The organism is Halomonas sp. G11 (assembly GCF_001663515.1).
GTDB lineage: Bacteria > Pseudomonadota > Gammaproteobacteria > Pseudomonadales > Halomonadaceae > Vreelandella.
The window spans coordinates 337340-394474 of the sequence record NZ_LYXG01000041.1; the positions used below are offsets into that span (position 1 = coordinate 337340).

Sequence of the window (57135 nt, forward strand, 5' to 3'; positions counted from 1 at the left end):
GGCGCTTACAGACTAGATAACCATTGGGTAGATGTAACGCCAAGTATTGGTTATACCTGCTTTCAAGCTTGTGGTTGTCAGCATGACGAGTTATTGAAAGAAGCCGACCTGGCCATGTACCAAGCCAAAATGGGAGGCCGCGCGCAGCGTCGACGCTATCAGCCGTGGATGCTGGAGGAAGCCAAAAAACTGGCCCGGTTCCGTTCGCCCACAGACGATTCGACTAGCTGAGCTGACCACTGACCAGCAGCCACAGCGCGATCAAAGCGAAATGACCGGGGTACCAGGCCAGCCATAAGCGCCTGGGCATGGTCCACTGAAGGGTGGGGATGCGCTGTGCGGCGCCTGCGGCGATCACCAGTACGACAATACAGGTGCCTACCGTAAACGACTTGGCCATGTCGGAAGCATTCATCTGGCCCGCTATCCACAAGGCCGGAAAGGCCGCCAGCCCTGACCAGAGCCGCGCTGAAAAATCACCCTCGGCGTCGTTCAACGCCTGCATGGCAAACATCAACAAGGGAATCAAAAGCAATCCGTAGTGGCTATATTCGACCCAAAAGCCGAGTAGATACCATAGAGTAACCCCTGCCGCGGCACCGCCCAGCAGCCAGCCAAAGTGAATGCTTTCCTGCTGATAGTGCTGCCACCCCAGCCGTACCAGTGACCCCAGCGCGAGGCCGGTAGCCAGCGTAAAGCAGATGTTGAGGATGAAGGCGTCGGATTCACGCGGCATCAGCATGTAAGGCAGTTGCGCGATCATGCCGATAATCAGCATGCGCCGGGCGTAACGCATCGGATTACGCGTATTGAAAAGGCCGTGCCAGGCGACCATCGCGGCAAACAGTGGGAAGGCAATGCGGCCAACGGATGATCCCACCCAATCAAACCCCCAGCCATCCGGGACTACATAGCGCGATACATGGTCCAGCGTCATGGTGAGCAGGGCGAGCCATTGCGCCCAGCCCGTCCAGTGTGACGAGGGTCTCGCTGAAACCGCCATAGTACCTCCCTGTGAATGACGCCAAGTTGGATTTAGCAATAATGGGGTAAATGCTGCTAATGCAAAGACCGATAGATAAGGCGTCGGTTCATTTAGGGCTAAATGAATGTCGGTAGGAGGCTGGAGAGGCAAGATGTTGCTGAAAGTAGACGCCCCTCCCCAGCAGCCTGGGGAGGGGAGGTTGCTTACTCTGCGTCGAAGTAACGTGCGTAGATTTCGTCGTAGGTGCCGTTGTCACGAAGGGTTTCAAGGGCGTCGTTGAACTGCTCGGCGAGGGCTTCATCGCGCTGGCGGAAGGCAATACCGAAACCGTCGCCAAAGTATTCTTTCGGCTCGGTCAGCATCTCGCCGACAACGATGTAGTCGCCTTCTTCACTTTCCAGCAGGGTGGATTTGCCCACCGGGAAGTCGAGGAACAGGATATCCAGACGCTCGGATTCCATGTCCAGTACCATGTCGTCGGCGGTTGCGTAGCGGTTGATATCCGCTATATCGCCGTACATGTCGGTGACGTAGTTATCCTGCAGGGTGCCGCGCTGCACGCCGATGGTCATGCCGGTCAGCGCTTCCTCGCTGATGCTTTCAAGCTCGGTACCTTCAGGCGCAAACCAGGCGGACGGCGGTGTGATGTAAGGGTCGGAGAACAGTACCTGCTCACGACGGTCATCGTTGATGGTCATGGACGACATGATGGCATCGTATTTACGTGACAGCAGGCCCGGAATGATGCCGTCCCAGCCTTGAACGACCCATTCGCAGCTAACGCCGATTTCTTCGCAAAGGGCGTTGCCCAGATCAATATCGAAGCCAGTGAGGTCGCCGTCAGGTGTGCGGTATTCCATTGGCTCGTAGGGAACATCCACGCCGATGCGCACTTCTTCGTAATCCTGTGCCTGGGCACTGGACGCGGCAATCGCCAAGCCAAGTAGTGAAAGAGTTAGGACTTTTTTCATTATGAGTCTCCTGATGGACGCAATTCACCGTATGGTGAGGAACATAACCTTCGTCAGCTTAGCGCCGACAACAATGTTTTGTCGACGTATGAACCAACGTTTGTTTCACACTAGCCTGTTTGGGGTTGTAGATGGGCCAGCAGTTTTTTCTCCAGATGGCGGAAGAAATACAGAATCGCAAAGGTCAGGCACAGATAAATGGCCGCGACGAATAAAAAGGCCTCGAAGGGCGCATAGTAACGGGCATAGACAAAGCGTGCCGCACCGGTCAGGTCCATGATGGTGACCACGCTGGCGATCGCGCTGGCGTGAAGCATGAAAATCACTTCATTGCCATAGGCGGGCAGGGCGCGGCGGAAGGCACTGGGAATGATGATGCGACGCATGGTCAAGCCGGGCGACATACCGTAAGCCCGCGCAGCCTCGATTTCGCCTTTCGAGGTGGACTTGATGGCGCCTCGAAAAATTTCGGTCGTGTAGGCAGCGGTATTGAGCGTGAAGGCAATCAGTGTCGGTACAAAAGGGTCTTCCAGAATGACCCACAGCCAGGTCTCCTGAATGCCGTCGACGAACACCACGCCGTAATAAATCAGGTAGAGCTGGATGAGCAGCGGGGTACCGCGAAAGACATAGGTGTAAGCAAAGATGGGCCATTTGATCCAGGCATGCCTGGAGCCGCGACCAATGGCGAGTGGCACCGCCGCAATAAGCCCGATAACCAGCGAGAGAAAGACGAGTTGGACGGTGGTCGTCAGGCCTTCGCCGTAGTGGGCCAGCGTTTGCAGGGTGAAAATGCTGTTATCGGCGAGCTGGGTTTCCAGCCAGGTAAGTAGGGATTCCATTAGTCTGCCTCCCCGTACCCGATATCATAGCGCTTTTGCAGGCGGACAAATATCCACTCCGAGACGCTGGCGATCAACAGGTAAATGAGCGCCACCACAATCATGAAGGTGAACGGCTCACGGGTGGCCTTGGAGGCCTCGGACGCCACTCGGACCATGTCGGAAAGCCCGATGACCGAGACCAGCGCGGTGGTCTTGAGCAATACCATCCAGTTGTTGGACAGGCCGGGCAGAGCGTGGCGCATCATTTGCGGGAAGCGGATGCGCCGGAATACCAGTGAATTGCTCATGCCATAGGCCTTGCCGGCTTCGATCTGGCCGTGATCCACCGCCATGAAGGCGCCGCGGAAGGTTTCGCCCATGTAGGCACCGAAAATCAGCCCGATGGTCACCACGCCCGCAACAAACTCATTGATATTAATAAAAATATCGATATCGAATTGATAATAGAGCCAGTCGGTGATCATGTTGACGCCGATTTGTCCGCCGAAAAACAGCAGCATCATCAGCACCAGGTCGGGAACGCCGCGGATAACGGTGGTGTAGAGCGTCGCGATACGGTGAGCAAGCCAACTGCGCGACATCTTCGCGCTGGCAGTGATAAGCCCGAGTACCACGGCGAGAAGCAGTGATAACAACGCTAGCTGCAACGTTACGCCGGCGCCTTCCAGCAAGCGCGGGCCGTAACCATGAAGATCAAGCATAGTATGCCTCGCGAATCAGTATTTAGGGGCCAGGAACTGCTGCAGGCGGGGAGATTGTGGGTTGCCGATCAGCTCTTCAGGCGGCCCCGCTTCTTCCACCATGCCTTCGTGGAGGTAAATCACCTGGCTGGAGACGTCCCGGGCGAAGCTCATTTCGTGGGTGACCACCACCATGGTGCGGCCTTCTTCGGCCAGGCCGTGCATGACCTTGAGGACGTCGCCTACCAGTTCGGGGTCCAGCGCCGAGGTAGGTTCATCGAACAGCATGACCTCCGGGTCCATGGCCAGCGCACGGGCAATGGCGCCACGCTGCTGCTGGCCACCCGACATCTGCGCCGGGTAGGCATTGGCGCGGGCCGTCAGTCCGACCCTTTCGAGAAGCGCATGGGCATGCTCGATGGCTTCCTTCTTGGGTTTGCCCAGTACATGGATCGGCGCCTCGATGATGTTTTCGAGCAGCGTCATGTGGGCCCACAAATTAAAGCTTTGAAACACCATCGACAGCTTGGCGCGCATCTGCACCACCTGTTTCCAGTCGGCGGGCTCGCGGCCACGGCGGGTGTTCTTGAAGCGGATTTGTTCGCCGTGCACGTAAAGGTCGCCTTCGTCAGGCTGTTCAAGCAGGTTCATGCAGCGCAGGAAGGTGCTTTTGCCCGACCCCGATGCCCCGATAAGGGTGATGACATCCCCTTTATGGGCCTGTAGGGAAAGGCCTTTCAGAACTTCCGTATCGCCGAAGCGTTTTTTTATATGTCGCACTTCAAGAGGAATAGGCGTAGCGGCCATGTGCTTGGCTCCAATACTGAGTTGCCGCGGCAACAGTGAATGTTGGTGGCGGCTGGCGCGAAAAAAGGGGCGATTCTATCAGGCTAAACGGCGGATGCACGCTCTCCTGGTGTTTTTAATGGCTCAACGTTAGTCGTAGACAACGCCAAGCGGGTGATCATCGCCAGTGGATTGTTGTTGTCATCCCTTAATCATGTGGGTGGTGCGCAGGGAACCACCAAAAGTGCGGCGCGCGCGCCAATTTCGACATTGGCATTGGGAAATACCACGTGGAGCGGGGTATCGCCCACCCGATATTCACCGGTTTGGCTGTCGTTGGCCAGGCAGGTTCCAGGCGCAAAACGGGTGAAATTGGGGGTGTCATCGTCGAAGCACAGCGTGAAATGGTCGCCGTGGCGCATCAACTCATGCCGTACGCGGAAAAACGTCACCGTTTCAATGTCACTTTTCGCCGGTGTAGTGCCTTCGCTGAGCCGACCCAGCAGGGCCTGCATCGGCGTTAGCGACGCCATGTCGTTCTGCCCGAAAGGGGCTACCCGGCCCAGCTCGAAGGTAAACGATTGAGCGCCGTGATAATGCTTGCTGTAGTGGGAGAATGTCCAGCTATGTTGGTGCTGGTGCAACACGGCCTGCATATCGGCAGCGGCCAGCCACTGCCACTGTTCGCTGTGTGTGTCGCTATCCCCATAGGGCTCCACGACAAAGCGCGGGTAGAGACTGGCGCGAATCGCCGTGTGCAGATCGTAGTGGAGCTTGGGTAATGCAGCGTTGTCGCTGAAAAAGTCATCAACCTCGGCCATCAGCTGGCGCGCCCGGTCCGGCTCGTCGCCACTGGCAGAAAGCCCGCGCTCGAAGAGTCGATTGAGGTTGGTGTGGATAAAGCGCTGCTGGGCCTTGAGCGCGGGAATATTGCCAAGAATCACCAGCACCGGGGCACCGAGCGTTAGCGTTCCGGCTTCCAGTTCGCTCAGCCAGGCACCCAACAGCTCGACGGGGGCGGTTTCGTTGCCGTGAATGGCGGCTGAAAAGATACAGGCGTGAGCGTCCGGGCGCTGACAGTGCGGCGTCAGGCGAAGAACACCAGGGGCGCTGATGTCGAAGCGACCGCTGGCAAAACTGCCTTTGCGGGGCGTATCGCGCTGCTCGTCGAGGGTCCAGTCCAGCCACTCGCCTAGCATGCCAGGACTCCGTAACGGATATTCGCGTCAGCGAGAGAACATCGCTTGGTAACATTGTGTTGTGTCATTGTGCGTTGTGTCATTGGCAGTTCAACAAGCTGATAAACGTGGCTTACCTTCACCATTTTCCGCTTGACCGGCAACCCTTGGCGTCGTTCGAATGAAAAAGCGCGGTGGGATCATGAAAGAGCGCAAAGGCAAACGCTCGCAAGCGAGAATCGATGAAATCGATGCCCGCGGTCGAAAACATTCGCTTTTTTCTACGCGCTACTGCGTTATGTTGTGTCTATGAACTCAGACATAACCAATTGCAGCGCAAAGGAGTGAGCAATGACGAAAGTACTGGTGCTTTACTATTCCATGTATGGCCACATCGACACGCTGGCGGCGGCCGTCGCCGAGGGTGCCAAGCGCGTCGATGGTGTCGAGGTCACCGTCAAGCGCGTGCCGGAAACCATGCCGGAAGACGCCTTCAAGAATGCCGGTGGCAAGCAGGATTTCACGACGCCTGAAGCAACGCCACAAGAGCTTGCCGATTACGACGCCATCATCGTTGGTACACCCACGCGCTTTGGCAACATGGCCGGTCAGATGCGTACCTTCTTCGACCAGACTGGCGGGCTCTGGGCGAATGGCGCGCTGCGCGGCAAGGTGGCCAGCGTGTTTACCTCTACCGGCACCGGCGGCGGCGATGAAATGACCATCACGTCTACCTGGACCACATTGGCCCATCACGGCATGGTGATCGTGCCGATTGGCTATGGTATCGAAGAGCAGTTCGATATTTCCAAGGTAAGTGGCGGTACACCCTATGGCGCCGCCACCATTGCCGGTGGTGATGGTTCTCGCCAGCCGGATGAGCGCGAACTGAAAATTGCCCGCTTCCAGGGTGAGCATGTCGCAGGCATTGCGGCCAAACTGGCCAGCTAATCGCTTGCAGCTGTGGCACAAGAAAGCCTCGTCGGCATCATCCGGCGAGGCTTCTCTCGTTCAGGTATCGCCAATGGCTAGGCGCCGCGTGCCGCCGTGTAGATGGTGTAGACGGATTGGCTGGCGGTCATGAATAGCCGGTTTCGATCCTGACCCGCAAAACACACGTTCGAGCAGACTTCGGGCAACAAGACTCGTCCGAGCAAGGTGCCTTCCGGGGAGAAGACCACGACGCCGTCGATGCCTTCTCCACCATTGGCACTTGACCAGATATTGCCATCTACATCGCACGTCATGCCGTCGAAAATCGTGTCTTCGCTGGTCACGATGACTTGCCGATCGCTGACGCTGCGGCCGTCTTCGCCGAGCGTCCAGCGGATGATGCGCGCGGGCTCGTCGAAATGGGTAGGCGCGCTGTCACTTGCGTAGAACCCCTCGCCATCCGGTGTCATGACGATCCCGTTTGGCTTATGAATGTCATTGGTCAGCATGATGGGCTCATCAAGGCTGTCATCGACGTAATAGATCGCCGTGTCGAGCTCCAGTTCGCGTTTTTTCCCTTCGTAGTCGAAGTGAGCACCATAGCCGGGATCGGTGAAAATCACGCCTCCTGACGGTAGGGCAATGACATCATTGGGGGCGTTGAGTGGCTTGCCTTGAAAGCGTTCGGCAAGCACCGTTGTGCTGCCATCCCACTCGTAGCGCAGAACGCGTGAGGGGTAGTGTTCGCAAGCGATGAGTCGACCCTGATGATCGAAGGTGTTGCCGTTGGAGTGCCCGACATTGTCCCTGAGAACGCTGACCTGCCCCGTGGCTTCGTCCCAACGCATCTGCTTGGCACGGGGTATATCGCTGAACACGACATAGCGACCGATGGCGTTCCAGGCGGGTCCCTCTGCCCAGAGCCCTCCGCTCCAGTGTCGCTCCAGAGGACTATTGAAAAGCATGTAATCACTGAAGCGTTGATCCTCGACCTGCCAGGCGTCGATGGGATATCGATCCGGGGTAGGGCCTTTTGAGGACTGCCACGCAAAAAGCTGAGGTGATGTACCGACGGCGGCCAGGGTGGCCGTTGCCGAAAGAAACTGACGGCGTCCGAGTTTCATAGCATTGTCCTGATTGTTGTTTGAGAACTTGTTATGAGCGAGTGAAGCAGGCTTAACTCGCTCTCAGGAAAATGTAGAACATAAAGAGTTGGACGTCATACATTGGCTGCCCGGTTGGGCTTGTTCGGGCAGCCAGTCGCTACGTCAGTGTCGGCCTACGCTAATGAGTGATCAAGACGACGTCAGTGCGCGGCAATTCGCTCGGCAATGGCCTTGCCCAGGCTTTCCGTGCTGCCTTGTCCGCCGATATCGCGGGTGAGCGCTTGGCTATTGCCGTCACTCAGTACGGCTTCAATGGCCGTGACCATTGCTTCCCCGGCTTCTTGATAACCCAGGTGTTCGAGCATCATGGCGCCGGACCAGATCTGACCGATGGGGTTGGCGATGCCCTTGCCGGCAATATCCGGTGCGCTGCCGTGGACCGGCTCGAACAGGCTGGGGAAATGGCCTTCCGGATTGATATTGGCCGAGGGCGCAATGCCGATAGTGCCGGTACAGGCAGGGCCCAGATCGGAAAGAATATCGCCGAACAGGTTGCTGCCCACCACCACGTCGAACCAGTCCGGGTGCAGCACAAAGTTGGCAGTTAGGATATCGATATGGAATTTATCCACGGCGATCTCTGGGTAGCTTTGGGCCATCTCCGCCACGCGCTCATCCCAGTAGGGCATGGTGATCGAGATGCCGTTGGACTTGGTGGCTGAGGTCAGCTTTTTACGCGGGCGGGTCTGCGCCAGGTCGAAGGCGTACTTGAGGACCCGGTCAATGCCGGTGCGGCTCATCACCGTTTCCTGAAGGACGATTTCGCGCTCGGTGCCTTCATACATTTTGCCGCCGATGCTCGAGTACTCGCCCTCGGTGTTTTCGCGCACGACGTAAAAATCGATATCGCCGGGCTCGCGGCCTGCCAGCGGGCTCTTGATGCCGGGCATCAGCTTGCACGGGCGCAGGTTGATGTACTGATCAAAGCGGCGACGGAACTGCAATAGCGAGCCCCACAGGGAAATATGGTCGGGCACCTTGTCGGGCCAGCCCACTGCGCCATAAAACAAGGCGTCGAAGCCTTTCAACTGCTCGAACCAGTCATCCGGCAGCATGCTGCCGTGTTCCAGATAGTAGTCGCAGCTGCCGAACTCAAAGGTGGTGAATTCCAGCGGGATGTTAAAACGCTTGGCGGCAGCTTCCAGCGCACGGATGCCTTCGGGCATGACTTCGGTGCCAATGCCGTCGCCGGCAATCACTGCAATACGGTGGGCCATGGTGACTCCTGTTTAGGTGGGCGCAATGAGCTATTTACTATGAGCTATTTACTATGAGCTACGCACAATGAACGATGCGGTAGCGTGTCGTTGTAAGGTGAGTGTAGTCCCTATAGCAAAGAAGATAATTAGTCTATGATGCAAGCTATTGTTGCCTTGAGGTAAAGAATCAGTGACTCCCCTGGATGATTTGGCCTTTTTTCAGCAGTTGGCGCGCGCCGGTAGCTTGACCGCTACCGCGCGGGAGCTGGGGCTCTCGCTCTCGGCGGTCAGCAAGCGGTTAAAACAGCTGGAAGCCCGGCTGGGCGTGATGCTGGCGGCGCGAACCACGCGGCGCCTGACACTGACGGCTGAGGGTGAGCACTATCTGGCCCGAGGGGGACTGATTCTTGAAGAGCTCGACGAACTGGAAAATGGCCTCGGGGATTCGTTCAGCCAGGCACTCGGCGGGCGTTTGCGGGTAAACGCCACCTTTGGCTTTGGCAGGCGACATGTCGCGCCGTTGCTGTCCAGCTTTTGTGTCGAGAACCCGTCAATCGAGAGCTGGCTGGAATTGACCAATTTTCCGCTGAATCTCAGCGATCACGGTTTTGATGTGGGGGTGCGCATCGGCGAACCGCCGGACTCCCGCCTGGTGGCGCGGCGCATCCTGGTCAATCGTCGCGTGCTTTGCGCATCACCCCGCTACCTTGAACGGATGCCTGCGTTAACCACGCCTGCCGATCTGGCGCAGCATAGCTGCCTGGTCATTCGTGAAAACGACAGCGATTTCCCACTGTGGAGGTTCGAGCGCTGTGGTTCGCTAGCCGATGTTCAAGCGGTAAAAGTCAGCGGTCGACTTGCCAGTAATGACGGCGAGGTGGTGACCCGCCTGGCGCTCGAAGGTCATGGGGTGATGCTGCGTTCCTGGTGGGATGTCAACGAGCACCTTGCCAGTGGGGCGCTGGTGCCGTTGTTACCCGGCTGGCAAGGCGTGCGCGCGGATTTCTACGCGCTGTTTGAGCATCGTCGTCATATACCCAGGCGCATCAGTGCCTTTATCGATTACCTTCAGGAAGAAATGGCCATGCGCGTGCCTGCCATGCCGCTTTAGCGCTCGGGGCATATTTCTCCATGGGCGACATCAATCAGTTCGTCGGTGGGGAAATCCAGCTCGGCCGCCCGCTCGCGCAGGCGGTTTTCCAGCTCGCTGTCCATGTCCGGCGTCCGCGAAAGAATCCAGAGGTAATCACGGTTGGGGCCTGATACCAGCGCCCACTGGTAGTCATCATCCAGCGCCAGAATGTTGTAACCGCCGTAGAAGGGGCCAAAGAAGCTGACTTTCAGTCGGCCGATATCGTCATCGTCGATAAAGTAAGCGCGCCCTTCGGCTTCGTCCCAGGCCTGTTCCTCCGGGTTGTAGCCGCGGTTGATCACTCTGACGCCACCATCCTCGCGAAGGCTGTATGTCGCCGTCACGCATTCAAGCCCTTCCTCGAAGGAATGATCCAGCCGGGCGATTTCATACCACTGGCCCAGGTAGCGGTCCAGCTCAAAGCCGGTAACAGGCTGAGTACCGTCTGGGATGCCGGTGCAACCGGCAATGGCGGCACTGCCGAGGACGACCTTCCATGGTTTTAACACCTTCCATGGTTTTAACATTGTCTGCTCCTGAGGTGACGGGCGTTTGCTAATTCGGGCGTCGCCAATAACAATGAGTAGAATGGAATGACACACTCATAACGTTAAGGCGATGGTTATGTGGCACCAGGATGAGATTCACCTAACCGAGCGGCCACGGGGCTTCCATCTTATCACCCAAGAGCTGGTCGGGGCGCTACCCTGGCTGGCGGAATGTGAGATGGGCATTTTGCATCTGCAGTTACTGCATACTTCGGCTTCGCTGACCCTCAATGAAAATAGCGACCCGGATGTTCGCCATGATATGGACGCCTTCATGCGTCGCCTGGTGCCGGAAGGGTTGGATTATTTCCGCCATACGCTGGAAGGCCCGGATGACATGCCCGCCCATGTCATGGCAAGCCTGTTGGGTACGCAATTAACACTGGCGGTGCGTGATAGCCGCCTGGTGCTTGGCGCATGGCAGGGGATCTGGTTCGGCGAACACCGTGAGCAGGGTGGTCCGCGGCGTGTCATGGCGACACTTACCGGGAAAGCTGACCCCTAATCAGTCGCCTTTTACAACGACTCAATAACGGGGTGCTGGGGCAGGTTGAAGCGAGGGGCTATTTCCGAGGCCGGGAAAGGCTCCCGGCGATTTTGGCATTCCCGCCATCCATGGCGGTCAGATGGAAAAGTAGCGCCCTCGACAACGCTATCGGTGATCGTTACTCGTTGAGCTGAGCTTCAATAACCGGCCAGGCGGGGTCACCATCGGTAGTCGTCACGTCGGCGAGCATGGCTTCCACCCGCTCGGCGTTTTCGTTGATCCACTGCTCGGCGACACTGTCCAGCTCACGCTCTTCCTGGCCGAACTGCTGGATCATCCAGCTTTGTTCTTCGGCGCTGAAGGTGAACTGTTCAAAGAACGTCACGACGTTGGGGTTGGCGTCGGCGTAGCCAGAACGTAGCAGCGTGAGCACTTCGCTTTCGCCATTGTTCTCGCCGAACAGGTCTTTCTCGTCGTCGAGATAGCGCATCGGTAACTCAAGGTTCATCCAGTGCGGTGTCCAGCCAACCCATACGATGGGCTCTTCGCGAGAGATCGAATCGCGGGCGGCGGAGAGCATCGCGACTTCGCTGGTGTCGACCAGTTGCCAGTCGCCGAGTCCCCAGGTGTCGTTATCAATGGCGTTGTTGAGGATTTCGCTGGCCGCTGAACCGGCACCAAAGCCATGAATCTCGCCATTCAGCTGGTCGCGGTAGTCGTCAAGATCGGCAAAGCTTTGCAGGCCGTCTTCATAGAGGTATTCGGGCACGGCCAGGGTCATTTGCGCGCCATCGACGTTGTTGGCCACATCCACCAGTACGCCGGATTCCTTGCGCGGGTTGAACATCTCGCGTTGGGCAGGCAGCCAGGCGCCCAGGAAGGCATCGATATCGCCGCTTTCAATCCCCTGGTAAATCACCTGCAGGCCGATTTCCTGGGTCGTGGTCTCGTAGCCCAGCGGGTTGAGCAGCTGCTCGGCGATGGCGCTCTTGACGGTAATACCAGGCCAGGCGGGTACGCCAAAGTCGAGGGTCTGGTCATCGGCTTGGGCTGCCGAGGCAAACAGCGCTGCGCTGGCAAAGGCAATGCCCGAGGCGAGAGGTTTCAGGTGTGTCATACGATCGATCTCCTTGCTTGGTTTATTATCAATGCATGCTCGTCATGTGCTTCTCATGCATCTTTTCATGCGCTTTCTCACGCGCTATTTCATGCACTGTTTCATGCAGTACGCGCCAGAACACGCAGCTTGGAAGCGAGCATGTCACGGTCTAGATAGGTGCCCTGCAAGTGACGTGCGCCGCTGTTGGGGTCGAATTCGCGCCGTCCATGGAGGACACGGCGGTTGTCGAACGCCACCATCTGGCCAGGTAATAAGGTGAACTCGATCTGGTGCGCCTCGCTGTGAAACAGCTGCCACAGAACGCGGTAGGCGCGGTACCAGGCGGCCATCTTGGGCGCTGGCAGGTGCAGGGTGTCGCGAATCCAGTTGTTGAGGCGCATTTCGACGAGGTTGCCGTCAGCATCGAGTTTGATGACCGGCTCACGCACTGAAATGTCGTGCGTGTCGTCCTGAAAGCGAAAATCGATCGCGGTTTCGCTCAGAATTTTCAGGGCTTCCGGGTCCTGTTGGCGTAATGCGTTGACCACCCGTGCGCCATCGGCAAACAGCGATTGACCGCCACTCGCCTCGTTCTGCAGGCAGTAGAGCAGTTGAATATCCGGCGGCTGACGCCAGTTGGGCAGGTCGATGTGCAGCGGCAGGCCGACGGCGGTGTAGGCGGCATTGTTGGGGTTGGGCTTTGAGCGGACATCAAAGCGCGAACCAAAGTTGGTGGCACGCTGGGGGCCGATACGCTCCGCCAGGCGGCTGACTTCTTCCTCAACCAGCGGGCCTTCGGTGATCAGCGCCAAACCGTCGCGCAACATGGCCGTCAGCCAGGCTTTTTCGCCCTCGGGCGTCAGGAAATCGGCATGGCGAATGCGCTCAGGGGTGAATTGATCCCGCCAGGGGGCCAGCGATGGAACGGCCGTGGGGATCTCGGCTTCCGGACGGCGCTGGTAAAGCCAGCCGCTGTGGAAGGCACTTTCGTGGCCATCCTGCCAGGTCAGGTAGAGATGGCCTCCGGCAAGTTCGATGGTCGGCGTTTCGCTGATATCCTCAAGCGGCAGGTACAACCGCTCGCGGGTTTGCTGGTGCCGACAGGCGGGGCAGGCGCAATGGTCGCGCAGCCACAGCAGTGGTAGCGTGGTGTGCTGGCCATACTGCCATGTAAGGCGGATGCCTTCATCGGTGGGCACTGCCTCAGTTAGTGATGGGCCGTCCTGGTAGGGGGCTAATTCGCCCATTTGCGGCGCTTGGTATTGCTCTTCAGCGAAAACGGCACTGTTCATCACTTCCTCCCGGCATTGACTAAATAACGCCCATCTAGGATGCGCAGTCGCAATGGCAGTGACAAACGATTAATCTGACCCCTGAGACCCCGTTCAGCTTATAGGTTGCTTTCCCATGAGTGCATTGCCGCCGTTACTATGGCTACAGGCCTTTGAATCCGCCGCCCGAACGCTCAGCTTTACCGCTGCCGGTAACGAGCTGGGGGTGACCCAGGCGGCGATCAGTCAGCGTATCCGGCTGCTGGAAGACCGTCTGGGGCAGAAACTGTTCGTCAGGCATGCCCGAAGCCTGACCCTTACGCCCGCCGGGCAGGCCTGGCTGCCGAGTATTCACGATGCCTTCGCGCGGATCAGCGAGGGCACCTCGGAAGTGTTCGGCATGACCCTCGAGCAGCCGGTCACCCTGCGCGCCACACCGGTCATTCAGCAGGTGTGGCTGGCGCCGAGGCTGATTCAGCTGCATCACCGCCATCCCAAGCTATCGCTGCGTCTGGTTAGCGCCATCTGGCCCGATGATTTTGGCCCGGAGGGCGCCGATATCGAAATTCGCTATGGGCGGGGCGACTGGAGCGGCGTCGAGATGTACCCGCTCGGCGACGAGCAGCTAGTGCCCGTTTGTACCCCCGCTATCGCTGCAACGCTTGGCGCACCGAGCGACTTGGCCGGACACACCCTGCTCCACGCAGTGGGCTTTGGGGTTGGCTGGCCAGGCTGGTTGCAGACGGCGGGGGCATCGCATCTGGAGGCACAATGCCATGCGTTGACCTGCGATAATCAGGTCATGACGCTGGCGCTGGCAAGCCAGGGAGGCGGTATTGCGCTGACGCATCGGCGCCTGCTTGAGCAGCGCGATGATCTCGTGGCACCGTTTTCGATAAGCGTGCCCAGCGAGGAGCGCTTCTGGCTGGTAAGGCCGAGCCGTCGTATCGTGAGTGAAGACGCTGAGACGGTATGGCAGTGGTTGATAAACGCGATCTAGAAGGAGGGTAAAACGATGCCCCGGCCTGAACTACTCGAACAGATCTATACCATTGTCGATCAGATACCGGCGGGGCGGGTGACGACCTACGGGCGGATTGCGGCAATGACCGAAGGGGCGACCCCGCGCATGGTGGGGTCTGCCATGCGCCACTTGCCGGACGGTCACCAGTTGCCCTGGCACCGGGTCATTGCCGCTTCGTTGAAGCTTGCCGACCACGGCGGCGCGGCCCGCCAGCATCAAAAACTGCGCGATGAAGGCGTGGCGTTTGATGCCAAGGGGCGCGTCCCCGGACACCTTGTTTGGCCTGACTGACAGAAGCAGGTATAGGTGATGAGGCATGGAACAACTCGTAGCGGGGGTTTTTCGCCATGGATGGCGAAAGTAGCGCCCATGGACGGGTTTACAGCGCCCCCGCGTAGGGTTGTTCCATGCCGGTTCAGATGTCATCTCACGGCTTTATTAGAAAGCCAATAACAACGCCACCTGATAAAGGCGGCGTTGTCGGTTTTATGGCTATTGTAAGAGCGGTTGTTAGTCGTCGAGATTGGCGCCTGACTTCCAGGACCAGTCGCGCCAGCGCAGGTCGAAGAGATCCTTGCGGCGGTCCTTCAGGTTGGTTACCGAGCCTTCGGCGCGCACCACGGTCAGGCGGGTCAGGTCCAGGTCCGAGAAGAAGATCATCTCGGTATTGGGCGTGGTTTCCGCCAGCACCGCGTCGTGGGGGAAGGCAAAGTCGGATGGCGAGAATACCGCCGACTGTGCGTACTGGATATCCAGGTTCTCGATCGACGGCAGGTTGCCGACGCTGCCGCACAGCACCACATAGCACTCGTTTTCGATGGCGCGCGCCTGGGCGCAATGGCGCACCCGCAGGTAGCCGTTCTTGGTGTCGGTCCAGAAAGGCACGAACAGAATGTCCATATCCTGGTCGGCGAGCAGACGGCCTAGCTCAGGGAATTCCACGTCGTAGCAAATCAGAATGCCCACACGGCCCGCGTCGGTATCGAACACCTGAAGATCGTCACCGCCTTCAATCACCCAGTCGCGGCGCTCCTGGGGGGTGATATGCAGCTTCGACTGCTTCTCGATGCTGCCATCGCGGTGGAGCAGGTAGGTGATGTTATACAGCCGGTCATCCTCGCCAGCCTCGATCATCGAGCCGCCGATAATGTTGATGTTGTAGGACACTGCCATCCGCGACAGCTCGGCGACAAAGCGCTCGGTAAAGCCCGCCAGAAAGCGAATCGCGCCCATCTGGTCCTGCTGGGCTTCACGGTCCTGAAGCCCCATCAGCGGCGCGTTGAACAGCTCCGGAAAGACGGCAAAGTCACTTTGGTAATCCGACAGTGCGTCCACAAAGTACTCGATCTGCTGTAATGCGGCTTCCACGGAAGAGAACTCGCGCATCTGCCATTGCACTGCCCCCACACGCACCTGGGTCGGGCGGGTATCCAGCACGCTTTCTGCGGGCTCGAAGAGGATATTGTTCCACTCAAGAAGGGTCGCGTAGCCCCGGGACTGCTCGTCTTCGGGCAGGTACTTGCGCAGCAGGCGCTTGACCTGGAAGTCGTTGGCCAGCTGGAACGACAGAATCGGGTCGTAAATCTCTTTACGCGATACTTTGTCGATGTACTGGGCCGGAGACAGTTCATCGGAATGCTGATGGTATTCGGGAATTCGCCCACCCGCCAGAATGGCACGCAGGTTGTGCGAACGACACAGCTCCTTGCGCGCCTCGTAAAGGCGGCGACCCAGGCGGTAGCCGCGATAGTCGGGATGAATCAGCACATCCAGGCCATACATGGCATCGCCATCCTGATCATTGCGGATGATCTCGCGATGGCCGATCAGGTCGTCGTACTTGTGCGGGTTGGAGAACTCGTCGTAATCCACCTGAACGGTCAGCGCTACACCCACCAGGATCCCATCGTCCTCGATAGCGATCTGGCCATCGGGAAACTCCTGGATCAGTTTATCGATCGTACGCTTTGGCCAGGCACCCCCGATATCGTGATACACCGCATCCATCAACGACTTCAACTGTTCATAGTCATCGCTGGTCAGGTTGCGGAGGTTAAGGTGCAGTTCTTCTAGGGACATATTGATGGATTCCCGGCAGTCGAAATAAGTTGCCCTATTGTATCATTGCTTGGCACTGCTCGTTTTATCCTGTGATAGCTTATTCCTCGATGACCTGGAAGCGGCCAAGGGCTGGGTCAGGGTCTGCGCCATGATGACGCCTGCCAATATCAAAAGCCCACCGATAAAGTGGAAGCCCGCCACCTGCTCGCCCAGAAACGCCATGGCGATGAGGGCGCTGAACAGCGGCATCAGGTTGATGAAAATACTCGCCTGGCTGGCGCCTATTTGGCGGACGGCACGCATCCATAAAAAGGTGGTAATGATTGATGCCGGAATGCCTGCATAGAGAATGAGCCCTATGTTCTGGCTGTCCACCGGCGTCATCGGCCCCATCAGATAAGGCGGCAACAGTAACAGCACGGCAAAGCACACCTGAGCGTAAAGCATCACCCAGGGCGGCAACTTCATCGCCCAGCGCTTGAGCATGACGCCGTAAAGCGCATAGCAGGTAGCCGCCACCACCATCAGTGCATCACCATAGGCGACTTCCAGCTGTAGCAGGGAAAGCGGGTTGCCGCGACCCAGCAGGACGGTCACGCCGATAAACGCCAGGATCCCGCCTGCCACACCTCCACGGGTGGGCGGCTCGCGTAAAATCAACGCACTCAACAGCACGGTCAGTAGCGGCACCATTGCCGCCAGTATGCCCATGTTGGTGGCGCTGGTGGTTTCCGCGGCGACATAGGCCAAGCCTTGCCACAGACCCATGCCCAGAAGCCCCAGCAAAGCCAGTTTGGGCCAGTGGCGGCGGATTTCCTCGCGGTGGCGTATGGCAGCGGGCAGCACAAAAGGTGTCATTACCAGCAGCGCCAGCAGCCAGCGCAAGAACGCAATGCTACTCGGTGCGATAGCCCCGACGGTCAGCTGATTGATGGTCATGTTCCCCGACCAGATCAGCACAGTGGTTAGCGGGGCTAAAAAATACATCAATGGCATAGCACATTCCCTTAAAACAGTCCCTTATCGTTAGCCGGGTAATGTGACGCCCTTTTGCTGAGTGAGCAAGGCTCTTTCACCCGAGCCTTACACCAGAAACTGTCACCAGAGCCTATCATCAGATCTTTTCACCAGAACTTGTCACAAGAACTTGTCGTCAGGGCTTGTCATCAGGACGGGGGGACTGTACGTGGCGGGCAGGATGTCATACGCTTGTTTGAATAATCATCGAATAACCCTCTGGAGAACCGTGATGACTCGTGCGCCTGCCTATCCGCATCTTTTCCGTCCGATCACACTGGGGCATTTAACGCTGCCAAATCGGGTGTTGATGGGCTCCATGCACACCAATCTGGAAGAAGCGCCCAACGGCTTTGAGCGGCTGGCTGCGTTTTATGCAGAGAGGACAAGGGCCGGGGTTGGTCTGATCGTGACCGGCGGTATTGCGCCCAATGCCGAGGGGGCGGTCTTCCAGGGCGCCAACGCGCTGACCGAGGCATCGCAACTGGCAGAACATCGTCAGGTCGTCGACGCCGTTCACGCCGAGGGTGGGCATCTATGTATGCAGATTCTGCATGCCGGCCGCTATGCCTACTCGCCTGAGCTGGTGGCACCGTCGGCGATCCAGGCACCGATCAACCCCTTTACACCACGCGCGCTGACCAGCGATAAGGTCGAGCAGCAAATTGCCGACTACGTGCACTGTGCGAATCTCGCCCAGCAGGCAGGTTATGACGGCGTTGAGGTGATGGGCTCCGAGGGCTACTTGATCAACCAGTTCATCTGCCAGCGGACCAATCAGCGTGACGACGAATGGGGCGGTGACTTCGAGCGCCGGGTTCGCTTTCCCATCGAAATCGTCAAGCGCATCCGTGCCGCCGTGGGCGAACGGTTTCTGGTCATCTTCCGCCTGTCGATGATCGACCTGGTGGAAGAGGGCAGCACCTGGGAAGAAGTCGTTGCCCTGGGGAAAGCCATTGAAGCGGCCGGTGCCGATGTGATCAATACCGGTATTGGCTGGCACGAAGCCCGGGTGCCGACCATTGTCACCAGCGTCCCCCGCGCGGCGTTCAGCGAAGTGACCAAACGCATGAAGGCGGCCCTGTCGATCCCGCTGATCACCACCAATCGTATCAACATGCCGGATGTGGCTGAGCGGGTGCTCGCCGAGGGGCATGCCGACATGGTCTCCATGGCGCGGCCGTTTCTTGCCGACCCGGAATGGGTGCGCAAGGCCGAAGCGGGGCTGGCCGACGAAATCAACACCTGTATCGCCTGCAATCAGGCCTGCCTGGATCACACCTTTGCGGGCAAGCTCACCTCCTGCCTGGTCAACCCTCGCGCCTGCCATGAAACCGAATTGACGCTTGAGCCTGCCCGTATGGTGAAGCGCGTCGCGGTGGTCGGCGGCGGCCCGGCGGGCCTGGCGACAGCCGTGGAGTCGGCTCGCCGCGGCCATACCGTCGTGCTGTTTGAGCGTCGTGGCGAGCTCGGCGGACAGTTCAACTACGCCCGCAAGATCCCCGGCAAAGAAGAGTTCAATGAGACACTGCGCTACTACCGCGTGATGCTGAATAAACACGCCGTGGAGGTCCGCTTGAACACCCACGCCACCGTCGAATCCCTGGCGGACTTCGATGAGGTGGTGATTGCCACCGGCGTCATGCCCCGTGAACTGACGCTGCCCGGTGCCGATCATCCCAAGGTGCTGAGCTATGCTGAAGCGATTGAACACCCTAAGCGTGTTGGGCCCACGGTGGCGGTGATTGGCGCGGGCGGTATCGGCTTTGATGTCTCTGAGTTGCTGGCCCATCAGGGGCACCCGACGCTGGATCTGGCCGCATGGTGTGAGGAATGGGGCGTGGACCTTTCGATGGCGGCGCGGGGCGGTTTGAAAGCCCCCGCACCGCCTGCGTCGCCAAGAGAGATCGTCATGCTGCAGCGTAAAACCTCCAAGCCGGGTAAATACCTGGGCAAGACGACGGGCTGGGTGCACCGTGCGTCGCTCAAACAGCGCGGCGTCAAAACCCTCACCGGCTGTGAATACCTCAAGATCGACGATGACGGTCTACATATCCGCCAAGAAGGGCGGGACCAGGTGCTCGATGTGGCCTCCATCGTGGTCTGCGCAGGTCAGGAATCGGTGCGGGACCTGATTGCGCCGCTGGAGCAGAAAGGCCACCGCGTGCATGTGATTGGCGGCGCCGATGAAGCCGCTGAGCTCGATGCCAAGCGCGCCATTGACCAGGGCACCCGTCTGGCCGCTTCCTTATAGCACTGAAATGGCGATAGACTGGGTGTAACCTAGTTATTAAGTCTAACGAGTCGCAAACGGTGTGGGTGGCACCCAGCCCACGCCGCCAAGCCGTTAGATGAAAAGGATTGCCCACAAGGACTCGCCATAAGGATTATCGCCATGACCTCGGAGTGTACCCCACGATTTTTGGCCAGTGATAACACCTCCGGTATTTGCCCGGAAGCCATGGAATATCTGCTGCAAGCCAACCAAGCCGATGATCTCGCTTACGGCAATGACCGCTGGACAGCCCGTGCCGCCGATCGTTTTCGCGATATGTTCGACTTCGATTGCGACGTGTTTTTCGTCTTCAACGGCACCGCTGCCAATTCACTGGCCCTCTCCGCCATGGGGCGCAGTTACCATAGTGTGATCTGCCATGAACTGGCCCACATTGAAACCGACGAATGCGGTGGCCCTGAGTTTTTCTCCAACGGCGCCAAGCTGCTGACGTCGCCGGGTGCCAACGGCAAATTGACCCCGGAAGGCATCGAAGCGCTGGTCACCAAGCGCAGCGATATCCACTATCCCAAACCCAAGGTCATTTCGCTGACCCAGGCCACCGAAGTCGGCACGGTCTATTCCAGAGAGGAACTGCTGGCCATTCGCGCCATGGCGGACAAGTACGACCTGCGCCTGCATATGGACGGCGCTCGCTTTGCCAACGCCTGTGCCAGCCTGGATGCCACCCCGGCCGAGTTGACCTGGCAGGTAGGCGTCGACGCGCTGTGCTTCTCGGGTACCAAAAACGGCTTGGCGTTTGGTGAGGCCATTCTGTTTTTCAACCGGGAGCTGGCCGAAGATTTCTCTTACCGCTGCAAGCAAGCAGGCCAGCTGGCGTCTAAAATGCGCTTTGTCTCTGCGCCTTGGCTTGGGTTGCTGGAAAGCGGTGCCTGGTTGACCAACGCCCAGCACGCCAACGCCATGGCGCGCTACCTGTCCGATGGCCTGCAAGCCTTACCCGGCGTGTCGCTGATGTTTCCGACCGAGGCCAACAGCGTCTTCGTTGAATTGCCGCCCCGGGCCATCGAAGCGTTGAAAGCCAGAGACTGGACCTTTTATACCTTCATTGGCGCTGGCGGCGCGCGGTTTGTCTGTGCCTGGAATACCACCGTTGAATTACTCGACCAGTTGCTGACCGATATCCAGGAAGTGCTCGAATAGCCCCATCCCCGTTAGCCCCATCCCATTAGCTGCTCTCCGAGCGCCGCCTTCCAGGCGGCGTTTTGCGTTGGGTCTGTCAACGCAACTAATCTACCTACTCTACGCTCATAGAATGAAAGCGTTAGCGTTGAAGTTTGAGTCATCACATTTTGCTAATGCTGACTATGCTGATAAGCGACACCTCGTTTGGCACATCGCACCGATGTTGATTGGCTGGCGGTGACTGTCTGGGGATGGGCTACAGGAGAGTTCCATGAGCATCTTTGATCACGTTCAAGACCGTTTTGCCCGCGTTCAACAAGAGGACATGAGCCTTGAGGAGTATCTGGCGCTCTGTCGCCGTGACCCCAAGGCCTATGCCAGTGCGGCCGAGCGCATGCTGGAAGCCATTGGCGAGCCTGAGGTCATCGACACTGCCAAGGACTCGCGTCTCTCGCGAATTTTTTCCAATAAAGTCATCCGGCGTTACCCCGCGTTCGCCGAGTTCCACGGCATGGAAGAAGCCATCGAGCAGATCGTGTCGTACTTCCGTCATGCATCCCAGGGGCTAGAAGAGCGCAAACAGATTCTGTACCTGCTGGGCCCGGTGGGCGGCGGTAAATCGTCGCTGGCGGAGCGTCTCAAGCTGTTGATGGAACGGATTCCCTTCTATGCCATTAAAGGCTCGCCGGTTTATGAGTCACCCCTTGGCCTGTTCTCGCCTGAAGAAGACGGCGAGTTGCTTGAAAAAGAGTACGGGATTCCTCAACGCTACCTCAAAAGTGTCATGTCGCCCTGGGCGGCCAAGCGCTTGAAAGAATATGGCGGCGATATCTCCCAGTTCCGGGTCGTGCGTTTGTACCCGTCACGGCTTAACCAGATTGCTATTTCCAAAACCGAGCCCGGCGATGAGAACAACCAGGACATTTCGTCCCTGGTCGGCAAGGTCGATATTCGTCAGTTGGAGCTCTATTCCCAGGACGACCCGGACGCCTACAGCTTTTCCGGCGGGTTGTGCCGTGCCAACCAGGGGTTGATGGAGTTCGTCGAGATGTTCAAGGCACCCATCAAGGTGCTGCACCCCCTGCTCACGGCCACCCAGGAAGGCAACTACAACCCCACCGAGGGCATGGGGGCGATTCCCTTTGACGGCGTGATCCTGGCCCACTCCAATGAATCCGAGTGGCAGGCGTTTCGCAATAACCGCAACAACGAGGCGTTTCTTGACCGGGTGTATATCGTCAAGGTGCCTTACTGCCTGCGGGTAACCGAAGAAATCAAGATTTACCAGAAACTGCTCGAAGACTCGTCGCTTAACGCCGCGCCCTGCGCGCCGGATACGCTGCGCATGCTGGCGCAATTCTCCGTGCTTTCGCGGCTGAAGGTGCCCGAAAACTCGAGTATCTACTCCAAGATGCGCGTCTACGACGGCGAAAACCTCAAGGATACCGACCCACGAGCCAAGTCGATCCAGGAATACCGCGATGCCGCCGGGGTGGATGAAGGTATGCAGGGGCTATCAACCCGCTTTGCCTTCAAGATTCTCTCCAAGGTGTTCAACTTTGATGGCACGGAAACGGCAGCTAACCCCGTGCATTTGCTGTACGTGCTGGAACAGGCACTCGAGCGCGAGCAGTTACCGTCGGAAGTGTTCGAACGTTACATTGGCTTCATCAAGGAGTTCCTGGCCCCGCGCTACGTCGAGTTTATCGGCAAGGAAATCCAGACCGCTTACCTGGAGTCCTACAGCGAGTACGGGCAGAACATTTTTGACCGCTATGTCACCTACGCGGACTTCTGGATTCAGGATCAGGAATACCGCGACCCCGAGACCGGTGAGCTGCTCGACCGCCAGGCACTCAACGAAGATCTGGAGAAAATCGAGAAGCCCGCAGGGATCTCCAACCCCAAGGACTTCCGCCACGAAGTGGTCAACTTTGTACTGCGTGCGCGGGCGCAAAACAACGGCATGAACCCCAGCTGGCAGTCCTATGAAAAGCTCAAAGGCGTGATCGAACACAAGATGTTCGCCAATACCGAAGAGCTGCTGCCGGTGATTTCTTTCAATGCCAAGGCGTCCAAGTCGGACCAGAAGAAGCATGAGGATTTCGTTGCGCGGATGGTGGATCGTGGCTACACCGAAAAACAAGTGCGGCTACTCTCCGAGTGGTACCTGCGCGTACGCAAGTCCCAGTAGCGGATGCGCTTAAAAAGGAGGTCACATGACCTACTTCATCGATCGCAGGCCCAATGCCAAGCACAAGAGCGCGGTGAATCGGCAGCGCTTTTTGGAGCGTTACCGCAAGCATATCAAGCGCTCCGTGGAAGAAGCCGTCAACCGCCGCTCAATTACCGACATGGAGCGGGGCGAGAAGGTGTCGATCCCCACCAAGGATATTTCCGAGCCGGTGTTTCAGCACGGACCGGGCGGGGCGCGTGAGATCGTCTCGCCTGGCAACAAGGAGTTTCTGGCGGGCGATAAGATTCACCGCCCGCCTGGCCAGGGCGGCGGCAGCGGGTCCGGTGAAGGCAGCGCTTCCAATCAGGGAGAAGGCACCGATGAATTTGCCTTCACCCTGAGCCGCGAAGAGTTTCTGGAATTTGTCTTTGATGGGCTGGAACTGCCTCACCTTCAGCGCAAGCCGCTCAAGTCGCTGCAGGAAATCAAGATGGTGCGCGCCGGCCTGGCGCGGGACGGGGTGCCTTCGCGTATCAGCATCACCCGCTCGATGCGTGAAGCCTACGCGCGGCGTATCGCCATGCGCGCGCCCATCAAGCGCGCCCTGCGAGAGGCTCAGCAGGCACTTGAGGCCGAGGAGCGTAAAGATCCGGTGCTGCGCAATCCGGCGCGCATTACTGAACTGAAGGCCGAGATCGAGCGCCTGGAAAAACGCATTGAAGCGGTGCCGTTTATCGATACCTACGACCTGCGTTATCACCAACTGGCCGCCCAGCCACAACCCTCCAGCCAGGCGGTAATGTTCTGCGTCATGGACGTGTCCGGTTCGATGACCCAGAACCACAAGGACATCGCCAAGCGGTTTTTCCTGCTGCTGTATCTGTTTCTGGAAAAACACTATGAGAAAGTCGAGCTCGTCTTTGTCCGCCACCACACGGCTGCTCGGGAAGTCAGCGAAGAGGAGTTTTTCTACTCGCGGGAAACCGGCGGCACCATCGTGTCCAGTGCGCTCACCCTGGTCAAGAAGATCATCGACAAGCGGTACCCGCCGGAGCAGTGGAACCTGTATGTTGCCCAGGCTTCCGACGGCGACAACTGGGATGATGATTCAAACGTGTGCCGCGACTTGCTGGTCAAGCAACTGATGCCGCAGCTCCAGTACTATGCCTATGTGGAAATCACCCCCCATGACCATCAGTCGCTATGGCAGGAATACGAGACCGTGGCCGCTCGCTTTCCCGAGCAGTTTGCCATGCGTCAGATTATCGACGCCGGGGATATCTACCCCGTCTTCCGTGAATTGTTCAAGCGTCGCTTGAGTCAGCAGCACTGACCGCCCGTTGAGGAGTGCGCCATGAATGCCACCCACAAGCCGATTGCGACCGGTTCCGATTGGAACTTCAGCATCCTTGAGCGTTTTGATGCCGAGCTGGCTCGGCTTGCCGACGAATACCGGCTGGATACCTATCCCAACCAGATTGAAGTGATCACCACCGAGCAGATGATGGATGCCTACGCCAGCGTCGGCATGCCGGTAGGCTACCACCACTGGTCGTTCGGCAAGCAGTTTCTCGCTGTCGAGCAGGCCTACAAGCGCGGCCAGATGGGACTGGCCTACGAGCTGGTCATCAACTCCAACCCCTGTATCGCCTACCTGATGGAAGAAAACACCCTGATGATGCAGGTGCTGGTCATGGCCCATGCCTGTTACGGGCATAATTCCTTCTTCAAAGGCAATTACCTGTTTCGCACCTGGACCGACGCGGAGTCCATCGTCGATTATCTGGTGTTCGCTCGCCACTACATTGCAAAGTGCGAGGAGCGCCATGGTGTTCAGGCGGTCGAGCAGCTGTTGGATGCCTGCCATGCGCTGCAAAACTACGGGGTGGACCGTTACAAGCGGCCGTCGCCGATTTCGGCGGAAGAAGAAGCCAAACGCCAGGACGAACGCGAGGCCTACCTGCAAACCCAGGTGAATCTGCTGTGGCGCACGATCCCCGACAGTCCGGAAGGCGGCGAGTCGTTGCCCGGCAGTTTATCGCCGGAAGAAGATGACCCGCTCGGGCTGCACAGTGGCGGCCGTTACCCTCCCGAGCCCCAGGAAAACCTGCTCTACTTTGTCGAGAAGAACGCGCCGCTACTGGCCCCATGGCAGCGTGAAATCGTGCGCATCGTGCGTAAACTGGCGCAGTATTTTTACCCCCAACGGCAAACCCAGGTAATGAACGAGGGCTGGGCGTGCTTCTGGCACTATACCCTGATGAATCGCCTTTACGACGATGGCAATGTCGATGAAGGGCTCATGCTCGAGTTTTTACAGTCCCATGCAGCGGTGATCAACCAGCCCGCGTTTGATAGCCCTTATTACAGCGGCATCAACCCCTATGCCCTGGGCTTTGCCATTTTCATGGATATCAAACGCATCTGCGAAGCGCCCACCGACGAGGATCGGCAGTGGTTTCCGGATATGGCGGGTTCGCCCTGGCGGGAGGCAGTCGAATTCGCGATGCGCAACTTCAAGGATGAATCCTTTATCCAGCAGTTTTTGTCGCCCAAGGTCATGCGCGATCACAAGCTGTTTCTGGTGGTCGACGATGATCAGGAGGAAATGCTGGAGGTGGCCGCCATTCACAACGAACAAGGCTACCGGCGAGTACGCGATGCGCTGGCAACGCAATACGCCCTATCGGTGCGCGAGCCCAATATTCAGGTCGTGGAAGCGGCCATTAGGGGGGATCGTTCACTCACGCTGCACCATGTGCAAGACAGCCGCCGCCCACTGGCACGTAGCGTATATCCGGTGATTCGGCACTTGCAGAAGCTATGGGGGTTCCCCGTCCACTTGATCTCCATGGAAGAGGGGCGCGTCACGCGCCGTTACCGGTGGCCGGTGGAAGAAAGCACTCAAAGCGAAGAGTGACGTAAACTCAAGAGGGCATGATGGCAGAGGCGTATGACGTCTCTGCCATCTTGGTTGTTAACCTTGCGCGACCCAGGACTGGCACCAGCCACCGGGCTCGACGCTGTTTTCCGGGAAAAGCTGGCAACCTTGGTTATCGGCGGAGTAGAACATGCAGTTGTCACACCGCTGTCCCTCTTCATAGGCCGGGTGATCGCTGGCATCCGCTGCGTCTTCCACGTAGTTCAATGCCTGGGCATTGCTTGCCGAAGGGTCCAGGCGCGGTAGCGTTTGCGCAAAGGCGGTTTTGGACAGGATACCCGCACCCAGCGGCAGGGCAGCCAGGCTGAGCATGCTGGATCGCATGAAGGCACGTCGGCTTTGGTTAGCCATGGTTGCTCCTCGTCGTCATTGACTGACGTATTGTCACGGTGTCTGTTATTGACGGTGCTTTTATTATATAGCGCCGAATGTAATCAGCGCATATTTGCATGCTAGCGAAACTCGTCGTGGAGTGCGAATACCCTGAACGGTGCAGCGACAATCGGTCACGCTGAGAGCGACTTTGTTAGCGTCGCTATTTTTAGCCTCACTGTTTTTGCGCCACTACTTTTTGCACCACTACGCCCGCTGCCAGGGCCCTGTTATACTCCTGCCACTATCAGACCATATCCAACACCGACAGTTCATGAGGGCGCGATGCAAAACGCAGTCATCCTAATCAATACCGAGAAAGGTCAGGTCAAGGCCGTCGCTGAGCGCCTGGCGGATGTCGACGGTATCAGCGAGGTGTATTCGACCTGCGGCCGCTACGATCTGGTGGCTATCGCACGGACTCGTGACTTCGAGAGCCTGGCCGACCTGGTCACCGAACGACTTAATGCCGTTGAAGGTATCAGCGACACGGAAACGCTCAACGCCATGCAGGTGCACTCGCGCCACGATCTGGAAACCATGTTTTCACTGGGTTGGTAACGCGCCCTTTCTGATCAAGGGCTGGATCTAGCGGGTCAGGGGAGTTGTGGGATTGGGTAAGTTACGCTTGGGTTGGCGTCGGCAGACCAGACGAATAGGGATTCTCGTGCTGTTTGTGGTGCTGGGCAGCGTGCTCTGGCAGTACCAGGAGCGCCAGCATCAAGATATGTACACCTGGCAGGGCGTGCCGACCTGGGAGGCGCTGAGCTTTACGTCCTTCCACCGGGTGCTGCGCAACGACGGTTTTCTGGTGGGCTGGTCGGACGTTCGCGTCAACCCGCTCTGGGTCAGTTATCAGGTCGCCGCCGTGGACGATACGCGCATTGGATCGCGCCCGGACTTTCGTCCCGACTGGCGGACATTATGGCCGGTGGGCACTGACAGCTATTCCGGCAGCGGCTACGACCGCGGCCACCTGGCCCCCAACTATGCCATCGCCGCCGTTCACGGCCGTAGCGCACAGCTCGACACCTTCTACATGAGCAACATGACCCCGCAACGGCCCAATCTGAACCGCCAGCTCTGGCAGCGTTTGGAAGAAGCCGTCATGGATCATTTCGCGCCGCGTTTTGATCGCCTGCAAATCATTACCGGCCCCATCTTTCCTGAACGCTTTATGGATAACGTCTTCAATCGCGTGGGCCTGGTCGAAGTGCCCGAGGCGTTCTACAAGATCATCGTGGCACCCCACGATGAAGCACCGCTCGCGCTTGCCTTCATCATGCCCCAGGACGTGCGCGGCAACGAGCCACTGGACGACTACCTGGTCAGCATTGATGACATCGAAGCACGCACCGGTCTGGACTTTTTCCATGAGCTGAATGACAACGTGGAAAGTGTCCTGGAAAGCGAAATCCGCACTGGCGGCTGGGCGCTGGAAGAAGTGGCGAAAAAGCCGGGGCGTTATCAATAGGTAAGGCTGATTTCATGTTGCGTAGTACTGATTAGGAAGTGCTGATTAGGAAGTGCTGAGCACCCAGTGGCGAAAAGCACGCATAGGGTCTGTCAGGTGTCGATGCTCAGGTGTAAGCAGGGATAAACTGCCTTTACTCGGCAGAGTGAAAGGCAGTGCTTGCACAAGATTTCCCTGATCAAGCTCAGCACTTAGAAGACGCATCCAGCCAAGTGTCACCCCCTGACCCGCCAGCGTAGCATTCATCAGCAACTGGAAACTGTTGGCTCGTAGCGTATGAAGAGGTGCCTGCCAGTCCAGGTCCAATTCTCGGTACCATGTTTCCCAGGTTAGCCAATCATGGTAATGGTCTTCCACCACCATGAGATTGTGGCTAGTTAGCAACTGCTTCGCATCAATCACCTTGCCATGGCGCTCCAGATAAATGGGGCTACAAACGGCTGATACCATCTCATGCTCGAAAATGGCATCTGCCAACAGCCCTGGTGGGTCAACCTCATTGGGAACGCGGTAGTAGATGCCAAGATCGAACTCTGCCAGATCAAGTCGACGGGGATCTTCGACGGTCAATATCCGAATTTCAATGTCAGGGTACGCACGCTGAAAGTCAGGGAGCTGACGCGCTAGCCAGATTGAAGCAATGGTGGGGCTAGATGCCAGTGTCAACTGTCGGTCGTCTCCCCTTCGCCTAAGGCGAGCCGTTTCATCCCTTAGTTCGCGTAACAGTCCCTGTACAACCCGGAAGTACTGCTCCCCGGCCGGGGTAAGACGCAATCCTTCATAATGACGCTCGAAAAGAAGCCGCCCCAGGTCAGCTTCGAGACGCTTGATTTGACGGCTCACGGCGCTTTGAGACAAGTTAAGTTCGCTGCCTGCCTGAGTGAAACTGCAGTATCGTGCAGCAGCTTCAAAGGCACTTAAGCTGGTAAGCGGGGGTAAGGCATCGCGCATTGAATAAAACTCTAGAGTCGGCAAGACGTTTCCTGAGAATAACACTGCCTGGCAGTATCTGCCGCCAAGCAGTGTCAGAGTAGGTAAACGCTCTAGATCGCCGTGCGAGGGATTTCTCTCTCCCAGGACTTATCGCTCACTAATGTATCGCCTTCATAGGCATGCTGTTCAGCCTTCAGGTAAAAAGTCGTTTCGTCACAATGCAGGTGATAACGACTGAATACGGACACAGCGAAGTGATCTTTTTCTCCGGCTCGGCTGGCGCGATACGTCCATTCAATATCGGCGCGGGTACGGGTCGCGTCGACAGGATGGCTTGAATAAACTTCTTTTGCGTACTGTTCAACGCGTAAGCCATGATCAAGGAACTGTATGTCCCCCATGTCATCCTCGACGATGACGCTGACCTCCCCGCTACCGACGTCCTCGTTGATAGTTCGCTTTGGTTGGCCCTTGCGGATGGTGTCCACCGGGCAGGGCGTAGCACTTTCGGGAGGCTTGAAGGGCATGGGGATATAAGCGGCTTTGGCTAACGGCAGCTCTATGGTTGGTGTGCCAGACTTCAATGTAAGATCAGCGCGTTTGCGAGGCGACCAGACCAGCGGGAAACTGGCGCTGGAAAGTGCGACCCTTAGACGATGACCCCGAGGCAGCCGATAGCCGACGAGATCCAGGGCCAGGTGAATATCCATCGGTTCGCCAGGCGTTGGAGGGGTAATAACGGCGGGGTCGTCGCGCAGGTTAAGGTTGAGCGTACCGTAGGTAATCAGGGCGCTTTCGCCGCCAGGGGCGATATCGCAGAGGCGGACATGAAGCTGACCACAATCTTCATGACTGCTGAGTGTTGCCCTTAGCGTTGGTTGCCCCAGAATATCCAGTCCATCTGCGTAGGGCTCTGAATCGAATACCTGCGAGAGACCATCATCACGCCGTTGGTCGGTGGGGAAATCAGCGCCAAACCAGAGGGGAATATATTCCCCTTGCAGGGCGCCAGTGGTCAGAGGGGATGCAATCAGTTTGTCCTGACTCAGGTAGGCGCCTACTGAAAGGCCTTGGTCACCTAGCGTGAGTGAGATCGGCTCAACTTCGGCATGAGACGCTGGCCAGCAATGAGTCTGTACCCATTTGCCAGGCCGTTCGGCGTATTTGGGGGCGGGCGGCAGGCCGTCCTGGAGATAAAAAGTACAGGCGGGTTCATCCATGATGCCTGTCTCAATACCCTTGAGCCAGTAATCCCACCAACGAAGTGCTTCCTGCAAAAAGCCGATGGCTGGGTCTGGTGTCGCATAATGTGGATACTTGTGCATCCAAGGACCTATCAGCGCCTTTTTAGGGCTCTGCAGTTCTTTCATCATCCTGGGGATGCTATTGATGTAGGAGTCAGCCCAGCCGCTTATCATGTAAACCGCCGCTTCAATGTCGGCATAGTTCTCGCATATAGAGCCATGTTGCCAATAAGCATCCCGGTATTGATGGTCCAACCAGGTCTCGGCCAACAACGGCATGTTATCAAGGCGCAACTTCCACATGTCGCGCCATTTTTCTCCTACCAGGGCAGGGTCGGGGACCGCCGCAGAAAAACTCAGCATGGTGGCTGCCCAACCAAGGTTTTCCAGCAGCATATTGCCGCCCTTGTAATGGATATCATCCGCATACCGATCATCCGTAGAGCACAGCGTGATGATCGCTTTGAGTGGTTCAGGACGTAATGCGGCCACTTGCAGGCTGTTAAAGCCGCCCCAGGATATGCCCATCATGCCTAGATGACCCGTGCACCATGGTTGGTTGGCAATCCAGTCGATGACTTCCAGGGCGTCGGCTTGCTCCTGAGGTGTGTACTCGTCCTCCATCAAGCCATCCGATTCGCCATTGCCTCGCATGTCGACCCGTATACAGGCGTATCCATGCCCGGCAAAGTAGGGATGCGTCAACTCATCTCTGATCGCGGTACCGTCCCGTTTGCGGTAGGGGAGGTACTCCAGAATGGCCGGCACCGGTTGCGCTTCAGCATTTACCGGCAACCATATGCGCGCCGCTAGCAAAGTGCCGTCAGACAGGGGAATCAGAACATTCTCTAGCTCGCGAACGCTGTGTGGGAAATCCTGCTTGATATTCATGATGCACGCTTGTTGCTGGTAGGGGTGGGGGGATCGCTAAGTTGCTGAGGATTTCTCAGCCAGACCCACAAAGAGCCGGTAGCCATGAGCACAATGAGCAGCGCGGGAAGGCCGCCCAGATTAGACAGCATTTTGATGCCATCAATGCCGACGAAACTCACCATGACCCAGGCGACAATGCCGACGATGACGCCCCAGACAACTTTCATGGTGATCCCGGCATTCAAATCAGAATCGGCTGTCAGGCCGCGAGTGCAGAGATTACCGATGGCGTCTGTTTGCGAGTCAGCGGCAGTGACATAAGAGATAAAGGCTATGAAAAGCAGGACCGGGATCAATACCTCAGAAAGAGGCAGCTGACGGAACAGTTCGTAAAGCACATTTTCCACACCCCGTTCACTAAGGATGGCATGCAGGCCGACATCGGTATGTGCTTGATAGTAGAGCGCCGCACCCGAAAATATTGTGATCCAGGTACTGGCAAATAGCGCGGGATAAATCAGGTTAACGCGGAGAAACTGCCGCACGGTGTAGCCGCAGGATATTTTGCCCAGGAACAGTGCTGCGACCGGCGCCCAGGCAAACCAGACTGCCCAGTAAAATATCGACCACCACTGTGGCCACTGATCTTCACCTGCACTGCCTGTGAAGAGGCTCTTGGTGAAGAAATTGTCGATAAATACCCCAAACGACTCCACGCCAAGGGTCAAACTGAAGATGGTTGGGCCGACGACAAAGGCGAATACACCAAGGATAAGCAGCAAAACGGCATTGAGTGATGACAGCCGTGCAATGCCTTTCTGTAAGCCGCTGGCAGCGGAAAGAACAAAGGTGGTCACAATGATGGCAACAATAATACCGAGCCGTATTGGGTCGCTTTCACCGCCCAGGTACTGGCCTACTCCCCCCGACAATGTCAGTGCGCCAGTGCCGAGCGAAGACGCCATGCCCGCTACCAGCGCGTATAGTGAAATAGCATCGATGAGCCCGGAAAAGCGTTTGATTCTTGAGCCGAAAAGGGGTTCCAGCATGCTGGAAATAGAAAAGCGCAGGCGCAAGTTGTAAAAAGCCAGGGCGAATATTAAGGCGGGGACGGCATAGATGGCATAAGGCGTGAATGTCCAGTGTAAAAACATGGTCGACATTGAAAACAGCATCGCATCACTTGAGCCAGCCTCTAGACCACTTGAGCTGGGAGGGCCCATGAAATGGTAAAGCGGTTCCGCTGTGGTCCAGAACAGAACGCCCACTGCGAGGGTGGTGCACAAGGTGATCGAAAACCAGCGGATCGGTGACAGTATTGGCTTGGCATGCGGCCCTCCAATGCGAAGCTGGCCCAGCGGAGAGAAGTAAACGATGACGGCCATCACCAACAGGTAGAGGCTGCCCAGGCTGAAAAGCCATGAAAAATTAGTCAGGATGGCGTCATTCAATGCGCTGGTAACGGCTAGAAAAGCTTCTAAGTTGATATAGCTGGCAATAACTGCAGCGAGTAAAACCAAAAAGGTTGGCCAGAACACCAGTGGCCGAAGTGTTTTTGTCTGCATATCGTTCTCCCATTGTCGTTATCGTCATGCATAAACGTCATGGCATGACGATTCAACGTAACGTCTTTACAGCCGTTATATAAAACGCAGAATGGGAATGAGGGTATGCGTCCAGTGCATGCAGGAGGTGGTGTTGATAGGTGCCTAATAGCGTATGGCCCAAAAGAGAGGGCAGTACCTGAGCGTATAGGTAAAGTAAAAATCTGACGGGAAGGCAGTAACATAGATATTGAGTACTTGATGCGGACTGGACCACTATCGATGGTGCCCAGGAGAGGACTTGAACCTCCACGACCATACGGTCACTAGCACCTGAAGCTAGCGCGTCTACCAATTCCGCCACCTGGGCGCATCAAGTTGTCACTTGCGGGTTGTGTTCGATTGGTGCCCAGGAGAGGACTTGAACCTCCACGACCATACGGTCACTAGCACCTGAAGCTAGCGCGTCTACCAATTCCGCCACCTGGGCGAACACAACTTTTTACACCAATCAGCCTCGTGGAAAGGGGATAACACAAGTTTGATTGGTGCCCAGAAGAGGACTTGAACCTCCACGACCATACGGTCACTAGCACCTGAAGCTAGCGCGTCTACCAATTCCGCCATCTGGGCAAGTGGCGCGTATGATACCCGTGTATTGGCTAAATGCAAGCGTTAGGCAGGGGTTTTTGACGTCGAAATACGAGAATCGTTGCCTAGGTGGTTGGGTGATGGGCCTCACAGCGCTATAATGCACGCATGACCAAACAAAATATGAAATTTTTCAGCCGAGTGAACGCTGAAAGCCCCCATCCGCGGCATGCAATGCACGCGCTTTTTTTACGCCTCCCGCCAACGCAAGCAAGGATGTTGATCGCATGAAGTACTGGACATTGAATGATGATCCGCACGCCGAGCGCGAGGCGCATAAGTACGATAATCCCGCGCCGAGCCGTGAGTATCTACTGGCGGCGCTGGAACAGCACGGTAAACCGGTTACCCACGAAGACATGAGCCAGCTGCTGGGTCTGGAAGACGAAGACCATCATGAAGCCGTGCGCCGTCGGCTGGCCGCCATGGAACGCGACGGCCAGGTGCTGCGCGACCGTCGAGGCGCCTATGCGTTGATCAACAAGCTCGACCTTATCAAGGGCAAGGTGCTTGGCCATCGTGACGGCTTCGGTTTTCTATTGCGCGACGACGGCAAGAAACCAGACCTGGTGCTGCCTCCGCGCCAGATGCGTCGCGTCTTCCATGGTGACCATGTACTGGTGAGAATCAGCGGCCGTGACCGCCGTGGTCGCGATGAAGCCACCATCGCCGATGTCATCTCACGCAACACACAGACCATTGTGGGTGTTTACCGCAGTAATACGCCGGAATTCGGCATCCTGATCCCCGAAAATCCGCGTATCACCCAGGAAGTGATTATCCCCCACAGCGCCTGTAACGGTGCTAAAGACGGGCAGGTCATTTCAGCCAAGATCGTCAAGCAACCTGAAACCCGGGTGCAGCCAGTGGGTGAGGTGATCGAAGTGCTCGGCGAGCGTATGGACCCGGGTATGGAAATCGATATCGCCATTCGCAGCTACGAGATTCCGGCTGAATTCCCGCCGGAAGTGCTGGACCAGACAAGCGGTATATCGGCAGAGGTGCTTGAAGACGATAAGCAGCACCGGGTCGACCTGCGTGACACACCGCTGGTGACCATCGATGACGAGTCGGCCAAGGACTTCGACGATGCGGTCTGCGCCTGGAAAACCAAGTCGGGTAGCTGGAAGCTGCTGGTGGCGATTGCGGATGTTTCCCACTATGTTCGCCCCGGCACGCCGCTTGACGATGAAGCGCGCAAGCGGGGCAACTCGGTGTACTTCCCTGGCCAGGTAGTCCCCATGCTGCCGGAACTGCTTTCCAACGGGCTGTGCTCGCTCAATCCGCACGTTGATCGTCTGGTGATGGTCTGCGAGATGAATATCTCGAAGACGGGCGCTATCAGCCGCTACCGTTTCTACGAAGCGGTGATGAACTCCCATGCACGTCTCACCTACAACAAGGTGGCGGCGATGCTCGAGGAGGACAACGAGGAAGGCAAGGCGCTGCGCGAAGAACATGCCGGGCTGGTCAAACCGCTGGAAAATCTCCATGAGCTTTACACGCTGCTGCGCCAGGCGCGGGAAGAGCGCGGGGCGATCGACTTCGATACCACCGAAACGGCGATTATCTTCAACGATGAGCGCAAGATCGAGAAAATCGTGCCGCGCAGCCGTAACGATGCGCACAAGATGATCGAAGAGTGCATGCTGGCGGCCAACGTCGCCACCGCGCGCTTCCTGGATAAACATGATTTGCCCGCGCTGTACCGTATTCATGAGCGCCCAACGCCCGAGCGGCTCGATAAGCTGCGTCTCTTCCTTAACGAGCTGGGGCTCTCGCTAGGCGGTGGCGATATGCCAACGCCTCAGGACTACCAGGCGCTGCGTGAGACGATCACTGATCGTTCAGACTTCGATATCATCCAGACCGTCATGCTGCGCTCGATGAATCAGGCGGTGTATTCACCGCAGAACGAAGGACACTTCGGTCTGGCCTATCAGGCCTATGCGCACTTTACCTCGCCGATTCGCCGCTATCCGGATCTGCTGGTGCACCGCGCCATCCGCTCCGTAATTCGCGGGCCGCGCCAGACCAATACCGTGCTAAGAGTCGAAGGTGCCCCGGTCGAGCCGCCGAGCAAGTGGTGCCCGTACACCTTCGAGCAGATGCTCGAACTGGGTGAACACTGCTCCATGACCGAGCGCCGCGCCGACGACGCCACCCGCGACGTGGAAAGCTGGCTCAAGTGCGAGTTCATGTCCGACAAACTGGGCGAAACCTTCGATGGCACCATTGCCTCGGTCACCCAGTTTGGTTTGTTCGTCCGCCTGGATGCGTTCTATGTGGAAGGCCTGGTGCACGTCACCTCGCTGCCATCGGACTACTACCACTACGAGGCGGAAAAGCATCGCCTGAAAGGCGAACGCACCGGTACCACCTACCGACTGGGTGATGGTTTGAGCGTTCAGGTGGCCCGCGTGGATATGGACGATCGCAAGATCGATTTTGCCTTGGCCGACGAGAAACCGCGTCCGCGTCGCCAGCCGCGCAAAAAACCGTCCACCGAAGGGGCCAAGACGTCTGGCAAGGGCGATAAAGAAAGGTCCGGCAAGGATAAGCCCGGCCAGGATAAGTCCGGCAAGGATAAGCCCGATACGCGTCGTGGCCCCCGGCGCACGCGCAAGGGTCCGCGCAAGCCATCACCGAACAAGGGCTGAGCATGAAGTCGCCAGCCTCACAGAAGCGCCCGAACACCCCGGATGGCCTCGACCAGGTGTACGGCGTTCACGCCTTGCAGAGTCTGCTCGAGCGCGGTGAAGCCCCCAGGGAGATCTGGGTACAGCAGGGCGCTGGCAATCGGTTGAGCGAACTGTTGACCCAGGCGGGTGGCCAGGGCGCGCGCATCATAGAGCACCCGCGTGCCGTGCTGGATCAACTGACCCAGGGGGCCGCGCATCAGGGCGTGGTGGCCTTTTGTCCGCCGCTGTCCCCCGAAAGCGAAGAATCGCTGTGGCTCAAGCTGCGCGCCTGGCCGTCGAGCACGCCGCCTTTGCTGCTGGTGCTGGATGGCGTGACCGATGTTCACAACTTCGGTGCCTGCCTGCGCAGTGCCGACGCCGCCGGGGCCCACGGCGTGATCGTTGCAAAAGACAAGGCTGCACCCCTGAACGCAACCGTGCGGAAAGTGGCCTGTGGCGCCGCCGAGGTCGTGCCGGTGTATCAGGTCACCAATCTGGCCCGGGCAATGGCGAAGCTCAAGGATGCGGGCTTGTGGATTACCGGCACCGCCGGTGAGGCCGACGCCAGCGTATACGATATCGACATGTCGGGCCCGACCGCGCTGGTCATGGGGGCCGAAGGCAAGGGCATGCGCCGTTTGACCCGCGAGGCGTGCGATAACCTTGCCAAACTGCCCATGGCCGGGCAGGTGTCGAGTCTGAATGTGTCCGTTGCCGCCGGTATCTGTTTATTTGAGGCGGTACGCCAGCGTCAGCTTGCAAGTTAACCCGACCACCACTAGAATGCATGCGCCCGTTTGTCTGGCAAACGGGCGCTCGTTCTTATGAACGTTTGCTACGTACGGTTATTAAATCGTTGTTCTGCTTGATGCCAATGCCATTGAATCATCAATGGACGATGGCACTTCAGTTAACTCCTTGCTTCTATGTCGCGTTGCCTGGTGCTTGCGCATAAGAAGCTGCCAAACCGCAAGGAGATCCCATGCGTCATTATGAAATCGTGTTTATGGTCCACCCGGATCAAAGCGAGCAAGTCCCCGCCATGGTCGAGCGCTACACCAGCCTCGTGACCGAAAGCGGCGGCACTGTGCATCGCCTTGAAGATTGGGGCCGTCGTCACCTGGCTTACCCGATCAACAAGATCCACAAAGCCCATTACGTGCTGATGAACGTTGAATGTACGGGTGAGACACTCGACGAAATCGAGAACATCTTCCGCTTCAACGATGCCATCATCCGCAGCCTGGTTGTGCGCTGTAAAGAAGCCGTGACCGAAGCATCGCCGATGATGAAGCCGGCAGAAGAGAAGCGTCCGCGTCGCGAAGAAAAACCGCGCGCTGAAGCTGAAGAATCTGAATCCGAATCTGCCTGATTGCATTCACTCCACGTAACCTAAGGAGCTTATTCCATGGCACGTTTTTTCCGTCGCCGTAAGTTTTGCCGCTTCACCGCCGAAGGCGTCAAGCAGATCGACTATAAAGATCTCGACACGCTGAAGGCTTACATCACCGAAACCGGTAAAATTGTTCCAAGCCGCATTACCGGCACCAAGGCCCGCTACCAGCGTCAGCTGGCAACGGCTATCAAGCGTTCGCGCTACCTGGCGCTGCTGCCCTATTCCGACAGCCACCAGTAAGCGCTTAACGTGATGCTAGCACTGGCGCGATGGCTAATGCGTGGCACGCCCTACGCCGCAGGCGGGGCAGCGTTGGCCACCTTCGTGCCCTGGCTGTTTTGGCTGGGTGCCGCCATCAGCGCACTGGTAACGCTTCGACGCGGTTTTGCGCAAGCCCTGCCCGTTACCATCGCGGCGGCACTGCCAGCCGGGATGTGGTGGGTACAGGGTGATGTGATTCCGCTGGCCAGCATCTTGCTGGTGACGTTGATGGCCGTTGTCCTGCGTGAGCGCATGCGCTGGAGTGAAGCCCTTATTCTCGGCGCGATTGCCGCCGCCGTGATGGTACAGTTGGGTATCTTCAGCCCACCGGCGGGTACCGAGCAGATGCTCGAACAGCTACGCCAAGGCTCGCAGGAAGTTGATCGGATGCTCAACGAGTTTGCCGATCAGGGCTATGATACCCAGCAGCTAGCCGCACTTGTCGTTGGTGGTGTCACTGGGTTTGTCGTGCTGCTTGCCGCGGTTGCCTGTCTGGCACTGGCGCGTAGCTGGCAAGCTGGGCTTTATAACCCGGGTGGTTTCCGTGAAGAGTTTCATGGGCTGCGTCTAGCACCCAAGGAACTGATCGTGCTGATTGTCTTGAGTGTTATCAGCATGGTGCTGGGCATCTCCGCGTTGGCGATGCTGGCCTGGATACCACTGCTAGTGGCTGGCATTGCATTAGTGCATGGTATTGTTGGATTAAAGGGGATGAACGGGCTGTGGCTGGTAGCGTTCTATGTGCTGCTGATCACGACCTGGCCCACGATTCTCATTGTGCTGCTGTTGGGGCTGATAGATACATTCGCGAACATTCGCGCACGCCTTGCCCGCAGCAATTGACTAGAGGTTTACGAGATGGAAGTCATTCTGCTCGACAAAATTGGTAAGCTGGGCGGCCTTGGTGACAAAGTCACTGTGAAGCCTGGTTATGGTCGTAACTACCTGGTGCCTTACGGCCTGGCAGTACCGGCAACGAAAGATAATATTGCGGCGTTCGAAGCCCAGCGTGCTGAGCTCGAAGCCCAAGCGGCCGAGCGCAAGGCAGAAGCCGAAGCACGCGCTGAACAGCTCAACGACATCGAACTGTCGTTGGTCTCCAAAGCGGGCGAAGAAGGCAAGCTGTTCGGCTCGATTGGTCCTCGCGACCTGGCAGACGCCATTTCGTCTGCCGGTATCGAGGTTTCCAAAAGCGAAGTGCGTATGCCGCTGGGTCCGATTCGCCAGACCGGCGAATACGACATCGCGCTTCACTTGCACGCTGAAGTGGATGCCGCTGTACGCGTCGTCGTCGTCGCAGAGTAAGCACTGTACGACCGGCAACGTCCTAAAGGGCGCGGGGATTTCCCCGCGCCCTTTATTATTGGTAGACAGTCAGTATTTGTAGACAGCCGAGCGTGACGCTCACGGTAGTGATTGCGATCATCGGCGGCTAAGATATAGCGTTTATTGACGACGCCGTCGTGTTTAAAGGAGCTCGTTATGCAGGACCAGCCACCCGCTGACCAGGAAACAGCAGCGCTCAAGCTGCCACCCCACTCGCTAGAGGCAGAGCAGTCAGTACTGGGCGGGCTGATGCTGGATAATCAGGCCTGGGACGGTATTTCCGACCGTCTGGTGGCCGACGATTTCTATCGCTATGAGCATCGCCTGGTGTTCAACGTGATGATCCATCTGGCTGAGTCCGGACAGCCAATGGACGTGGTGACTCTCTCTGAAGCGCTGGAAGACCGTGACCAGCTGGATACCGTGGGCGGGCTGGCGTTTCTGGCCGAACTGGCAAGGAACACGCCCTCGGCAAGCAATATTCGCGCCTATGCGGATATCGTCCGCGAACGGGCCACGTTGCGCAAGCTGATCCGTGCCGCCAACCAGATCGCCGAAGGGGCCTTTGCACCCCAGGGGCGTCCCGCCGATGAGTTGCTCAACGAAGCCGAGCGGCTGGTCTTCCAGATTGCCGAAGAGCGCCCCAAAACCGGCGGCCCGATTGGCATGAGCGACCTGTTGACCAAGGCGGTCGACCGCATCGATGAACTCTTCAACCTCAAAGGCCAGATGACCGGCTTATCGTCGGGCTTTCGCGATCTCGATGAAATGACATCCGGGCTGCAGCCGTCCGACCTGGTGATCATCGCCGGAAGGCCCTCGATGGGTAAGTGCTTGATGAGTGGGTCGCGTCTTGTCGACCCGGACACTGGCGCGCTGGTCACGATTGATGAACTTGTGGCACGTCAACAAGCGCCGCTTCTGACGCTAACCGATGATTTCAAGCTGAAGCAATCCCGTGCATCGGCGTTTGTCGATGATGGCGAAAAGCCCGTTTTCCGTGTTCGTACGGCGACAGGAAGAGAAGTGGCGACAACGCTAACGCATCCGTTTTTAACCGGTGATGGCTGGCAACCGCTGGAAAAGATAGCCGTTGGTGAGCGAATTGCAGTGCCCCGGGAAATACCGGTGTTTGGCCAAGAGGCAATGCCTGAGCATCAAGTCAAGACGTTGGCGTTCATGTTGGCCGATGGGGGCACAACGCAAACCTGCCCCATGTTCACCAACCATAGCACCGAACTTCGCGCTGAATTTACCCAAGCAGTGAGCCATTTTCCTGGCGTCACTTGTCGTTTGGTTGAAAATGCAGACAAAGCGGCCGGACGGGCACCCGTCTTGCGAGTTAGCCGTGATGCAGCCCGCTTTCACCCTTTGAGGGAGCGGTTTTCACAAACACTGCGCGAGACACTAAAGGCCAAGCGCATGACCGGGGAAGCGTTGGCCGTGTTGCTAAACGTGAGTAAAGCAGCGGTTAGTGCCTGGTGCAATGGAAACGCTGTGCCTGCTCAGGCAACTTACATGCGTCTTTGCGAGACGTTGAACATGCCTTTGGCCAGGGACAATGCTGAATTCGACTATAGCGCTGTGGCTAAAAATGCGCCAAACCCTGTCAGGCAGTTTCTTGAAGTGCACGGTGTGTGGGCCAAAAAGGCACAGCACAAGCGCATGCCAGACTGCATATTTCGGTTACCTAAACAGCCGCTAGCCCTGTTTCTAAACCGTCTTTTTGCCTGTGATGGCAGCGCCTTTGTGCAGGCAAATGGCCAAGGCCGTATCAGCTATTCATCATCAAGCCGTGAACTGATCCGCGATGTCCAGCATTTGCTACTCCGCTTTGGCATCTTGTGCAAAATCCGTGAGAAGCAACATCGATATGCCAATCTGCGCCAATCACCCTGGGAGCTTGAGATACTTGACCAGGCAAGCCAAAAACGTTTCATCCAGGACATTGGTATTTATAGCAAAGAGCAGGCATTAGAACCGCTTCGTGCCTGTCTCAATACAAAACGCGCGCACAGTAACCGCGATAGCTTGCCCAAGTCGGTCAATCGCTATGTGCTGGCCAGGAAAGGCGAGCGTTCCTGGCGTGAGCTGTTTGCGCAATCGGGTGACCCCTTGCCGGTGGGTTATAACCCGCATTTGTCAGGTCGCAGTGAGCGCTGTCTATCACGCCACCGGGCTGCCGAATTTGCCCGCCTCTTAGAGGGGGATGCATACCTCGAAAATCTAGCGACATCCGATGTTTATTGGGATGAGGTTGTCGCCATCGAGCCCCTCGGCATGCAGCAGGTCTACGACTTGACGGTAGACGATACGCATAACTTTGTTGCGGAAGATATCTGTGTTCATAACACCACCTTCGCCATGAATTTGGTCGAACACGCCGTCATTTCCAGCGATAAACCGGTGATGGTGTTTTCCATGGAGATGCCCGCGGAATCGCTGATGCTGCGGATGCTGTCCTCCCTGGGGCGCATCGACCAGACCCGGGTGCGTACCGGGCAACTGGAAGATGAGGATTGGCCGCGGCTGACCTCAGCGGTCAACCTGCTGAAAGACAAGCAGCTGTTTATTGACGATACGGCGGCGCTGTCGCCCAATGAAATGCGCTCGCGTATTCGCCGTGTCGTGCGCGAGCACGGCAACATGGCGATGATCATGATCGACTATCTGCAGCTGATGCAGATCAGCGGTTTTTCCGAAAACCGCACCGGCGAGATCTCGGAAATTTCACGTTCACTGAAGGGGTTGGCGAAAGAGTTCAACTGTCCGGTCGTCGCCCTTTCGCAGCTGAACCGCTCCCTTGAGCAGCGCCCCAACAAGCGTCCGGTCATGTCGGATCTGAGGGAATCGGGCGCCATCGAACAGGATGCAGACGTGATCGCCTTCGTTTATCGCGATGAGGTCTATAATCCAGATAACCCTGATAATCAGGGTATTGCCGAGCTGATTATCGGTAAGCAGCGTAACGGTCCCATCGGCACCGTGCACATGGCCTTTATCGGCCGCTACACACGCTTTGAAGATCTGGCACCGGACAGCTACGGCGAAGCTTTCGGCGACTAGATGTGTAATGAGTCGCTTGAGCATGGTCGGCAAGCTCGTATAATGCCCGGCCAAACAGCAAACAGAACGGGAGCACAGCATGGCAGGTGGTTTTCGGCGTGGTAATCGTCAGCGTCTACCCAAGTTGGAAGCGCGCGGGGAGTTGCAGTCCCTCGAACGCGAAGGGCCCTTCAAGGAGTGGCTGGGCATGCCCGACCTGTACCGCTACTACATTGAGGTCGATGGCGAAAAATACAGCTACCAGACCGAAGACTCAGAGTTGCCGGTGAAGGTAGGGGATAAAGTGGTGTTTCGTTACAAGCAGACCAAAGCAGGCAACTGGATCGATCGCAATTCGCTGGGCAAGGCGATTGACCCCTCGGAATATCAATAGCCTGAGCTAGGAACTCTCCTGGGGCATCAGCGTCATAGCCTTAACATAGCACTGCAACAAAAATGCCATTATCTTTCGGCATGCTATGTGACTGACATGCTAATAACCCCAGGAGGGAACCATGGAAATGACGTCGCTCAAGGCGTTTGTTGCTCAACATGATAATTTCGAAATACGTGTTATCAGCCATGCGGGCAGCCGCTACTATCAAGTGGAACTGGAAGACGTGGAAGGCACGCGCCATATGTTGACCCGGCGTGGCAAGCCGATGATGTTTCGTGCGCTGGATGATATCTATCTGGAGTTGAAACGCGCCGACATCCACCGCGCTTATCTGGTTCAGCACGTTGCCCACGACGAAATGATTGGCCGTGATGCTCACTACAATGCCCCGTTAAGCTCGCGTGTGCCGCTGGTTTTTTAAACCTTCTGCATGCGCGCTATCACGATTCGCTAGACCGTTTTTCCCACCATTGGCCCAGTCGCACCCGTCGACGGGCAAACCATCGGTAGCCCAAGTTAAGGGCGCCCTTCAATCCTGGCAGGCACGATAGCCAAACCAGCCGCCGGTATCCCAGAACGGCATACAGGGCTCGGCTAGCTTCCATGCCGATATACCAGTTGCCCTGGCTGTCTTTTACGTGAAGCAACCCCATCATTGCCTCAAACGCCTCTTGATCGTGGGTAGCGTTGAATTCAGCGCTCTGAATGTCCACCAGCCGGATGCGGTCATGATGGTGGTGCCGGGAAAGCCAGTTAACCTCCACGCGGCAAAAAGGACAGTGACCATCGTGGTAGAGCGTAGCAGGCGCACTGGCGTCAAGCGGGCTGAATCGACTCATGAAGTGGTCTCCTTGGTATAGCCAGCGGTGTGGTGGGGTTGTCCGTAACCTGGTGAAGTTTCAAGCTGATCGAGAAATTGCTGCGCTTGTTGATGAATGGCCGTGCGCTTGTCAGGTGCCATGCGATCAAGCGAGCCATAAATCAATTTCATGCGCGGATTATGCTGCAGGGTGTCACGGTGCTGCTCGAGGAAATGCCAGTACAGACTGTTGAAGGGGCAGGCCTTCTCACCTGTGACCTGGTTGGGTGAGTAACGGCAGTGTTGGCAATGATCTGACATCTTGTTGATGTATTTGCCTGACGCGCAGTAGGGCTTAGACCCCATCTGGCCGCCATCGGCGTGGAGCACCATGCCCAGCGTATTGGGCAGCTCCACCCATTCGCAGGCATCGATGTATACCGCCAGATACCAGTCGCATAATGCCTCTGGCTTGACCCCGCACAGCAGGGCGAAATTGCCGGTTACCATCAGACGCTGGATATGGTGCGCGTAGCCGTTGTCCATGGTCATTTCCACTGCCCGCTTCAGGCAGTGCATATCGGTCTTGGCGTCCCAATAGAAGGCAGGCAGATCACGCTCGAAGCCTAACGAATTGCGGCGCTTGTAGCCGGGCATCTGCGTCCAGTAAAGCCCCCGCACGTACTCGCGCCAGCCAAGTATCTGGCGAATGAAGCCCTCAACGGCGTTGATTGGCGCTTCTCCATCGAGGTAACGCTGCTCTGCCGCCCGGCACACCTCTTGCGGTGAGAGCAGGCCGATATTGAGTGCGGCCGACAGGCGGGAGTGAAACAGGAAGTCGGAGCTTTCACTGATTGCATCCTGATAGCGGCCAAAATCAACCAGGCAGTGGTCAAGGAAATGGCGCAAATCCGTGAGCGCCTGGCGGCGGGTCACCGGCCAGTTGAACGTCGCCAGATCGCCCATGTGGTCGGGAAAATGACGCTTCACCGCATCGAAGGCGGCCTGGGTCATCTTTTCGTAGTGATGCCTGGGTGGCGCCGGAAACGCCAGATCACCCTTGATCGGCTCGCGGTTATCATGATCAAAATTCCACTGCCCGCCCATCGGCTTACCGTCTTCCATCAACAGCCCGGTGCGCTTACGCTGCTCACGATAGAAGTACTCAAGGCGTAGCTGTTTGCGTCCCTCAGCCCACTGGCTGAAGTCGTCGGGCGTCGTGAAAAAACGATCGTCCTCGTGAAGCTGCCAGGGCAGCTCGGCGGTTTGGCGGTTCAGCATGGCTTCATAAAGCCGCCATTCGCCGGGACGCGTCACGCGTATCTCATCGCAGCCGTAAAGCAGGGCCAGGCGCTCTGCTTCCTCGATCAACGAGTGGCAGTTGTCAGCATCATCCAGATTGCTGTAATGAACCTCGAAGCCCTGTTGGCGCAGTTGGTAGGCAAAGTGGCGCATGGCGGCGAAGAACAGGCCAAGCTTGTGGCTATGATGGGGAACGTAGCACGCTTCGTCGGCCACTTCGCACAGGGCGACAACGGCATTGTCAGGCGCGTGGCGCAGAGTGGTCAAAGAAAGCGACAGCTGATCGCCCAGCACGAGCAATAAAGGCTTAGACATAAATTAACCCAAATATGTACAAATAATGTTAATAGTATAACTTTATGCCGCCGGTTTGCAGAAAAGTGATAGGATTTATTTTTCAAGGTGCTGTCAGCAGGAGTGAATATCATGACCGAGCAAGTCGCAAAGGATCAGCCGGGCGAAGGTCGCCTAATGCATGCCCCCAGCGACCATCCCCCTGTGCCCCGCGCGAAGGTGGGCGTGGTATTGGCCAATCTGGGGACGCCGGATGCCACCGACTACTGGTCGATGCGTCGTTACCTGAGCGAGTTCCTGTCTGATAAACGGGTGGTCGATTACGCCAACTGGAAGTGGCAGCCGTTGTTACAGCTGATCATCTTGACCAAGCGGCCATTCTCATCAGGCAACGCCTACAAAAGCATCTGGAACAACGAACTGAACGAAAGCCCACTGCTGACCACCACCCGGGCGCAAACACAGAAAATGACCGAACGTTTGAAGGCGCTCTACGGCGATGATGTGGAGGTCGATTTCTGCATGCGCTATGGCAATCCTTCGACCGAAAGCGTGCTGAACCGCCTGAAGGAGAAAGGCTGCGAAAAAATTGTCTTCTTTCCGCTCTACCCTCAGTACGGCTCGCCCACCACGGCGACGGCCAACGACCAGGCGTTTCGTACCCTGATGAAAATGAAGTGGCAGCCGTCCATCCGCACCGTGCCCGCCTACTTCGATCATCCGGCCTATACCGATGCGCTGGCCAACTCGGTGCGGGAAGCCTACGAAGGATTCACGTCCCGGCCGACCAAGCTGGTCGCCAGTTATCATGGCGTGCCCGAGCGTTACCTGCTTGAAGGCGACCCCTACCACTGCCAATGCCAGAAAACCACGCGCCTGCTGCGCGAAAAGCTGGGGTTCAGCAAGGAAGAAGTCGACACCGCCTTCCAGTCGCAGTTTGGCCCCGAAAAGTGGGTCGGCCCCCAGACCGTCGATCACGTAGCTGAATTGGCCAAGCAGGGCCACAAGCACATCGCCATCCTGTCGCCGGCGTTTTCATCGGACTGCGTCGAGACCCTGGAGGAAATCAAGGAAGAGATCCACGACAGCTTCATGGAAGCGGGGGGAGAGACCTTCAGTTATATACCCTGCCTGAACGACCGTGAAGACCACATCGATGCGCTGGTGGCAGTGGTCAACAATGAATTGTCGGGGTGGTTGCCGCGTACTTAAGTGACTATAACCATTAAGCCATTTGGTTTTCTTAAACGTAGGTAAATGACATTTTAGAATGTCGTCATAAAAAGGCCTGCGTTATCGATTGGATAACGCAGGCCTTGTTTTGGGAGGAGCGAGTTTATTGATCGCCTATGAGGTTTGCATTGAAGGTGTTGTGCCTGCCGATGGCGCGTCGTCGGTTATAGGTTGGGTTCGCCAAATGGCGATATTAGCGAAACCGTAGAAAATGGCGATGGCAATTACCAGCATGTGGAACCACAGAAATGGCAGGTAAGTTAGCGTCGAAACACCCAGCGTTGCGGCCATGAACACGCCGCCGTCTGTCCAGGGGACCATGGGGGTGGTGATAGTGCCACCGGCTTCGGTATTACGTGAAAGAACGCGCCGATCAATTCCCTGCTTGTCGTAGTTCTTTTCGGTGATGGTGCTCGCAGTGATTAATGAAACGTAAGCTGCGCCCCCGAAGAAATTCCCGAAGAAGCCGCCGAGCATTGTCGAGATAGTGAGGCGGCCGGGGTTGTTGGCCCAACGCAGGAACCCGTTGCTGATTGACTGAAGAATACCAACTCGCTCCATTAGGCCGCCAAGCCCAAGCGCAAACAAGATGAGGGCAATAACGCCGAGCATCGACTCAATGCCGCCTCGATTCAGCAGTGTGTTCAGAAATTCCACGTCGGATTCAATGGCGTTACCCACGTAAGCAATTCTAATCGCTTCAATGGGGGCAATTCCCTGAGCCCACCAAGCGCAAATGCTTCCTAAAACCGCACCGAAGGTGATGACAGGAATGGCAGGGAAACGACGCGTCAGCAACAAAATGACAATGGCAGCGGGCAATAGAAGCCATGGGCTGACGGTAAAGTGGGATTCAAGTGCCTGCATGGCCATCGTGGCCCGAGATGTGTCGGCACTATCGTCTACGTAGAAAAAGCCGACCACTAAAAATAACACGGAAGCAATTAGAATGGCGGGGACGCTTACCCACATCATGGACCGGATATGGTCGATCAGACCTACCTTGCATAATGAGGCCGTCATGACGGTTGTGTCGGAAAGCGGTGACATCTTGTCGCCCACATAGGCACCAGAAATAACCGCACCGGCCACAAGGGGAAGCGGGATGCCAAAGCTATGACCTATGCCCATCATCGCGACCCCTGCTGTTCCCACGGTCCCGAATGACGTACCGGTGGCAAGTGACGTTAAAGCACAAATAATAAAGGCGGCAAACAGGAAAATCTGCGGATTCATGACTGATAAGCCATAGTAGATAATGCTAGGGACGATCCCCCCAGCAATCCAGGTGCCAATCAGTGCTCCAACCGTGGTCAGAACCAAAACAGCTTCCATACCGTTATGTATGCCATCAATTAGCCCCTTCTGCATGTTCTCGTAAGAAAGCTTGAGTTTTAAACCCAGAGCCATAACTAAAAACCAAGAGGCAAAAAGAGCCAACTGAATGGGTAATTGCAACACGTTGATACTGACAAACATGATGGCAATAAAACCGACCATGACGGCCAGCACTTCCACCATGCTAGGGAGCCTTGTTTGCGTTACAGATGAAGACATAGTGTTTCCTCTACGATTGTTTTGGGCTTGTGTATCGAGGGTTAAGAAGTGAACCGACTCAGTCGGTAAGGGAATACATCAGGCAATGGGTTGGGTGTGTTGGCTGTTGTTTCTCCTTGTCTTGCCAGGTTGGCAATAATTTCTGCGGTCACAGCGGCTTGCGTGAGGCCAAGATGGTGATGCCCAAAGGCCAGCAATACTTTGCCGTCGTTCACGCAGTCGATGATGGGTAAAGAGTCAGGCAGGGAAGGTCGAAACCCCATCCAGGGGCTCGCCTCGGAAATATCAAGGTCCGAGCAGAAGAGTCCTCGGCTCAACTGATGGAGTTTCCATGCGCGTTCCATGTTGGGCGGTCGCTCTAGCCCGGCAAACTCGACCGTGCCTGCTAAACGCAAGCCTTCCTCCATCGGTGTCATGATAAAACGGCGTTCCAGAGAGGTAATGGCGACGGGAAGACGTGCTCTTTCATTGGGAAGCATCAGGTGGTAGCCCCTTTCTGTATCGAGCGGCACCTTGCTACCGGTTAGCGAAGCCGTAAGTTTGCGCGAATGGGCACCGCAAGCGATCAGTACTTTGTCGGCATGTATTGCCTCGGTTTGGGCCGTTCGTAACGTTACACCTTGGCTATTTGTTGCTCCTGAAAGGACTTCTTCTTGTATGAACCGCACGCCATGCCGCTGAGCCTCCATTACTAGCGCATTGGACACTTGCCACGGGTCTACTACATGGGCGGTGTCGGGGAAGAAGAGCCCACCTTGTATTGAGGTGGAAAGTTGCGGGGCGAACTTCCTAATAGCGTCACCCTGCCAGTGATCCACCGCAACGTTTTGGGCGTTCATTCGTGACTGCAGCGCTTTTATCTCTGGAGCGGATGCTTCGTTCTCGTAGATCAGAAAAGAGCCGTCCTCTTTCAACAATGCTCTGCCATTGATCGAATCGAGTAGTCGATGCCATGCGGGCAAACTGGATTGATTGAGCGCCCGAATCCCAGCAGTACTGGCTTGATAACGAGTTTGGCGAAGGTTTAAAAGTAGCTTGGTAAACCAAGGAAGGGCTTTGGGTAGATACCGCCAGTCAAGGCGAAGCGGCCCCATTGGGTCTAGCAACATGGAGGGCAGGCGCTTCAAAATCGAAGTGTCGGCAATAGGGAATACCTGTTCAGTTGCCATGTGCCCTGCGTTACCGAATGAGGTTCCCAGGCCTGGGCGCTGTTTATCGATAACAAGCACTTGCCATCCCTGCTGACTGAGCGCCAAGGCGCAGGCTATACCGATAATGCCAGCACCAACAACGACGATCTCGGCGTCAACATTGGGCGGAGGCGAAGAGGTATGTGCCATAAAGTTGCGTCCCTTTTTATTTTGTCGATTGTATAAAATATAATATATGTGTTTTGTGAGTGCAACACGTATAGGATGGAAAGTAGGCGAGAGGAGGTAGCAGGGAATAACCTGCGGAAGGCACCAAGGCCGGTAGAATAAGGTAATACGGAAGAATGAATTCAGGAGCCCTATATCAACCATGCCTGCAGGCTTGGCGGGGCTTGGCGGGTACGATGCCTAGCTGAGCATGGAGAGGTATCATGCCGCCAGTGGAGTCAGCGCTGTTAGGGCAAATTAACGAAGCTGATAACGCCACCCGCATGGCTCAGAGAGGTAAGCAGCAAGTGGCGATTTCTATGAGGTGAGTTGCAGAGACTTCGTGGTATGAGCGAAATGCGTGAGGTTAGCCTAGACACCTTCTGTATTGAGCGTGCGTTCTTTTAGCAGGCTGACAATCGCTTCGCAGGCTTCCCGAATATGATTCTTTAATAGTTCGCAGGCTTCATCGATACTGCCTTTGCGTGCCAACGCTAATAAGGCATGGTGCTCCTCTTCAGCTTTCTCTATTTCTTGGGTATAGAGGAGTTGCATCCGGATATAGCGATCAGATTTGGTGTTTAGTTGGTTAATTAACGCCAGTGTTTCGGGAAGCTCGGCTGGCGCATATAAGGTGAGGTGAAAAGCGTAGTTGTACTCGCTCCAATTATTGATTTCCCCGCCTGTATTTAACGCTTCATCGTATTTGCGCAGTATATTGTCGGCTTTTTGGAGGTCTTCTTCTGTCAGCTTGGGTATGGAATGCCTGAAAACATAGGTCTCAAGCAGGATACGAAGCTCAAACAGCTCTTGTATTTTGGCAACGGAGAGCTCAGTGGTGAAGGCTCCACGATGGGCATAAAATTCGACCAAACCTTCCGATTCAAGGGTTAACAAGGCTTCGCGTACGGGTATACGACTAACGTCGTAGTCTCTGGCCAGTGCGTCCTGACGTAACTGCGTGCCGCCCTTGAATTCGCCGCCCAAAATGCGGCTGCGCAAGTCGTCGGCGACAAATTGTGCGCGTGTTTTATACGTAGCCATAGCCCCCACATTTACCAAAACAATGTTTGCACATTTTATACAAAATGCGCCGGGTGTCTATGTTTGCAGAGTGGCTTGCTTGAAATATCGCTAATTAGATATGACGTATATAAGGCATAGCTGGATATGGTGAGTCGCTAGTGGTGGGAGCGACGTCGGAAGCAGCCGCTCTCCGGATAGCTGAAAAGAGCGGCTTAATCATTGTTTATTTTATGGAGCGCTGCCCATCGATGAGACGGTCGAGCACCAGGGGATTATCGTCCGCGAGCGCCTCGGGCAACAATTCGGCAGGTAAGTCTTGATAACAGATGGGGCGAAGGAATCTGAAAATGGCTGCGGTACCCACTGAGGTAGTACGTGCATCTGATGTCGCGGGGAAGGGGCCCCCGTGAACCATTGCATCACATACCTCGACGCCGGTCGGCCATCCGTTGACCAGTATCCGTCCAGCTTTTCGTTCGAGTACCGGTAACAGGGCACGCGCGGCTTCAGTATCATCGTCTTCCATGTGCAGAGTTGCTGTTAATTGGCCCTCTAAGTGTTCGGCCACATGGCGACGTTCGGTTTCGTTTTGGCAGACCACGATAAGTGATGTTGCGCCAAACACTTCGGCTTGTAGTGTTTCATCGGCTAAAAAGTCAGCGGCGGAGGTCATAAACAGGCCTGGCCGACACTGGTTGGGGCCTTGCTCGTTCTGCCCACGCGCAACTTCCTTGGCTTTGCTGGTGGAAAGCGTTTTTAAGCTAGCATCATAGGCTTCATGAATACCTGGCGTGAGCATTGTCTGTGCTTTGCTGCCTTCTAGCGCGTGCTTCGCGGCGCTGATGAACGTATCTAGCTCTGGACCCTGGACCGCGATCACTAATCCTGGGTTGGTGCAAAATTGACCCGCCCCCATGTTCAATGAGCCGACAAACGCTTCTCCCAGCGCAGTCCCCTTCGATTTAAGTGCCTCCGGCAGTAGAAAAACCGGGTTGATTGAGCTCATTTCTGCATAGAACGGAATGGGCTCGGCGCGCGACTGGGCCGCTCGCCATAACGCTAGTCCGCCGCTCTGCGATCCTGTGAAACCAGCAGCTTTAACAGTCGGATGGGTGACTAGGGCATGGCCAACTTCGCGACCAGAGCCAAAGATAAGTGAAAAAACTCCCTCCGGTAGGCCGTTTTGAGCAATGGCTGATTGTATCGCTCGCCCAACCAGCTCACTGGTGCCGGGGTGAGCAGAATGGGCCTTCACAATCACCGGGCACCCAGCCGCTAGCGCCGAGGCGGTGTCTCCACCCGCTACTGAGAAAGCCAGCGGAAAGTTGCTAGCACCAAAAACAACAACGGGGCCCAGGGCAATATGGCGTTGACGAAGGTCGGCACGAGGTAGGGGGCGGCGTTCTGGAATGGCGTTATCAATGCGTACGTCAAGCCATTCACCGGCGCGGACAGTTTTGGCAAACAGGCGCAGTTGCTGGCAGGTGCGCCCGCGCTCGCCTTGAATTCGGGCGTGGGGTAACCCTGTTTCTTCTACGGCACGATCAATCAGCTCTTCGCCAAGTGATTCGATATTATCGGCGATGGTTTCAAGAAAGTTGGCCCGATCGGTCAAGCGAATTTCACGGTAGATATCGAAGGCGTCCCAGGCGAGTTGACACGCGTTATCAACGTCTTCTTGCGTCCCGCCGGGGTAGGCCGGTTCAAGACGGTGGTTGGTGGCTGGATTGATGGCGAAAATGGCATCACGCTGGCCACGAATGGCTTGTTGGCCAATCAACATCTTGCCTTCAAGGGTCATGGTCGTCTCCTTGGTGAGTGTAGAGAGCGTATTCCGCATTGTTTTAGTTACTCAGGGATTCGCACCACTCTGCGTACCAGCGACGGAATAAATCATATTGAGCTTCTACATAGTGACGTTGGGCATCGCTTAACTGGTCGGTTTCATTAAAGTGCAATGCGTATTCAGTATCACCGTTGAGTACCATCAGGTGTTTGTAGTACAGGACGAGGTCTGCCCCTTCATCAAAGGAAGAAAGTACGCTTAGCGCATCCTCAAGCTCTTTGGCTTGACGACGAGCCTCAACGTCACCCTGGGCGGCTTTTTTACTCAGTGACACAAGATGCAGGACTTCGCGCGGAAGGGCGTTGCCAATGCCTGTAATCGCACCTGTTGCGCCGCAATTTACGAAGCCATGAAAAACAGTGGTATCGACACCCACCATAAGCGTCACTTTATCGTCCTGGGAGGTGATGTTTTCAGCTGCGTAGCGTAGGTCATCGGCACCGCCGAACTCTTTAAAGCCGATTAAGTTGGGGTGCTGGTCACGTAGCTCGAAGAATAGATCGGCGCGGGTGGCAAAACCGTAATAGGGGCTGTTGTAAATAACCGCAGGCAGGTCGGGTGCAGCTTGTAGTATTGCCGAGAAATGGGCTTTTTGGGCGGCCACCGACGTGCCACGTGACAGCACCCGTGGAATGACCATTAGCCCTTGGGCGCCGACTCTGGCGGCATGGTCAGCATGGGAGATAGCTTCTTTGCTATTGACTGCACCGGTCCCGACGATAGTGGGAATACCGGCTTTAACAAGGCGTTCAACGCCTTCTTGGCGTTGCGCTTCACTTAATAGAGGCCAGTCGCCCATCGAACCGCAATACACGACGCCACTCATGCCGGTTTCAATTAGTGCACGCCCTTTGGCGACCAGGGCGTCAAAATCAGGTTGCCGGTCGGCGTTGCAGGGGGTCATCAGTGCGGGTATGCATCCGGTAAAAATTTGGTCGTTCATTGTCGTGCTTTCCTTTTCGGATAGATGATTGAAAGGTGTTGCATGCTACTGAGTCAGCGCCTTTTTTGAGCTTGGCGTGTTGGCGCTGGGTGTTTAAAACCGTGGTGACAGTGCCCCGAGTGGCTTGGTCAGGTTGGGGCGTCTCATGAGGTAATCCCCCATGCGAAGGGATCCTGTTCATCAATAAGCAAGGTGGCGTCTGCACTGAGGTAAGCGTGCCCTTTGATATAGGGGCGAATTTGCTCTCCTTCCCACTCGTAATAAGCTTCGAACTGGCTGCCGCAAATGCTTGCCTGCCGCCAGGTGGTATGGGGTGGCAGCTTGCTGTCTGCGGCCAGACAGGCGAGCTTTGCACTTGTACCGGTGCCGCAAGGCGAGCGGTCGTAGGCTTTGCCTGGGCAGAGTACAAAATTGCGGCTATCCGCCTCTGGGTCATCTGCGAAGAGTTCGATATGGTCGATCAAGCCTTGATTTGCGCCGGTAATGGATGCTGCTTCAAGGCCTTGACGTACTGCCCAGGTGAAAGCGGTTAAAGCTTCTACATTGTCGAGTCGTAGCGACTGCCCATGGTCACTGATAAGGAAAAACCAGTTGCCTCCCCATGCGATATCTCCATGGACGACGCCATAGCCCGGTACATTGACGGAGACTTCACGACGGAAACGGTAGGCCGGCACGTTGCGTACGGTGACGGCGCCATCTTCATGAAGCGTTGCACTCACAGGGCCCACTGTGGTGTCAATGTAATGCTCACCCGGGGTAATAACCCCCAAGTGGTATAACGACGCCACCAGGCCAATTGTGCCGTGACCGCACATGCCTAAGTATCCGGTATTGTTAAAAAAAATAACGCCACAGGTGGCTCCGGGTGATACCGGTTCACAATACAGAGCACCTACCAACACATCATGCCCGCGGGGTTCCAGCATGCTGACGCGCCGCCATTGATCGTGATGCTGTCTCAGGTCATCGCATTTTTCCGCGATGGTCTTGCCTGCCAGGGTGGGAAAGCCTTCCATGATGAGCCTGGTAGGTTCACCTGCCGTATGGGAGTCGATGACACGGATTTTCTTCATGGAGCACCTTGGTTTGTCGTTGTGTGATAGCCAGATTTTAGTGACAGGATATTCGTCGATTGTCTTTTTTATATTTTATACAATTTTAAAGCGCGTTTGTGAAGCCATGTTGGCAATGATTTGATGTTTAGTGAGCTAAAAAGGTTGGAAAAATGGCGAGGCGAGGCCACAAACACATCTCAATCCTGTCGCCGACGTTTTCATCGGACTGCGTCGAGATGCTGGAGGAAATCAAGGAAGAGATTCACGACAGCTTCATGGGAGCGTGAAGAGAAACCTTTTTGTCATTGGCCACCTACGGGTGGCTTTTTTGTACCTGGAGGCACCGGCGAATGGCGCATAGGCATGGAAAATATATGTACAATAGTTGTACTGTATAAGATATGATGTCTATGTTTAGAGGGCGCCTTCTGTTAGGCGAACATCAAGATGCCACATCAACACCATTTACCGGAAAAAGTCTGCGTTCACTGCCAGCGCCCGTTTACTTGGCGAAAGAAATGGGCGCGATGCTGGGATGAGGTCCGCTATTGCAGCAAACGCTGTCAGCGCGAAGCCCGGATAGCAAAACGCGCTGAGGAGACCTGAGCATGAACAGCACGATCGATATCGTCTGGCTGCACGACGACCTCAGAGTGACGGATAACCCGCTGCTGCGCCTGGACGACCTGCCGGATCATCTTGTCTGTCTTTATGTGCTTGATGAGGCATGGCTGGCGCCATTATTCGACGATGACGACGTCTCACGAATTGGTCCGGCAAGGCTACGTTTCTTGTGGCAGTGCCTGATGGAACTGCGCGGCGAGCTGTTACAGCGGGGCAGCGACCTCTTGGTGCGTATCGGCGATCCCGTCAAGGAGGTTGTGGCGCTCGCCGGAAAGCTCCAGGCGCGCAAGGTAAGGGTTGCCGAGCACGTCGGCGTAGAAGAAAAACAGCAAATCCAGGCGGTCAGGGATCGACTGTCGGAGACCACTGCGGTTGAGTGTCATGAATCGGGCCGGTTGATCGACGAGCAGGCCCTGCCGTTCGATCTATCTCAACTGCCTGATAGTTTCTCGGCCTTTCGACGCCAGGTCGAGAAACATTGCGTCATTCCCCCAAGCCTGGCCGCGCCGGTTACCTTACCCGCCTGGCCCGACGCGCCGCGTGGCTTTCCGCCGCTGAACAAGGTCTGTGCCGTCAGTGCGAACTGGCAGCCCGATGCGCGCCAAGGGTTGGATTTTGCAGGCGGCGAAGCGGCGGGCCGTGCGCGCCTGCACCAGTACATCTGGCAGCAACATGGTCCGGCGACCTACAAGAAAACCCGCAACGGGCTCTTGGGGGCTAATTTTTCTACGCGCTTTTCACCCTGGCTGGCCCATGGTTGCATATCGCCGCGTCAGGTGCAGGATGAGGTGAAAGCCTGGGAATCACAGCACGGCAGTAATGAATCCAGCTACTGGATTGGTTTCGAGTTGCTGTGGCGGGAGTATTTTTTACGCGCGGCGCAACTGGAGGGTGAGACCCTGTTCGGTAGGGCTCAACTGCCTGCTACCAATCCGGACTTTGACGCCTGGCGCAACGCGACGACGGGCGTGCCTTTTATCGACGCCGCGATGCTGGAGCTCAGCCGCACGGGGTGGATTTCCAACCGTGTCCGCCAGAACGTCGCCAGCTTCCTGGTCAAGGATCTGGGCGTGGACTGGCGACTGGGCGCTGCCTGGTTCGAGCACTGCCTGCTGGACTACGATGTGGCGAGTAACTGGGGCAACTGGCGTTATATTGCCGGGGTCGGGCGCGATCCGCGCCAGGATCGCTACTTCAACGTATTGAAGCAGGCAGGCCATTATGACCCTAAAGGCTTTTATGTGGCGCACTGGCTGCCTGAACTGGAAAATTTGCCCAATGGTTTGGCTCGGCACCAGCCATGGCGAGTTGCCGCTGGACGTTTCCCGGCACCTCGGGTGGCACCCGAGGCCTGGCAGCGCTGGCTGATCGATGAAGCGCAACTGGAAGCAACTGACGAGTAACTGGATAGACAAGTAACTGACAGACGAGTAACTGATGAGAGTATCCATGGAAGATCGCCGTACCGCCTGGTTGTTGGGGCTGGCAGGCTTGTTGCCTTTCCTGCTGACCCTCGGATTGGCAGGCTGGGGGCCTGGGGGCTGGCAAGAAACCGCAGTGCGAGCGTTCTTGTGTTACAGCGCGGTGATCTTGTCATTTCTGGGGGGCACCCATTGGGGAGCGGCGCTGCAGAATCCGCAACCGGGCCATAGCTCTCGGCTGCTAATCGCCATGGCGCCTAGCTTGATTGCCTGGCCTGCGTTACTGTTCAGTCCACTTTGGGGGCTGGTCGTGCTGGGTGTCGGCTTTATGTTTGTTTGGGGGTATGATCTCAGCCGCAATGGGCGCTTTGGTTGGCCAAGCTGGTACTGGCAGCTGCGCACGCTATTAACCGTGATCGTCGTACTTGCCCACGTCGTCTTGTTGACTCGCCTGTGGTGATCAGGCTCTAGTAACCTAAAGCGTTCTGCGCCATCATCGGAGGCTGCCAAGGACTGCCTTAAGGAAGCCATGATGTTGTATAAAATGACGTTGTATAAAAAGCTGACAATTGCCTCGGTCAGCGCCACGTTCGGGATGACGGCCGTATTGCTTTTGAGCCCTCCGGCACTTGCGAACCAGCAGCTGATGACCGAGGTGGATGCCCAGGTTGCGGAAGACATACAGCACGAGAGCTTTAGCCAATGGCGCGACGCCTTCCGTCGCTACGCCAAGGATCAGGGCATCAGCGAAGCGACGCTACGTGAGGCTTTCGATCAGGTCCGCTACCGCGAACGGATCATAGAGCTGGATCGCTACCAACCCGAATTCGTGCGCCCCATCTGGGAATACCTTGATACGGCGGTTTCCAGCACCCGCATCAACAACGGGCAGGATCGGCTTGCAGAACATCGGCGTACGGCAGAGCAAATGGAACAACGCTACGGTGTTCCCGCCGAAATTATTGTCGCCATCTGGGGTATCGAAAGTAATTACGGTAGCAACTTCGGTGATTTCTCCACCCTCGAAGCATTGGCGACGCTGGCCTTTGATGGCCGTCGCCAGCAATTCGCCCGCGAGGAGTTACTCGCTGCCTTACGGATAATCCAGCAAGGCGATATCGCCGCTGAGCAAATGCGTGGCTCCTGGGCGGGTGCCATGGGGCATACCCAGTTCATCCCCACCAGTTTTGAAGCCTATGCCGTCGACGGTGATGGCGATAACCGCCGTGACATCTGGAAGAGCATTCCGGATGTCATGGCGTCAACGGCCAACTACCTGGCCCGCGCGGGCTGGCAGCCTGGCCAGCCCTGGGGCGTTGAGGTCAATCTGCCGGCTGACTACGACTACGCCCAGACTGGCCGTCGTGACAGTCAGGCCTGGGCAGAGCAGGGTGTGGAAGCCGTGAGCGGCGAACTCCCGCGTTTTGATAGTGCCGACATCATCGTGCCTGCCGGGGCCGATGGGCCCGCGTTTTTAGTCGGGCCCAATTTCCGTGCCATTTTGCGCTATAACAACGCAACCAGCTACGCGCTGGCGGTGGCAACGCTGAGCGACGC

General features: G+C 56.8%; 53 protein-coding genes and 3 tRNA genes (2 of these 56 only partly in view). 28 read left to right on the forward strand and 28 right to left on the reverse strand.

Annotated features, from left to right (window positions below; all coding sequences use genetic code 11):
• A protein-coding gene (locus ADS46_RS16010) for a GGDEF domain-containing protein (protein WP_066321672.1) crosses the window boundary here: on the forward strand, positions 1-231 show its 3' portion. It extends 1011 nt beyond the left edge of the window; only the last 231 of its 1242 coding nucleotides appear in the window; its start codon lies off the left edge, out of view; it ends in the stop codon at positions 229-231.
• Here the strand turns inward: ADS46_RS16010 and ADS46_RS16015 are convergent.
• The 6 genes from ADS46_RS16015 to ADS46_RS16040 form a co-directional block, all read right to left on the reverse strand.
• Positions 224-1003 (reverse strand): TraX family protein, encoded by a 780-nt coding sequence (locus tag ADS46_RS16015; protein ID WP_066321673.1) that lies wholly within the window; start codon positions 1001-1003, stop codon positions 224-226. The two genes, ADS46_RS16010 and ADS46_RS16015, sit on opposite strands and share 8 nt — an antisense overlap.
• Before the next feature lie 185 nt (positions 1004-1188).
• A complete protein-coding gene (locus tag ADS46_RS16020; RefSeq protein ID WP_066321677.1) occupies positions 1189-1956 on the reverse strand; it encodes a transporter substrate-binding domain-containing protein in 768 nt (255 codons plus the stop codon).
• A gap of 110 nt (positions 1957-2066) precedes the next feature.
• Positions 2067-2798 carry an ABC transporter permease gene (locus tag ADS46_RS16025; RefSeq protein ID WP_066321678.1) on the reverse strand — a complete coding sequence of 244 codons (732 nt, stop codon included), beginning with the start codon at positions 2796-2798 and terminating at the stop codon, positions 2067-2069.
• Entirely contained in the window at positions 2798-3502 is a 705-nt protein-coding gene (locus ADS46_RS16030; protein WP_066321679.1) for an ABC transporter permease, read from the reverse strand. Before ADS46_RS16030 ends, ADS46_RS16025 begins: the two co-directional genes overlap by 1 nt.
• 15 nt (positions 3503-3517) lie before the next feature.
• Positions 3518-4288 carry an ABC transporter ATP-binding protein gene (locus ADS46_RS16035; protein WP_066321680.1) on the reverse strand — a complete coding sequence of 257 codons (771 nt, stop codon included), beginning with the start codon at positions 4286-4288 and terminating at the stop codon, positions 3518-3520.
• 191 nt (positions 4289-4479) lie between these two features.
• On the reverse strand, positions 4480-5466 hold the full coding sequence (locus ADS46_RS16040; RefSeq protein ID WP_066321681.1) for a succinylglutamate desuccinylase: 987 nt from the start codon (positions 5464-5466) through the stop codon (positions 4480-4482).
• 330 nt (positions 5467-5796) lie between these two features.
• On the opposite strand from ADS46_RS16040, the gene wrbA reads away from it, so the two are divergent.
• Positions 5797-6396, forward strand: coding sequence for an NAD(P)H:quinone oxidoreductase (wrbA, locus tag ADS46_RS16045; RefSeq protein WP_066321683.1), 600 nt, complete (start codon positions 5797-5799; stop codon positions 6394-6396).
• Between the two features lie 77 nt (positions 6397-6473).
• On the opposite strand, the gene ADS46_RS16050 is transcribed toward wrbA, so the two are convergent.
• Together ADS46_RS16050 and ADS46_RS16055 are read right to left on the reverse strand one after the other, a co-directional pair.
• The gene (locus tag ADS46_RS16050) at positions 6474-7502 is read right to left on the reverse strand and encodes an SMP-30/gluconolactonase/LRE family protein (protein WP_066321684.1); all 1029 of its coding nucleotides are present in this window, start codon (positions 7500-7502) and stop codon (positions 6474-6476) included.
• Between the two features lie 182 nt (positions 7503-7684).
• Positions 7685-8761, reverse strand: a complete 1077-nt coding sequence (locus ADS46_RS16055) for a tartrate dehydrogenase (RefSeq protein ID WP_066321685.1) — start codon at positions 8759-8761, stop codon at positions 7685-7687.
• 172 nt (positions 8762-8933) lie between these two features.
• Here ADS46_RS16055 and ADS46_RS16060 point away from each other — a divergent pair, with 172 nt between their 5' ends.
• Positions 8934-9854: a LysR family transcriptional regulator gene (locus tag ADS46_RS16060; RefSeq protein ID WP_066321686.1), complete on the forward strand. Its 921-nt coding sequence runs from the start codon at positions 8934-8936 to the stop codon at positions 9852-9854.
• Here the strand turns inward: ADS46_RS16060 and ADS46_RS16065 are convergent.
• Complete coding sequence (locus tag ADS46_RS16065; protein ID WP_066321688.1) at positions 9851-10402, reverse strand: lipocalin family protein; 552 nt, start codon at positions 10400-10402, stop codon at positions 9851-9853. The two genes, ADS46_RS16060 and ADS46_RS16065, sit on opposite strands and share 4 nt — an antisense overlap.
• Before the next feature lie 97 nt (positions 10403-10499).
• Here ADS46_RS16065 and ADS46_RS16070 point away from each other — a divergent pair, with 97 nt between their 5' ends.
• Complete coding sequence (locus ADS46_RS16070) at positions 10500-10928, forward strand: secondary thiamine-phosphate synthase enzyme YjbQ (RefSeq protein ID WP_066321689.1); 429 nt, start codon at positions 10500-10502, stop codon at positions 10926-10928.
• A gap of 160 nt (positions 10929-11088) precedes the next feature.
• Here ADS46_RS16070 and ADS46_RS16075 read toward each other — a convergent pair whose 3' ends face one another.
• Both ADS46_RS16075 and ADS46_RS16080 read right to left on the reverse strand, forming a co-directional pair.
• Positions 11089-12027: an ABC transporter substrate-binding protein gene (locus tag ADS46_RS16075; protein WP_066321690.1), complete on the reverse strand. Its 939-nt coding sequence runs from the start codon at positions 12025-12027 to the stop codon at positions 11089-11091.
• Between the two features lie 101 nt (positions 12028-12128).
• Positions 12129-13301, reverse strand: coding sequence for a TauD/TfdA family dioxygenase (locus tag ADS46_RS16080; protein WP_066321691.1), 1173 nt, complete (start codon positions 13299-13301; stop codon positions 12129-12131).
• Positions 13302-13416: 115 nt separating this feature from the next.
• Between ADS46_RS16080 and ADS46_RS16085 the strand changes: the two genes are divergently transcribed.
• Positions 13417-14280, forward strand: a complete 864-nt coding sequence (locus ADS46_RS16085; protein ID WP_066321694.1) for a LysR substrate-binding domain-containing protein — start codon at positions 13417-13419, stop codon at positions 14278-14280.
• A gap of 15 nt (positions 14281-14295) precedes the next feature.
• Positions 14296-14595 (forward strand): MGMT family protein, encoded by a 300-nt coding sequence (locus ADS46_RS16090; protein WP_066321696.1) that lies wholly within the window; start codon positions 14296-14298, stop codon positions 14593-14595.
• 219 nt (positions 14596-14814) lie between these two features.
• Here ADS46_RS16090 and ADS46_RS16095 read toward each other — a convergent pair whose 3' ends face one another.
• A complete protein-coding gene (locus ADS46_RS16095) occupies positions 14815-16383 on the reverse strand; it encodes a bifunctional GNAT family N-acetyltransferase/carbon-nitrogen hydrolase family protein (protein WP_066321697.1) in 1569 nt (522 codons plus the stop codon).
• A 42-nt stretch (positions 16384-16425) separates the two neighbouring features.
• Entirely contained in the window at positions 16426-17361 is a 936-nt protein-coding gene (locus ADS46_RS16100; protein WP_066321698.1) for a DMT family transporter, read from the reverse strand.
• Positions 17362-17614: 253 nt separating this feature from the next.
• Here ADS46_RS16100 and ADS46_RS16105 point away from each other — a divergent pair, with 253 nt between their 5' ends.
• The 5 genes from ADS46_RS16105 to ADS46_RS16125 all read left to right on the forward strand — a co-directional run bounded on the left by ADS46_RS16105 (position 17615) and on the right by ADS46_RS16125 (position 25899).
• On the forward strand, positions 17615-19636 hold the full coding sequence (locus ADS46_RS16105) for an NADPH-dependent 2,4-dienoyl-CoA reductase (protein ID WP_066321699.1): 2022 nt from the start codon (positions 17615-17617) through the stop codon (positions 19634-19636).
• Between the two features lie 141 nt (positions 19637-19777).
• The gene (locus ADS46_RS16110; RefSeq protein ID WP_066321700.1) at positions 19778-20821 is read left to right on the forward strand and encodes a threonine aldolase family protein; all 1044 of its coding nucleotides are present in this window, start codon (positions 19778-19780) and stop codon (positions 20819-20821) included.
• A gap of 253 nt (positions 20822-21074) precedes the next feature.
• Positions 21075-22997 (forward strand): PrkA family serine protein kinase, encoded by a 1923-nt coding sequence (locus ADS46_RS16115; protein WP_066321701.1) that lies wholly within the window; start codon positions 21075-21077, stop codon positions 22995-22997.
• 25 nt (positions 22998-23022) lie between these two features.
• Complete coding sequence (locus ADS46_RS16120; protein ID WP_066321703.1) at positions 23023-24312, forward strand: YeaH/YhbH family protein; 1290 nt, start codon at positions 23023-23025, stop codon at positions 24310-24312.
• A 21-nt stretch (positions 24313-24333) separates the two neighbouring features.
• Positions 24334-25899 (forward strand): SpoVR family protein, encoded by a 1566-nt coding sequence (locus ADS46_RS16125; RefSeq protein ID WP_066321704.1) that lies wholly within the window; start codon positions 24334-24336, stop codon positions 25897-25899.
• A 57-nt stretch (positions 25900-25956) separates the two neighbouring features.
• Here ADS46_RS16125 and ADS46_RS16130 read toward each other — a convergent pair whose 3' ends face one another.
• Positions 25957-26271 (reverse strand): high-potential iron-sulfur protein, encoded by a 315-nt coding sequence (locus tag ADS46_RS16130; protein ID WP_066321706.1) that lies wholly within the window; start codon positions 26269-26271, stop codon positions 25957-25959.
• Between the two features lie 306 nt (positions 26272-26577).
• Between ADS46_RS16130 and ADS46_RS16135 the strand changes: the two genes are divergently transcribed.
• Positions 26578-26853 (forward strand): Lrp/AsnC family transcriptional regulator, encoded by a 276-nt coding sequence (locus tag ADS46_RS16135; protein ID WP_027338179.1) that lies wholly within the window; start codon positions 26578-26580, stop codon positions 26851-26853.
• Between the two features lie 67 nt (positions 26854-26920).
• A complete protein-coding gene (locus ADS46_RS16140; protein WP_066321805.1) occupies positions 26921-27766 on the forward strand; it encodes a DNA/RNA non-specific endonuclease in 846 nt (281 codons plus the stop codon).
• Positions 27767-27811: 45 nt separating this feature from the next.
• Here ADS46_RS16140 and ADS46_RS16145 read toward each other — a convergent pair whose 3' ends face one another.
• The 6 genes from ADS46_RS16145 to ADS46_RS16170 form a co-directional block, all read right to left on the reverse strand.
• Positions 27812-28717, reverse strand: a complete 906-nt coding sequence (locus tag ADS46_RS16145; RefSeq protein WP_066321707.1) for a LysR substrate-binding domain-containing protein — start codon at positions 28715-28717, stop codon at positions 27812-27814.
• 92 nt (positions 28718-28809) lie between these two features.
• Entirely contained in the window at positions 28810-30834 is a 2025-nt protein-coding gene (locus ADS46_RS16150; RefSeq protein WP_066321709.1) for a CocE/NonD family hydrolase, read from the reverse strand.
• Positions 30831-32381, reverse strand: a complete 1551-nt coding sequence (locus ADS46_RS16155) for a BCCT family transporter (RefSeq protein WP_066321710.1) — start codon at positions 32379-32381, stop codon at positions 30831-30833. The genes ADS46_RS16150 and ADS46_RS16155 overlap by 4 nt, the downstream gene beginning before the upstream one ends.
• A gap of 262 nt (positions 32382-32643) precedes the next feature.
• Positions 32644-32730: transfer RNA gene (locus ADS46_RS16160), tRNA-Leu, on the reverse strand.
• A gap of 33 nt (positions 32731-32763) precedes the next feature.
• Positions 32764-32850: transfer RNA gene (locus tag ADS46_RS16165), tRNA-Leu, on the reverse strand.
• Between the two features lie 56 nt (positions 32851-32906).
• Positions 32907-32993 (reverse strand) — tRNA-Leu (locus ADS46_RS16170).
• A 245-nt stretch (positions 32994-33238) separates the two neighbouring features.
• Between ADS46_RS16170 and rnr the strand changes: the two genes are divergently transcribed.
• From rnr to ADS46_RS16215, 9 genes are all read left to right on the forward strand, one after another.
• Positions 33239-35671, forward strand: a complete 2433-nt coding sequence (rnr, locus tag ADS46_RS16175; protein WP_066321713.1) for a ribonuclease R — start codon at positions 33239-33241, stop codon at positions 35669-35671.
• A 2-nt stretch (positions 35672-35673) separates the two neighbouring features.
• A complete protein-coding gene (rlmB, locus tag ADS46_RS16180; RefSeq protein ID WP_066321714.1) occupies positions 35674-36459 on the forward strand; it encodes a 23S rRNA (guanosine(2251)-2'-O)-methyltransferase RlmB in 786 nt (261 codons plus the stop codon).
• Between the two features lie 215 nt (positions 36460-36674).
• Positions 36675-37064, forward strand: coding sequence for a 30S ribosomal protein S6 (gene rpsF / locus ADS46_RS16185; RefSeq protein WP_066321716.1), 390 nt, complete (start codon positions 36675-36677; stop codon positions 37062-37064).
• A gap of 36 nt (positions 37065-37100) precedes the next feature.
• Complete coding sequence (rpsR, locus tag ADS46_RS16190) at positions 37101-37328, forward strand: 30S ribosomal protein S18 (RefSeq protein ID WP_009097135.1); 228 nt, start codon at positions 37101-37103, stop codon at positions 37326-37328.
• A 12-nt stretch (positions 37329-37340) separates the two neighbouring features.
• A complete protein-coding gene (locus tag ADS46_RS16195) occupies positions 37341-38192 on the forward strand; it encodes a hypothetical protein (RefSeq protein WP_066321717.1) in 852 nt (283 codons plus the stop codon).
• A 15-nt stretch (positions 38193-38207) separates the two neighbouring features.
• Complete coding sequence (gene rplI, locus ADS46_RS16200; RefSeq protein WP_066321718.1) at positions 38208-38654, forward strand: 50S ribosomal protein L9; 447 nt, start codon at positions 38208-38210, stop codon at positions 38652-38654.
• Positions 38655-38831: 177 nt separating this feature from the next.
• Positions 38832-41741 (forward strand): replicative DNA helicase, encoded by a 2910-nt coding sequence (gene dnaB / locus ADS46_RS16205; RefSeq protein ID WP_066321719.1) that lies wholly within the window; start codon positions 38832-38834, stop codon positions 41739-41741.
• A gap of 79 nt (positions 41742-41820) precedes the next feature.
• Entirely contained in the window at positions 41821-42114 is a 294-nt protein-coding gene (locus ADS46_RS16210; protein ID WP_066321721.1) for a hypothetical protein, read from the forward strand.
• Between the two features lie 121 nt (positions 42115-42235).
• Entirely contained in the window at positions 42236-42538 is a 303-nt protein-coding gene (locus ADS46_RS16215) for a DUF6482 family protein (protein ID WP_066321722.1), read from the forward strand.
• Positions 42539-42557: 19 nt separating this feature from the next.
• Here ADS46_RS16215 and ADS46_RS16220 read toward each other — a convergent pair whose 3' ends face one another.
• Together ADS46_RS16220 and ADS46_RS16225 are read right to left on the reverse strand one after the other, a co-directional pair.
• On the reverse strand, positions 42558-42956 hold the full coding sequence (locus ADS46_RS16220; RefSeq protein WP_066321723.1) for a thiol-disulfide oxidoreductase DCC family protein: 399 nt from the start codon (positions 42954-42956) through the stop codon (positions 42558-42560).
• Entirely contained in the window at positions 42953-44533 is a 1581-nt protein-coding gene (locus ADS46_RS16225; RefSeq protein WP_066321724.1) for a cryptochrome/photolyase family protein, read from the reverse strand. Before ADS46_RS16225 ends, ADS46_RS16220 begins: the two co-directional genes overlap by 4 nt.
• A gap of 111 nt (positions 44534-44644) precedes the next feature.
• Between ADS46_RS16225 and hemH the strand changes: the two genes are divergently transcribed.
• Positions 44645-45724 carry a ferrochelatase gene (gene hemH, locus ADS46_RS16230; RefSeq protein ID WP_066321726.1) on the forward strand — a complete coding sequence of 360 codons (1080 nt, stop codon included), beginning with the start codon at positions 44645-44647 and terminating at the stop codon, positions 45722-45724.
• Positions 45725-45859: 135 nt separating this feature from the next.
• Here the strand turns inward: hemH and nhaC are convergent, their stop codons facing one another.
• From nhaC to ADS46_RS16260, 6 genes are all read right to left on the reverse strand, one after another.
• Complete coding sequence (nhaC, locus tag ADS46_RS16235; protein ID WP_066321727.1) at positions 45860-47302, reverse strand: Na+/H+ antiporter NhaC; 1443 nt, start codon at positions 47300-47302, stop codon at positions 45860-45862.
• A 41-nt stretch (positions 47303-47343) separates the two neighbouring features.
• The gene (locus tag ADS46_RS16240) at positions 47344-48642 is read right to left on the reverse strand and encodes an NAD(P)/FAD-dependent oxidoreductase (protein WP_066321729.1); all 1299 of its coding nucleotides are present in this window, start codon (positions 48640-48642) and stop codon (positions 47344-47346) included.
• Positions 48643-49032: 390 nt separating this feature from the next.
• Positions 49033-49704, reverse strand: a complete 672-nt coding sequence (locus ADS46_RS16245; RefSeq protein ID WP_066321731.1) for a GntR family transcriptional regulator — start codon at positions 49702-49704, stop codon at positions 49033-49035.
• Between the two features lie 205 nt (positions 49705-49909).
• Positions 49910-51487, reverse strand: coding sequence for an aldehyde dehydrogenase (NADP(+)) (locus tag ADS46_RS16250; protein WP_066321732.1), 1578 nt, complete (start codon positions 51485-51487; stop codon positions 49910-49912).
• A gap of 43 nt (positions 51488-51530) precedes the next feature.
• Positions 51531-52475, reverse strand: a complete 945-nt coding sequence (locus tag ADS46_RS16255; RefSeq protein ID WP_066321734.1) for a dihydrodipicolinate synthase family protein — start codon at positions 52473-52475, stop codon at positions 51531-51533.
• Between the two features lie 143 nt (positions 52476-52618).
• On the reverse strand, positions 52619-53551 hold the full coding sequence (locus tag ADS46_RS16260) for a 4-hydroxyproline epimerase (protein ID WP_066321736.1): 933 nt from the start codon (positions 53549-53551) through the stop codon (positions 52619-52621).
• Positions 53552-53703: 152 nt separating this feature from the next.
• Between ADS46_RS16260 and ADS46_RS18775 the strand changes: the two genes are divergently transcribed.
• The 5 genes from ADS46_RS18775 to ADS46_RS16275 all read left to right on the forward strand — a co-directional run.
• Positions 53704-53820 carry a hypothetical protein gene (locus tag ADS46_RS18775; protein WP_156524531.1) on the forward strand — a complete coding sequence of 39 codons (117 nt, stop codon included), beginning with the start codon at positions 53704-53706 and terminating at the stop codon, positions 53818-53820.
• Positions 53821-53980: 160 nt separating this feature from the next.
• Complete coding sequence (locus ADS46_RS18650) at positions 53981-54139, forward strand: DUF2256 domain-containing protein (RefSeq protein WP_082926121.1); 159 nt, start codon at positions 53981-53983, stop codon at positions 54137-54139.
• 2 nt (positions 54140-54141) lie between these two features.
• On the forward strand, positions 54142-55560 hold the full coding sequence (locus ADS46_RS16265; protein WP_066321738.1) for a DASH family cryptochrome: 1419 nt from the start codon (positions 54142-54144) through the stop codon (positions 55558-55560).
• A 46-nt stretch (positions 55561-55606) separates the two neighbouring features.
• A complete protein-coding gene (locus ADS46_RS16270; RefSeq protein WP_156524532.1) occupies positions 55607-56038 on the forward strand; it encodes a DUF3429 domain-containing protein in 432 nt (143 codons plus the stop codon).
• Positions 56039-56107: 69 nt separating this feature from the next.
• Positions 56108-57135, forward strand: partial view of a lytic murein transglycosylase gene (locus ADS46_RS16275; protein WP_234346860.1) — the 5' portion only. It continues 244 nt past the right edge of the window; the window shows 1028 of its 1272 coding nt (coding positions 1-1028); the start codon lies at positions 56108-56110; its stop codon lies off the right edge, out of view.

What these genes read in the sequence shown, in the direction of transcription:
- ADS46_RS16015 (WP_066321673.1), bottom strand. Translation starts at nt 1,003, where the DNA reads ATGGCGGTTTCAGCGAGACCCTCGTCACACTGGACGGGCTGGGCGCAA.
- ADS46_RS16020 (WP_066321677.1), bottom strand. Translation starts at nt 1,956, where the DNA reads ATGAAAAAAGTCCTAACTCTTTCACTACTTGGCTTGGCGATTGCCGCG.
- ADS46_RS16025 (WP_066321678.1), bottom strand. Translation starts at nt 2,798, where the DNA reads ATGGAATCCCTACTTACCTGGCTGGAAACCCAGCTCGCCGATAACAGC.
- ADS46_RS16030 (WP_066321679.1), bottom strand. Translation starts at nt 3,502, where the DNA reads ATGCTTGATCTTCATGGTTACGGCCCGCGCTTGCTGGAAGGCGCCGGC.
- ADS46_RS16035 (WP_066321680.1), bottom strand. Translation starts at nt 4,288, where the DNA reads ATGGCCGCTACGCCTATTCCTCTTGAAGTGCGACATATAAAAAAACGC.
- ADS46_RS16040 (WP_066321681.1), bottom strand. Translation starts at nt 5,466, where the DNA reads ATGCTAGGCGAGTGGCTGGACTGGACCCTCGACGAGCAGCGCGATACG.
- wrbA (WP_066321683.1), top strand. Translation starts at nt 5,797, where the DNA reads ATGACGAAAGTACTGGTGCTTTACTATTCCATGTATGGCCACATCGAC.
- ADS46_RS16050 (WP_066321684.1), bottom strand. Translation starts at nt 7,502, where the DNA reads ATGAAACTCGGACGCCGTCAGTTTCTTTCGGCAACGGCCACCCTGGCC.
- ADS46_RS16055 (WP_066321685.1), bottom strand. Translation starts at nt 8,761, where the DNA reads ATGGCCCACCGTATTGCAGTGATTGCCGGCGACGGCATTGGCACCGAA.
- ADS46_RS16065 (WP_066321688.1), bottom strand. Translation starts at nt 10,402, where the DNA reads ATGTTAAAACCATGGAAGGTGTTAAAACCATGGAAGGTCGTCCTCGGC.
- ADS46_RS16070 (WP_066321689.1), top strand. Translation starts at nt 10,500, where the DNA reads ATGTGGCACCAGGATGAGATTCACCTAACCGAGCGGCCACGGGGCTTC.
- ADS46_RS16075 (WP_066321690.1), bottom strand. Translation starts at nt 12,027, where the DNA reads ATGACACACCTGAAACCTCTCGCCTCGGGCATTGCCTTTGCCAGCGCA.
- ADS46_RS16080 (WP_066321691.1), bottom strand. Translation starts at nt 13,301, where the DNA reads ATGAACAGTGCCGTTTTCGCTGAAGAGCAATACCAAGCGCCGCAAATG.
- ADS46_RS16085 (WP_066321694.1), top strand. Translation starts at nt 13,417, where the DNA reads ATGAGTGCATTGCCGCCGTTACTATGGCTACAGGCCTTTGAATCCGCC.
- ADS46_RS16090 (WP_066321696.1), top strand. Translation starts at nt 14,296, where the DNA reads ATGCCCCGGCCTGAACTACTCGAACAGATCTATACCATTGTCGATCAG.
- ADS46_RS16095 (WP_066321697.1), bottom strand. Translation starts at nt 16,383, where the DNA reads ATGTCCCTAGAAGAACTGCACCTTAACCTCCGCAACCTGACCAGCGAT.
- ADS46_RS16100 (WP_066321698.1), bottom strand. Translation starts at nt 17,361, where the DNA reads ATGCCATTGATGTATTTTTTAGCCCCGCTAACCACTGTGCTGATCTGG.
- ADS46_RS16105 (WP_066321699.1), top strand. Translation starts at nt 17,615, where the DNA reads ATGACTCGTGCGCCTGCCTATCCGCATCTTTTCCGTCCGATCACACTG.
- ADS46_RS16110 (WP_066321700.1), top strand. Translation starts at nt 19,778, where the DNA reads ATGACCTCGGAGTGTACCCCACGATTTTTGGCCAGTGATAACACCTCC.
- ADS46_RS16115 (WP_066321701.1), top strand. Translation starts at nt 21,075, where the DNA reads ATGAGCATCTTTGATCACGTTCAAGACCGTTTTGCCCGCGTTCAACAA.
- ADS46_RS16120 (WP_066321703.1), top strand. Translation starts at nt 23,023, where the DNA reads ATGACCTACTTCATCGATCGCAGGCCCAATGCCAAGCACAAGAGCGCG.
- ADS46_RS16125 (WP_066321704.1), top strand. Translation starts at nt 24,334, where the DNA reads ATGAATGCCACCCACAAGCCGATTGCGACCGGTTCCGATTGGAACTTC.
- ADS46_RS16130 (WP_066321706.1), bottom strand. Translation starts at nt 26,271, where the DNA reads ATGGCTAACCAAAGCCGACGTGCCTTCATGCGATCCAGCATGCTCAGC.
- ADS46_RS16135 (WP_027338179.1), top strand. Translation starts at nt 26,578, where the DNA reads ATGCAAAACGCAGTCATCCTAATCAATACCGAGAAAGGTCAGGTCAAG.
- ADS46_RS16145 (WP_066321707.1), bottom strand. Translation starts at nt 28,717, where the DNA reads ATGCGCGATGCCTTACCCCCGCTTACCAGCTTAAGTGCCTTTGAAGCT.
- ADS46_RS16150 (WP_066321709.1), bottom strand. Translation starts at nt 30,834, where the DNA reads ATGAATATCAAGCAGGATTTCCCACACAGCGTTCGCGAGCTAGAGAAT.
- ADS46_RS16155 (WP_066321710.1), bottom strand. Translation starts at nt 32,381, where the DNA reads ATGCAGACAAAAACACTTCGGCCACTGGTGTTCTGGCCAACCTTTTTG.
- rnr (WP_066321713.1), top strand. Translation starts at nt 33,239, where the DNA reads ATGAAGTACTGGACATTGAATGATGATCCGCACGCCGAGCGCGAGGCG.
- rlmB (WP_066321714.1), top strand. Translation starts at nt 35,674, where the DNA reads ATGAAGTCGCCAGCCTCACAGAAGCGCCCGAACACCCCGGATGGCCTC.
- rpsF (WP_066321716.1), top strand. Translation starts at nt 36,675, where the DNA reads ATGCGTCATTATGAAATCGTGTTTATGGTCCACCCGGATCAAAGCGAG.
- rpsR (WP_009097135.1), top strand. Translation starts at nt 37,101, where the DNA reads ATGGCACGTTTTTTCCGTCGCCGTAAGTTTTGCCGCTTCACCGCCGAA.
- ADS46_RS16195 (WP_066321717.1), top strand. Translation starts at nt 37,341, where the DNA reads ATGCTAGCACTGGCGCGATGGCTAATGCGTGGCACGCCCTACGCCGCA.
- rplI (WP_066321718.1), top strand. Translation starts at nt 38,208, where the DNA reads ATGGAAGTCATTCTGCTCGACAAAATTGGTAAGCTGGGCGGCCTTGGT.
- dnaB (WP_066321719.1), top strand. Translation starts at nt 38,832, where the DNA reads ATGCAGGACCAGCCACCCGCTGACCAGGAAACAGCAGCGCTCAAGCTG.
- ADS46_RS16210 (WP_066321721.1), top strand. Translation starts at nt 41,821, where the DNA reads ATGGCAGGTGGTTTTCGGCGTGGTAATCGTCAGCGTCTACCCAAGTTG.
- ADS46_RS16215 (WP_066321722.1), top strand. Translation starts at nt 42,236, where the DNA reads ATGGAAATGACGTCGCTCAAGGCGTTTGTTGCTCAACATGATAATTTC.
- ADS46_RS16220 (WP_066321723.1), bottom strand. Translation starts at nt 42,956, where the DNA reads ATGAGTCGATTCAGCCCGCTTGACGCCAGTGCGCCTGCTACGCTCTAC.
- ADS46_RS16225 (WP_066321724.1), bottom strand. Translation starts at nt 44,533, where the DNA reads ATGTCTAAGCCTTTATTGCTCGTGCTGGGCGATCAGCTGTCGCTTTCT.
- hemH (WP_066321726.1), top strand. Translation starts at nt 44,645, where the DNA reads ATGACCGAGCAAGTCGCAAAGGATCAGCCGGGCGAAGGTCGCCTAATG.
- nhaC (WP_066321727.1), bottom strand. Translation starts at nt 47,302, where the DNA reads ATGTCTTCATCTGTAACGCAAACAAGGCTCCCTAGCATGGTGGAAGTG.
- ADS46_RS16240 (WP_066321729.1), bottom strand. Translation starts at nt 48,642, where the DNA reads ATGGCACATACCTCTTCGCCTCCGCCCAATGTTGACGCCGAGATCGTC.
- ADS46_RS16245 (WP_066321731.1), bottom strand. Translation starts at nt 49,704, where the DNA reads ATGGCTACGTATAAAACACGCGCACAATTTGTCGCCGACGACTTGCGC.
- ADS46_RS16250 (WP_066321732.1), bottom strand. Translation starts at nt 51,487, where the DNA reads ATGACCCTTGAAGGCAAGATGTTGATTGGCCAACAAGCCATTCGTGGC.
- ADS46_RS16255 (WP_066321734.1), bottom strand. Translation starts at nt 52,475, where the DNA reads ATGAACGACCAAATTTTTACCGGATGCATACCCGCACTGATGACCCCC.
- ADS46_RS16260 (WP_066321736.1), bottom strand. Translation starts at nt 53,551, where the DNA reads ATGAAGAAAATCCGTGTCATCGACTCCCATACGGCAGGTGAACCTACC.
- ADS46_RS18775 (WP_156524531.1), top strand. Translation starts at nt 53,704, where the DNA reads ATGGCGAGGCGAGGCCACAAACACATCTCAATCCTGTCGCCGACGTTT.
- ADS46_RS18650 (WP_082926121.1), top strand. Translation starts at nt 53,981, where the DNA reads ATGCCACATCAACACCATTTACCGGAAAAAGTCTGCGTTCACTGCCAG.
- ADS46_RS16265 (WP_066321738.1), top strand. Translation starts at nt 54,142, where the DNA reads ATGAACAGCACGATCGATATCGTCTGGCTGCACGACGACCTCAGAGTG.
- ADS46_RS16270 (WP_156524532.1), top strand. Translation starts at nt 55,607, where the DNA reads ATGGAAGATCGCCGTACCGCCTGGTTGTTGGGGCTGGCAGGCTTGTTG.